Source organism: Sphingobacterium populi (genome assembly GCF_001586775.1).
Classification (GTDB): domain Bacteria; phylum Bacteroidota; class Bacteroidia; order Sphingobacteriales; family Sphingobacteriaceae; genus Sphingobacterium; species Sphingobacterium populi.
In genome coordinates this window covers 461,372-519,042 of sequence record NZ_LQXS01000003.1, presented here as the reverse complement: position 1 = coordinate 519,042, position 57,671 = coordinate 461,372, and the positions used below count along the sequence as shown (strand labels likewise).

The 57,671-nt window shown below is 41.4% G+C and carries 58 protein-coding genes, 2 tRNA genes, 1 other RNA gene and 2 pseudogenes (2 of these 63 running past the window's edge); 29 read left to right on the top strand and 34 right to left on the bottom strand.

Features of this window, described 5'->3' with window-relative positions; all coding sequences use genetic code 11:
- Together A0125_RS10155 and A0125_RS10150 are read left to right on the top strand one after the other, a co-directional pair.
- A protein-coding gene (locus A0125_RS10155; RefSeq protein ID WP_066755314.1) for an amidohydrolase crosses the window boundary here: on the top strand, positions 1–396 show its final stretch. The gene continues 954 nt to the left of window position 1, outside the view; 396 of the gene's 1,350 nt are visible here — the last part of the coding sequence; the start codon falls outside the window, past its left edge; its stop codon occupies positions 394–396.
- Between the two features lie 102 nt (positions 397–498).
- Entirely contained in the window at positions 499–1,119 is a 621-nt protein-coding gene (locus A0125_RS10150) for a hypothetical protein (RefSeq protein WP_066755312.1), read from the top strand.
- Between the two features lie 95 nt (positions 1,120–1,214).
- Here A0125_RS10150 and A0125_RS10145 read toward each other — a convergent pair whose 3' ends face one another.
- The 9 genes from A0125_RS10145 to A0125_RS10105 all read right to left on the bottom strand — a co-directional run bounded on the left by A0125_RS10145 (position 1,215) and on the right by A0125_RS10105 (position 8,970).
- Entirely contained in the window at positions 1,215–2,729 is a 1,515-nt protein-coding gene (locus A0125_RS10145; protein ID WP_066755310.1) for a glycosyltransferase family 39 protein, read from the bottom strand.
- A 197-nt stretch (positions 2,730–2,926) separates the two neighbouring features.
- Positions 2,927–3,337, bottom strand: coding sequence for a hydroxyisourate hydrolase (gene uraH, locus A0125_RS10140; protein WP_066755308.1), 411 nt, complete (start codon positions 3,335–3,337; stop codon positions 2,927–2,929).
- Positions 3,338–3,718: 381 nt separating this feature from the next.
- Positions 3,719–4,375, bottom strand: coding sequence for a DNA alkylation repair protein (locus tag A0125_RS10135; RefSeq protein WP_066755306.1), 657 nt, complete (start codon positions 4,373–4,375; stop codon positions 3,719–3,721).
- A 180-nt stretch (positions 4,376–4,555) separates the two neighbouring features.
- A complete protein-coding gene (locus tag A0125_RS10130) occupies positions 4,556–5,005 on the bottom strand; it encodes a DoxX family protein (protein WP_066755304.1) in 450 nt (149 codons plus the stop codon).
- 51 nt (positions 5,006–5,056) lie between these two features.
- Positions 5,057–5,623 (bottom strand): Crp/Fnr family transcriptional regulator, encoded by a 567-nt coding sequence (locus tag A0125_RS10125; RefSeq protein ID WP_066755302.1) that lies wholly within the window; start codon positions 5,621–5,623, stop codon positions 5,057–5,059.
- Between the two features lie 88 nt (positions 5,624–5,711).
- Positions 5,712–6,563: a GNAT family N-acetyltransferase gene (locus A0125_RS10120; RefSeq protein WP_066755300.1), complete on the bottom strand. Its 852-nt coding sequence runs from the start codon at positions 6,561–6,563 to the stop codon at positions 5,712–5,714.
- A gap of 18 nt (positions 6,564–6,581) precedes the next feature.
- Entirely contained in the window at positions 6,582–7,244 is a 663-nt protein-coding gene (locus tag A0125_RS10115; RefSeq protein ID WP_066755723.1) for a formylglycine-generating enzyme family protein, read from the bottom strand.
- Between the two features lie 286 nt (positions 7,245–7,530).
- Positions 7,531–8,469, bottom strand: a complete 939-nt coding sequence (locus A0125_RS10110; protein ID WP_066755298.1) for an SRPBCC family protein — start codon at positions 8,467–8,469, stop codon at positions 7,531–7,533.
- A 427-nt stretch (positions 8,470–8,896) separates the two neighbouring features.
- Positions 8,897–8,970 (bottom strand) — tRNA-Pro (locus A0125_RS10105).
- A 278-nt stretch (positions 8,971–9,248) separates the two neighbouring features.
- Between A0125_RS10105 and rplS the strand changes: the two genes are divergently transcribed.
- A complete protein-coding gene (gene rplS, locus A0125_RS10100; protein ID WP_066755296.1) occupies positions 9,249–9,596 on the top strand; it encodes a 50S ribosomal protein L19 in 348 nt (115 codons plus the stop codon).
- 100 nt (positions 9,597–9,696) lie between these two features.
- On the opposite strand, the gene A0125_RS10095 is transcribed toward rplS, so the two are convergent.
- Positions 9,697–10,785: a Gfo/Idh/MocA family protein gene (locus tag A0125_RS10095; protein ID WP_066755292.1), complete on the bottom strand. Its 1,089-nt coding sequence runs from the start codon at positions 10,783–10,785 to the stop codon at positions 9,697–9,699.
- Positions 10,786–10,906: 121 nt separating this feature from the next.
- Positions 10,907–12,865, bottom strand: a complete 1,959-nt coding sequence (gene gyrB, locus A0125_RS10090) for a DNA topoisomerase (ATP-hydrolyzing) subunit B (RefSeq protein WP_066755183.1) — start codon at positions 12,863–12,865, stop codon at positions 10,907–10,909.
- 175 nt (positions 12,866–13,040) lie between these two features.
- On the opposite strand from gyrB, the gene A0125_RS10085 reads away from it, so the two are divergent.
- Both A0125_RS10085 and A0125_RS10080 read left to right on the top strand, forming a co-directional pair.
- A complete protein-coding gene (locus A0125_RS10085) occupies positions 13,041–13,652 on the top strand; it encodes an OmpH/Skp family outer membrane protein (RefSeq protein WP_066755720.1) in 612 nt (203 codons plus the stop codon).
- 112 nt (positions 13,653–13,764) lie between these two features.
- The gene (locus tag A0125_RS10080; RefSeq protein ID WP_066755180.1) at positions 13,765–14,670 is read left to right on the top strand and encodes a CorA family divalent cation transporter; all 906 of its coding nucleotides are present in this window, start codon (positions 13,765–13,767) and stop codon (positions 14,668–14,670) included.
- Positions 14,671–14,694: 24 nt separating this feature from the next.
- On the opposite strand, the gene tsaB is transcribed toward A0125_RS10080, so the two are convergent.
- The 5 genes from tsaB to mscL form a co-directional block, all read right to left on the bottom strand.
- Positions 14,695–15,402 (bottom strand): tRNA (adenosine(37)-N6)-threonylcarbamoyltransferase complex dimerization subunit type 1 TsaB, encoded by a 708-nt coding sequence (gene tsaB, locus A0125_RS10075; RefSeq protein WP_066755179.1) that lies wholly within the window; start codon positions 15,400–15,402, stop codon positions 14,695–14,697.
- Between the two features lie 24 nt (positions 15,403–15,426).
- Complete coding sequence (gene yidD, locus A0125_RS15410; RefSeq protein WP_082784997.1) at positions 15,427–15,681, bottom strand: membrane protein insertion efficiency factor YidD; 255 nt, start codon at positions 15,679–15,681, stop codon at positions 15,427–15,429.
- On the bottom strand, positions 15,644–16,054 hold the full coding sequence (locus A0125_RS10070; RefSeq protein WP_066755178.1) for a ribonuclease P protein component: 411 nt from the start codon (positions 16,052–16,054) through the stop codon (positions 15,644–15,646). The genes yidD and A0125_RS10070 overlap by 38 nt, the downstream gene beginning before the upstream one ends.
- Before the next feature lie 59 nt (positions 16,055–16,113).
- Complete coding sequence (gene rpmH, locus A0125_RS15405) at positions 16,114–16,272, bottom strand: 50S ribosomal protein L34 (protein WP_082784996.1); 159 nt, start codon at positions 16,270–16,272, stop codon at positions 16,114–16,116.
- 151 nt (positions 16,273–16,423) lie between these two features.
- Entirely contained in the window at positions 16,424–16,834 is a 411-nt protein-coding gene (gene mscL, locus A0125_RS10065) for a large-conductance mechanosensitive channel protein MscL (protein WP_066755176.1), read from the bottom strand.
- 200 nt (positions 16,835–17,034) lie between these two features.
- Between mscL and A0125_RS10060 the strand changes: the two genes are divergently transcribed.
- The gene (locus A0125_RS10060; protein WP_066755174.1) at positions 17,035–17,673 is read left to right on the top strand and encodes a response regulator transcription factor; all 639 of its coding nucleotides are present in this window, start codon (positions 17,035–17,037) and stop codon (positions 17,671–17,673) included.
- 1 nt (position 17,674) lies between these two features.
- Here the strand turns inward: A0125_RS10060 and A0125_RS10055 are convergent, their stop codons facing one another.
- A complete protein-coding gene (locus tag A0125_RS10055; RefSeq protein WP_066755172.1) occupies positions 17,675–18,808 on the bottom strand; it encodes a sugar phosphate isomerase/epimerase family protein in 1,134 nt (377 codons plus the stop codon).
- Positions 18,809–18,983: 175 nt separating this feature from the next.
- The gene (locus A0125_RS10050) at positions 18,984–22,004 is read right to left on the bottom strand and encodes a glycosyltransferase family 117 protein (protein WP_082784995.1); all 3,021 of its coding nucleotides are present in this window, start codon (positions 22,002–22,004) and stop codon (positions 18,984–18,986) included.
- Between the two features lie 259 nt (positions 22,005–22,263).
- On the opposite strand from A0125_RS10050, the gene A0125_RS10045 reads away from it, so the two are divergent.
- The 4 genes from A0125_RS10045 (at position 22,264) to pth (ending at position 24,747) form a co-directional block, all read left to right on the top strand.
- Positions 22,264–22,334: transfer RNA gene (locus A0125_RS10045), tRNA-Gln, on the top strand.
- A gap of 155 nt (positions 22,335–22,489) precedes the next feature.
- Positions 22,490–23,443 (top strand): ribose-phosphate pyrophosphokinase, encoded by a 954-nt coding sequence (locus A0125_RS10040; RefSeq protein WP_066755170.1) that lies wholly within the window; start codon positions 22,490–22,492, stop codon positions 23,441–23,443.
- Between the two features lie 45 nt (positions 23,444–23,488).
- Positions 23,489–24,085 (top strand): 50S ribosomal protein L25, encoded by a 597-nt coding sequence (locus A0125_RS10035; RefSeq protein ID WP_066755168.1) that lies wholly within the window; start codon positions 23,489–23,491, stop codon positions 24,083–24,085.
- Positions 24,086–24,183: 98 nt separating this feature from the next.
- On the top strand, positions 24,184–24,747 hold the full coding sequence (gene pth / locus A0125_RS10030; protein WP_066755164.1) for an aminoacyl-tRNA hydrolase: 564 nt from the start codon (positions 24,184–24,186) through the stop codon (positions 24,745–24,747).
- 41 nt (positions 24,748–24,788) lie between these two features.
- Here pth and A0125_RS10025 read toward each other — a convergent pair whose 3' ends face one another.
- From A0125_RS10025 to A0125_RS09980, 10 genes and pseudogenes are all read right to left on the bottom strand, one after another.
- Complete coding sequence (locus A0125_RS10025) at positions 24,789–27,032, bottom strand: alpha/beta hydrolase family protein (protein WP_156472504.1); 2,244 nt, start codon at positions 27,030–27,032, stop codon at positions 24,789–24,791.
- A 342-nt stretch (positions 27,033–27,374) separates the two neighbouring features.
- On the bottom strand, positions 27,375–28,517 hold the full coding sequence (locus tag A0125_RS10020) for an acyltransferase family protein (RefSeq protein WP_066755162.1): 1,143 nt from the start codon (positions 28,515–28,517) through the stop codon (positions 27,375–27,377).
- A 170-nt stretch (positions 28,518–28,687) separates the two neighbouring features.
- Entirely contained in the window at positions 28,688–29,176 is a 489-nt protein-coding gene (gene ispF / locus A0125_RS10015; protein ID WP_066755160.1) for a 2-C-methyl-D-erythritol 2,4-cyclodiphosphate synthase, read from the bottom strand.
- 6 nt (positions 29,177–29,182) lie between these two features.
- Complete coding sequence (locus A0125_RS10010) at positions 29,183–30,043, bottom strand: DUF4440 domain-containing protein (protein ID WP_066755159.1); 861 nt, start codon at positions 30,041–30,043, stop codon at positions 29,183–29,185.
- A gap of 29 nt (positions 30,044–30,072) precedes the next feature.
- Entirely contained in the window at positions 30,073–31,545 is a 1,473-nt protein-coding gene (gene cysS, locus A0125_RS10005; protein ID WP_066755158.1) for a cysteine--tRNA ligase, read from the bottom strand.
- Positions 31,546–31,564: 19 nt separating this feature from the next.
- Positions 31,565–32,869, bottom strand: coding sequence for a ribosome biogenesis GTPase Der (gene der / locus A0125_RS10000; protein WP_066755156.1), 1,305 nt, complete (start codon positions 32,867–32,869; stop codon positions 31,565–31,567).
- Between the two features lie 110 nt (positions 32,870–32,979).
- A complete protein-coding gene (locus A0125_RS09995; protein ID WP_066755154.1) occupies positions 32,980–33,876 on the bottom strand; it encodes a DMT family transporter in 897 nt (298 codons plus the stop codon).
- A 27-nt stretch (positions 33,877–33,903) separates the two neighbouring features.
- Positions 33,904–34,986 carry an LptF/LptG family permease gene (locus tag A0125_RS09990; RefSeq protein ID WP_066755152.1) on the bottom strand — a complete coding sequence of 361 codons (1,083 nt, stop codon included), beginning with the start codon at positions 34,984–34,986 and terminating at the stop codon, positions 33,904–33,906.
- A gap of 7 nt (positions 34,987–34,993) precedes the next feature.
- Positions 34,994–36,123: pseudogene (tgt, locus tag A0125_RS09985) on the bottom strand (tRNA guanosine(34) transglycosylase Tgt).
- A gap of 119 nt (positions 36,124–36,242) precedes the next feature.
- On the bottom strand, positions 36,243–36,854 hold the full coding sequence (locus tag A0125_RS09980) for a hypothetical protein (protein WP_066755150.1): 612 nt from the start codon (positions 36,852–36,854) through the stop codon (positions 36,243–36,245).
- Positions 36,855–37,006: 152 nt separating this feature from the next.
- Between A0125_RS09980 and A0125_RS09975 the strand changes: the two genes are divergently transcribed.
- Positions 37,007–38,152, top strand: a complete 1,146-nt coding sequence (locus A0125_RS09975) for a glycosyltransferase (RefSeq protein WP_066755148.1) — start codon at positions 37,007–37,009, stop codon at positions 38,150–38,152.
- A 1-nt stretch (position 38,153) separates the two neighbouring features.
- Positions 38,154–38,789, top strand: a complete 636-nt coding sequence (gene rsmG / locus A0125_RS09970) for a 16S rRNA (guanine(527)-N(7))-methyltransferase RsmG (RefSeq protein ID WP_066755714.1) — start codon at positions 38,154–38,156, stop codon at positions 38,787–38,789.
- A 62-nt stretch (positions 38,790–38,851) separates the two neighbouring features.
- On the opposite strand, the gene A0125_RS09965 is transcribed toward rsmG, so the two are convergent.
- Genes A0125_RS09965 through A0125_RS09955 form a run of 3 tightly spaced genes read right to left on the bottom strand, consistent with a single transcriptional unit; the run spans position 38,852 to position 39,725 of the window.
- Positions 38,852–39,124: a hypothetical protein gene (locus A0125_RS09965; protein WP_066755146.1), complete on the bottom strand. Its 273-nt coding sequence runs from the start codon at positions 39,122–39,124 to the stop codon at positions 38,852–38,854.
- A complete protein-coding gene (locus A0125_RS09960; protein WP_066755144.1) occupies positions 39,109–39,456 on the bottom strand; it encodes a hypothetical protein in 348 nt (115 codons plus the stop codon). Before A0125_RS09960 ends, A0125_RS09965 begins: the two co-directional genes overlap by 16 nt.
- 29 nt (positions 39,457–39,485) lie before the next feature.
- A complete protein-coding gene (locus A0125_RS09955; protein ID WP_066755142.1) occupies positions 39,486–39,725 on the bottom strand; it encodes a hypothetical protein in 240 nt (79 codons plus the stop codon).
- A 139-nt stretch (positions 39,726–39,864) separates the two neighbouring features.
- Between A0125_RS09955 and dprA the strand changes: the two genes are divergently transcribed.
- From dprA to A0125_RS09935, 4 genes are all read left to right on the top strand, one after another.
- On the top strand, positions 39,865–40,968 hold the full coding sequence (dprA, locus tag A0125_RS09950) for a DNA-processing protein DprA (protein WP_066755136.1): 1,104 nt from the start codon (positions 39,865–39,867) through the stop codon (positions 40,966–40,968).
- Between the two features lie 103 nt (positions 40,969–41,071).
- Positions 41,072–41,169, top strand: an RNA gene (ffs, locus tag A0125_RS09945) — signal recognition particle sRNA small type.
- A gap of 150 nt (positions 41,170–41,319) precedes the next feature.
- Positions 41,320–42,162 carry an acetyl-CoA carboxylase, carboxyltransferase subunit beta gene (gene accD / locus A0125_RS09940; protein ID WP_066755135.1) on the top strand — a complete coding sequence of 281 codons (843 nt, stop codon included), beginning with the start codon at positions 41,320–41,322 and terminating at the stop codon, positions 42,160–42,162.
- Positions 42,163–42,277: 115 nt separating this feature from the next.
- Positions 42,278–42,613, top strand: a complete 336-nt coding sequence (locus A0125_RS09935; RefSeq protein ID WP_066755134.1) for a MerR family transcriptional regulator — start codon at positions 42,278–42,280, stop codon at positions 42,611–42,613.
- A gap of 11 nt (positions 42,614–42,624) precedes the next feature.
- On the opposite strand, the gene A0125_RS09930 is transcribed toward A0125_RS09935, so the two are convergent.
- Positions 42,625–43,116, bottom strand: a complete 492-nt coding sequence (locus tag A0125_RS09930; protein ID WP_066755133.1) for a metallophosphoesterase family protein — start codon at positions 43,114–43,116, stop codon at positions 42,625–42,627.
- Between the two features lie 57 nt (positions 43,117–43,173).
- On the bottom strand, positions 43,174–43,881 hold the full coding sequence (locus A0125_RS09925; RefSeq protein ID WP_066755132.1) for a tRNA1(Val) (adenine(37)-N6)-methyltransferase: 708 nt from the start codon (positions 43,879–43,881) through the stop codon (positions 43,174–43,176).
- A 177-nt stretch (positions 43,882–44,058) separates the two neighbouring features.
- Between A0125_RS09925 and A0125_RS09920 the strand changes: the two genes are divergently transcribed.
- On the top strand, positions 44,059–45,126 hold the full coding sequence (locus A0125_RS09920) for a hypothetical protein (RefSeq protein WP_066755130.1): 1,068 nt from the start codon (positions 44,059–44,061) through the stop codon (positions 45,124–45,126).
- 88 nt (positions 45,127–45,214) lie between these two features.
- Here A0125_RS09920 and mutS read toward each other — a convergent pair whose 3' ends face one another.
- Positions 45,215–47,824, bottom strand: a complete 2,610-nt coding sequence (gene mutS, locus A0125_RS09915; RefSeq protein WP_066755128.1) for a DNA mismatch repair protein MutS — start codon at positions 47,822–47,824, stop codon at positions 45,215–45,217.
- 65 nt (positions 47,825–47,889) lie between these two features.
- Here mutS and nth point away from each other — a divergent pair, with 65 nt between their 5' ends.
- From nth to A0125_RS09855, 12 genes and pseudogenes are all read left to right on the top strand, one after another.
- Entirely contained in the window at positions 47,890–48,552 is a 663-nt protein-coding gene (gene nth, locus A0125_RS09910) for an endonuclease III (RefSeq protein WP_066755126.1), read from the top strand.
- A gap of 80 nt (positions 48,553–48,632) precedes the next feature.
- A complete protein-coding gene (gene recA, locus A0125_RS09905) occupies positions 48,633–49,664 on the top strand; it encodes a recombinase RecA (protein ID WP_066755124.1) in 1,032 nt (343 codons plus the stop codon).
- Positions 49,665–49,796: 132 nt separating this feature from the next.
- Entirely contained in the window at positions 49,797–50,456 is a 660-nt protein-coding gene (locus A0125_RS09900; RefSeq protein ID WP_066755712.1) for an epoxyqueuosine reductase QueH, read from the top strand.
- A 67-nt stretch (positions 50,457–50,523) separates the two neighbouring features.
- Positions 50,524–51,060, top strand: coding sequence for a YceD family protein (locus tag A0125_RS09895; RefSeq protein ID WP_066755122.1), 537 nt, complete (start codon positions 50,524–50,526; stop codon positions 51,058–51,060).
- A 15-nt stretch (positions 51,061–51,075) separates the two neighbouring features.
- Entirely contained in the window at positions 51,076–51,267 is a 192-nt protein-coding gene (gene rpmF, locus A0125_RS09890) for a 50S ribosomal protein L32 (RefSeq protein WP_066755120.1), read from the top strand.
- 97 nt (positions 51,268–51,364) lie between these two features.
- Positions 51,365–52,302 (top strand): annotated as a pseudogene (plsX, locus tag A0125_RS09885) (phosphate acyltransferase PlsX).
- A gap of 6 nt (positions 52,303–52,308) precedes the next feature.
- Positions 52,309–53,307, top strand: a complete 999-nt coding sequence (locus A0125_RS09880) for a beta-ketoacyl-ACP synthase III (protein ID WP_066755114.1) — start codon at positions 52,309–52,311, stop codon at positions 53,305–53,307.
- Between the two features lie 43 nt (positions 53,308–53,350).
- Complete coding sequence (accB, locus tag A0125_RS09875; protein ID WP_066755112.1) at positions 53,351–53,839, top strand: acetyl-CoA carboxylase biotin carboxyl carrier protein; 489 nt, start codon at positions 53,351–53,353, stop codon at positions 53,837–53,839.
- Between the two features lie 61 nt (positions 53,840–53,900).
- Positions 53,901–55,262 (top strand): acetyl-CoA carboxylase biotin carboxylase subunit, encoded by a 1,362-nt coding sequence (gene accC, locus A0125_RS09870; RefSeq protein WP_066755711.1) that lies wholly within the window; start codon positions 53,901–53,903, stop codon positions 55,260–55,262.
- Between the two features lie 86 nt (positions 55,263–55,348).
- Positions 55,349–56,224, top strand: coding sequence for a twin-arginine translocase subunit TatC (tatC, locus tag A0125_RS09865; RefSeq protein WP_066755111.1), 876 nt, complete (start codon positions 55,349–55,351; stop codon positions 56,222–56,224).
- 9 nt (positions 56,225–56,233) lie between these two features.
- Positions 56,234–56,671 (top strand): ribose 5-phosphate isomerase B, encoded by a 438-nt coding sequence (gene rpiB / locus A0125_RS09860; RefSeq protein WP_066755109.1) that lies wholly within the window; start codon positions 56,234–56,236, stop codon positions 56,669–56,671.
- 55 nt (positions 56,672–56,726) lie between these two features.
- Positions 56,727–57,671, top strand: the 5' portion of a protein-coding gene (locus A0125_RS09855; RefSeq protein WP_066755107.1) for a M28 family peptidase. The gene runs 642 nt beyond the window's last position; only the first 945 of its 1,587 coding nucleotides appear in the window; the start codon lies at positions 56,727–56,729; the stop codon falls past the right edge of the window.

Genomic DNA, 57,671 nt, shown 5'->3' with positions numbered 1-57,671 from the left:
GAACAACTTGGAGCTGCAGGCATCGGCATAGTTTCAACTATTCCATTTGGTAAGCTCGTAATGCCCATTCCAACACTGTACAAGCACCAAGTTGAAGTACTAGCAGGAAATGATAGTATTATTGATCATTGGAGCACTTTCGGAAGCGGTAGTGTGCTGCAAAAGGCCAACGTTATGGCTCAACTCTATAACTATTCGACCGAATTCTTACTTTCAAGAAGTTTGAAACTAGCCACAGGAAACGTATTGCCATTAGATGACAGCGGTAAACAACAATGGCCTAAGGTAGGTGATGAAGCGAATATCGTCTTAGTAGATGCAAGTTGCTCTGCTGAAGCAGTGTCACGTATTTCTCCGGTCAAATCGTTAATACATCAAGGCACTATTGTGTATTAATCGCAAATTCGGATATCGTAAATATCAAACAATATCGTGTAGCCAAGTAGCTTTTTGTATTTCATCCTCGTTCTGTAAAGGAAACCAAGTGAGAATCGAACTATGAAAAATAATGTGCTTAACCTCTTATTGCTACTTTTCTTATTATTTCAAAGTGCTTGCACAAAAAGCGAGTTTGAATTTGAAAACGATTTTAATCGGAGCTATGATGCATGGCACGTATTTAAACAGCAGAGCAATAACTCCTATACCTATAGTGTAAGTAATAGTACATGGACGGGATCTTCTTGGAACACGACCATCACCGTATTGCAGGGACGTATCATTCAGAGAGATTTTCATTATAGTAAATTTAATGATTTCCAAAGGCCTGACGGCGGTTGGACGATTCAAACAGTTGCAGAGATCATAAACTCATACAATGATCTTGAGGGGACTTATAATTCATTTACTCCAGAAGAATTACTGCAAATATTGGAGTGGCAAGAAGACGAACATAATCTAGGCTCACAGAAATCCAGTGTGGCTTCTAACCTCATAACATTAGATGAGGTTTACGAGTTGGCAAAAAATCAGTGGTTGGCACACCATCAAGATGTCCACACATCTTTCGAAGCAAAACATGATGGTATGATCTCCATTGCTGGCTTCAGTCGTAAAGATTGCATGGATGATTGCTTCGTAGGGATAACCATCACAGCGATAAAACCCTTCAAAAGATAATATCGCAACAGATTAAGCAAATAGCAGGCAAAACAGTTTAGTCGGCTTATTCTCTGTCGAACGAAATACCTTCAATAATTCAACTTAATAAAAATTTATCTTTTCTGGGCATTAATTTCTGCTTGCAGTTGCTTATTGACATCGATCTTCGCCTCAATAAAGCAAAGAATCGCGGTTCCAAACTCTCTTGCGTGCCGATTGGTGATAGATCCTACATACATTGCTTGCCGAAAATATGGGGCAGTCTTTGCCATCTCTTGATCGCTTTCTCTCCCACTCCCTACTCGAATGAGATTGTAGTAGGGTACGGAAAAATCAAACCAATGAAGGTAATCAGCATTGAAAGATACAGCGCGTATTCCTTTTCTTGAGTAGTAATTAATCGCTCCAGCCTGTCCATAATTATCACAAAGCACAAGTGTATTTCTAGAATTCGGAATGTTGGCATACACACTATCCACCATGCGGGCCAGTTCTTTCCAGCCCAGCATATCAGCAAAATCCTGAGGAAGTGAATGCTCCTTTCCGTCTTCCCAAGTGAGCAATCCAAACGCCCTGTATGGTGCAGGATGTTGCGTGATGTAATCTGGACTCTTATTAGGAAAAGCTAGCTGATACATAGGAATAAAACCAATGATAGGAAGAGCGATCAATATCGCACGAATTGCTGTACTCGCTCTTCGCGGGAGTAGAGAAGAAATATAGACCGAACCGAAAGCAAAATAAATAGGATAAAGCCCTATGGCATAATAGTCTTTGGCTTTAAAGAACAGAAAAATAAAGATGGTCAGTAAAAATGACCATAAGTATAATTGATATTTCTGAAAGTCAGGATAGCGCATTAAAGCATATAAACCAATTATAATGATTGGAAAGGTAATTGGGAAAAATAAAAGCTGTGAACGGGCAAAACTCCATCTACTTACATGCACGAGATGCGTATCGGCAAGCTCTTTGAGATGATGAAACACAGGAAAATCATGATTGTACTGCCAGATCAGGTTGGGTAAAATCAACACAAACGCAAGTGCGACACCGATATATAAGCTACGGTCGGTCCATATCTTTCGCTCTCCACTGATAATGGCAGCGGGCACGATACCTAAAATCAAAAAAGCAATATTGTATTTATTTAGGAAACCTATAGCAAATGTAATTGCAAGTAGATACATCCACTTTGCCTGCCGCCGATGGAGATATTTTATCAGAAAAAAATAAAAGGTCGTCCAACATAGTACATCCAACGAGTTGGGCTGGTAAAGCGTGTTCAGGCGCAACAAAACCGAAAATGTAATACAGCTTGCTCCTAAAATCAGCGCAAAAAAATCTCCCTTCAAAACTTCAATTGTCTTCCATACCACCACCATCGTAAGTGCTCCAAAAAGAGCAGGAAAAAACTTAACCCAAAAAACAGTATTTCCGAGCAACTTGATAAAGTAAGATATCCACGAGGTTACAGGTGGTACTGAAGTATAGCCCCACGCTAAATGATTTGCCTGATCAAGATGCAAAAATTCATCACGTTGTAAGTCATATTCAGGCCCGATCAACGTATACTGAAGTACCACCTTGAAGACAATGAAGCAAATCAGGATCGTATAATTTCTCATAATTTAGCTTTAGTCATCAGCAATACGGTCTTAGATATATATTCTATAAGTTGCTCTATAAACCTTGCCTTGGTGCGCTAAAAATACACATAAAGTTTCAAGACTTGGCACACGCAGTTGCGCAATGGCTAATTAAAACAAGTCACATGCTAATCACCATCTCTACAAATTGGTAGCTTAGTATATTTTGTGCTATCTCAATTACCTCTATAAGTGGAATATCCGAATGGCGACAAGGTAATAGGCACATGATAATGCTCTTGATCCAAGAGCTCAAACACAACTTCTATAAAAGGATAGAATGATCGTTGGTTGAGTGCTTTGAAGTATGGTTGAGTGTGGAAGGTCAATTTGTATACACCGTTCGTATCTTTGCCGTCTTTCGGCAGGAAATCATCTATTCGGCCTTTGCTGTTCGTGATTTTTTCATCAATGATATTCCAATTGTCAGCTTGATCCTTCTTGGACAAAGTAATTTTAATATCTTGTGCCGGTCGCCCAGCGTTAATATCTAGCACATGGCTAGATAATTGACACGAGGTTTCTTGCGCGTACAGACCCTGCGATATAGCGGCAAAAGCGAGCAGCAAAGCGATTATTTTTTCCATGAATCAATTTCCTTAAGTTTATCCAGATCTCGTAGCATGCTAGATGCATCTAAAAATACTAAAAAGTCCCAAATCACTGATATTTATTTGAAAAAATATTTCTTAACAGATAAACCAACGTTGTAGTGAGGATATTCTACTCAATGCTTGCATTTGCCGGGCTAATCTTTAAGCAGGGCTTTTTCGAAATATGTAAAAGCGAATTGAAAACCGTACTGACAGAACATTTATCATTGACAGCGGACATGGAATTTCTATTACCGTTTAGTCCTCATATGATGATCGTCGCAACAAAATAAGTATAAACTGTTTAGAGTGATATTGCCAAGCAATATTACTCTAAACTTACCAAAACATCTGTTGGGAAGCAACCTTTGGGAATCACTTGCGCTTTCTGTTTTTTTCTTTTTCGACTTGTATCGTGATTAATTGTGGCAAATAGCTAGGCGTACAGTTCTTAGCGACCATTTCATCTTTATACAAGCCGGTGCGTTCTCCGAGTTCAATACAACGTTGGCGATATTTCTCTTCGAAAATCCCGATCTGCCCAGCGGTAAAATTCATCATCCACTGCACTTCGGGGACTTCTTCTTGAATTTCTTTTTCAATTGTTGAAAGCAAAGCTTCGCTATTTGGCGGTGGCACCTGGCCAACCCAGCGCAAACGCGTTTGATAATAGTAATACGTGCGCCTCTTTAAAGAAGACGGACTATTTTGCCAATTTTCTATCATCGTGATGGTCTTTTTTTCTTTGGCAAGCTGATTTGCAAACAACCAATCGATCAGATGAAGCCTTTCGCTAGCAGTATTTTCATCCATATCCTGAATTAGTCGGTCAACAACACCTTCGCTCAGCTGCTTTTTATCCATAATCAAAATAGCAAGATGTCGCGCGTGCACATGCATTGCTGCCCACAGCTCCATCGCCAATTTATGATCCTTTTTTACTTCTTTCGCAATAGCGCGCAAATCTCCCAGTTTGGTGTTATTCTTAGCGATTTGAGAAAGAATTTTTTCTGCTTGAGATGACTGCTTCATAATAATGTCAGGGAGTAGGAGTTCAAAAAAATATTCAAAACTAATATACAAAAGTTTTGCGCAGACTTTATAACCAACTAATTAAGCTATCCTATTGTAGAATTAACCTACTACCAATCGTGCTTTTCAAAACTACATCCGATCCCATTCTTTTGCATGTTTCCTAGCTATCGCAAGATTTTATTTGAGCACAAAGAAATAAGTCCAAGCGATCAGCAAAAGTTGAAAAGGTATGCGAAACCAGAGGTAGGCTACTCCATTTCCATCGAAGCTCGCAGTTTCATAATTCAAATGCCTAATCGAAGCATATATATTGGATGGAAGTATCAGTACAAAAAATATAATAAGTAATACGCCTGTTACCGATCTAGTGAAGGGAATAAAGATGCCTACCGCAGCCAAAATTTCCACTAATCCAGTTGCGTAAATGATTTCTGCCTTATAAGGAATAAAATTGGGTAGCATTAAAATCATTCCTTTGGTGAAGATAAAATGTCCTAAAGATGTAAACACGAGCATGGCAGCTAGCGCTATCTTCCCAGAAAGCTTGACATTTACATGCGAACTAAAAAGTTTGTTGATAATCAAACTAACGATGAATGCAATACATAAAACGAATAATGGTTTCATCTTTTATTTGCAAAAATAGCTGGCTCAGCACGGCAGATCAATGAACAATTGTTAAAAAATTGTCCTCCTAATGCGGCTCAATGATTGTGGACGAATCCCAATGTAGGAAGCTAGGTATTTCAGCGGAATATTTCGTACCAACTCGGGTTGTTCTCTTAGCAGATCCAAATATCGCGTACTGGCGGTATCCTCTAAAAGAGAAATCTCTCGTTTCATCTTTTTTAAATATATTGTTTCTGCCACTTTTCTTCCGATACGGTCGCCAATTTGTGTTTTCTGATAGATCGCCTCCAAATCTTGATAGGAAATCCTCCATAAGATTGTCTCGTTAATGCTTTCTATATTGTAGGTTGCAGGAAGTTGTGTCAAAAAAGAATCGTAAGCACTGACAAAAGAATTCTCAAAAGCAAATCCGAAGGTCAAATCATGATCAATCTTTGGAATATTGAATCTAACCGTTCCTTTTTCGATGAATGACAGGTAATTTTCAACTTCTCCCTTTTGCAGTATGATAGATTTTTTTGCGAAATGCGATGGAATAAGTTTGGAATAAAAAAGTTCAAATTCTTCATCCGTAATTGCTACAAAATTCTGGAAATATTTTCTTAGTGCGTCCATCCATTTTATATCTAATAGCACAGTCTTACGCTAAAGCCACCAACACCTCTTCAGCCACGAGTGGGCTATGCTGTAATGTCCTTATATTCTATAATTCACGTTCCATTTCATATTGATTGGTATAGTTTTTCATTCCTCTGCTTTCGAGAAAATGGCTAAACCCATCCGATCTTGCGTCAATATTTCCAAAAGTAATCTCGTCCTTTTCCATCTTAAAAACTGCATGTAGTAAGAGGCTTCCCATACCGATATTCCGATAATTTTTATCGATCGCCAACTGGTGTATCCTTTTCATGAGCGGGTTATAAACAATATAACCTAGTATTTTGCCATCTTTTAGTATCCCATAGGTTTTAATTTGTTCGTGTAAGCGACTCACGGTAGCTATCGAGTTTTGCCAAGTTGGCGCGTAATCCCAGAAATTTTGCAGCAAAGGCCAATCCAAATCATGAAGTTCGCTTATTTTGTACCCATCTTTATTATTATTTGCGTGTGCAAATTTAAGTTTTCCCTTAAAGCATAGGAGTTCTCTGGTGATACGGAAACCGTGCTTTTCATATATTTTTATGGCGGGTACATTTACTGTTAATACCTCCAAAACCATTTTTTCAATTTTATTTTCTTTTAATCTCGGTAATATGTGGTCATACATTTTCGAAGTCAGACGGTTACCTCTGGAGCTTGGTACCACGCCTGTCCCGCCGTTATAGCTTACTATTTTTATGTCCGAGCAATCAACAAAATGTAAGATAAATGCAATCAGCTTGTCGTTATCAAATACACCAACCGACAAATCTAATCTCCCACCTTCACTCAGAAATCTACTTTCAAGCTGCTCCTTAGTCAGTTTTATTGGAAAAAAATAATCCGAAAACGCAGTATTAAACGCTTCTGCTATTACTTCGGTTGTTGTATTTTCAAGTGTTGCTATTCTTTGCATTACGCTCTTTAAAATGATCTACCTATTTCGGTCGGTCTGGTTTCTAGCAATTCTGAATCCTAGGTCGTCTATTTTAAACTTTAAAGGATGACTTCTTCTTCGATTGGTCGCCATAACGCCGCGTTCTTCATCAGCCCAACCGCCACCTCTAAAAATTCGATATGAGCCGTAAACTGTTTCGTCATAAATATCAGAGCACCATTCCCACACGTTGCCTAGCATATCATAAAGCCCCCAGGCATTTGGTTCTTTCTGTCCCACGATATGGGTTGTTTTTGATGAATTGTCTTTAAACCACGCAATGCTATTGATATCTCCATATCTAATCCCTGTTGTCGCGGCCTTGCACGCATATTCCCATTCGGCTTCAGTAGGCAAGCGAAATCCATTTGCTGTTTTATCAAATGTAATATCGTCATTTTGCGCTGCTATTGCATAGCAAGGTTCCAGTCGCGATTGGATTGATAGCTTATTACAAAATAGTATAGCATCCTTCCAAGTAACCGTTTCAACGGGATGTCTGTCACCTTTGATCGTGCTTGGATTTTCATTAATAACTTCTAAATACACATCTTGGGTTACAGGAAATTTTGCGAGCAAAAAGGGTTCAATACAGACATTCCATTTTTGCTTTGTTCTGTCGTCACGCAACTCAATTATTCCACTTGGTATCGCTACCATTTGGTGACTGATCTTTGAAACGTCAGATAGGCCAATAATTTTTTGTGTCACTTACAATAGTTTTATCATAAATCTAGGAAAAATAGAGCAAAACACCTCAATATCATATAAGTATAAGTAAGAGAACACACAATTCTCAAAAATTACAAAGTTTTAGAGATATATATCTACAGATATTAAATTGAGCCTATATCACTGGAAATAAATAATTAATGACCTTAAACAAACTTTGATAGAAGCCCAAAGCTTGGTTTACCACTGAATCCGCCAATATGCCAAACCGCTGTTACTTGCCGTATTTCTTTTCAAGGTCATTGGTCAAGTTACTAAACACATAGTCATGTTCTTGTTGTATGCCAAGTTCTTCTAGTGGTTTCCAATAAAATCTTGGTGTCAAAACAGACGTGTAAGTTGTAATTCTCGTCATTTTACATTGGTTGTCACCAACCTGGTCAAAATAGTAAATGGCCTCTTTGAAGCCAAGCCAATTTCGTCCCACAAGTTTGTAGTCAATTACGTCCATTTTTAAAACTTTACCCCGTTCAAGCTCAGTAATTTTCTCAACGATTGTCCCGCTACCAAAATCGTGCGTGCTTGACTTTCCTGCTTTGAAATAACAAGTCCTAAGTCCACCAACTTCTTCTTTCTCCAAATCACACTTTATTGGAACAGGAAGGTCAAAATACATTAAATATGGTTTCTCAGCATCTAAGGTGTCAACCGATTTAATGGCGTCGTACACTTGTTCGGGCGTGTAGTCAAAGATTTGCTCTGTTCTTACTTCATTTATTACTTCTTTGTCTGCTTTTAGATAAGTTTCTGCCGGTGCTGCAATAAGAAATGGTATTAGAGGTAAAAGCAAAACTGAAAGTCTATTTGTGTCTTTAATTTGCCTATATCGTCTCATTAAATGTGTAATGACATAACCTAAGAAAATCAAAGGAACAACAATTGGAAGCGTCATTACGATACACAACATTCCCGAAAGGCCAGGAAACACCAAGCAGATAAGAACGATCGCGGTTGTAATCAATGCTCCCCAAAGAATGTATTTTTTGTTGGGCATTGCTCCTAAAGCAACTCCCAAAACAATTGGTAAAAGAATAAAAATTACCCAACTGTAGCCTGCAAGTCCAAAAAGCAAAAATGCGATTCCAGTCCCAAGAAAAATGAGTGTCAGGATAATTGATAGTTGGAAACTTCGGTCTTTCAATATTTCTTTCATTGTCTGCTATGATGTTCGTTAAAATGGTAGGTAACGGTTTCGGGCTTTGCGTTCGGTGGGTTTTGGCGCACAAAAGATCAATTGAATAACTTAAGCCCGGATTTTGGAAAACCCTTTCTATTAATTGTTATATTTGGTCTAGCCATTTTGGTGTTTTTTTTTGGTTAATTTTTTGCGTTTCATTGAATACAGTGACGCCCGTTCTTTTTCACGAAACTAATATACCAAAATATCCACAAATCCATTTCTATAGACGAATTACGCATTACAAACAACCTATACTATCTAATACACTATTATATAATACCTTAATAAATGGAAAGATTATGAATAGCGAAACAGATCCTGTTATTTAATAGTTCTGTAAATATGGAAGGCGACAACCACAAAAACAAAAAAAGCCCTAACTTTCGTTAGAGCTTTTTTGTCGGGGTGGCAGGATTCGAACCTACGACCTCCACATCCCAAATGTGGCGCGATACCGGGCTACGCTACACCCCGAAAACGAATGTTTCTTCGTTTGTGTGGCACAAATATACGGCGATTTTTATTCTTGTCAATACCTCAAGCAAAAGATTCTACTAATTCATTGATTTAATGGATATTATTTTTTCACTTTACAAAAACAGTCCTATTAATTCTATATGCAGCAGTATGTCGTTGCAGAATAAGAGATGTGTCTAGACATTTTTAAAATATATTTCAAAATGTGAGAAATTGTCCGTAATATTGCATTCCGATTTTCACAGGACAAAATCGTAATATAATTACTCGAAATCATGGATTTAGTAAAATTTGTAGAAGAACAAGCGGTAGCGAAAAATGAAATCCCCGCTTTCAAAGCCGGAGATACCATTAGCGTTCATTATAAAATCCGCGAAGGAAATAAAGAGCGTGTGCAGGTATACCAAGGCGTAGTTATTCAATTGAACAGCGAAGGTGCTAACGCAACATTCACAGTACGTAAGATATCTAATAGTATTGGTGTAGAGCGTATTTTCCCTGTAAACTCGCCTAACATTGATAAAATTGTAGTGAACAGCTACGGTAAAGTGCGTAGAGCAAAATTGTTCTACCTACGTGGACTTACTGGTAAAGCGGCTCGTATTAAATCAAGACGTGTATAATTAGATTGTACCTTTTGCCTACCCTGCGGTAGGTTGGCTACACTATGCGAATATATTCAAAAGGCTGATTTCTACCGGAATCAGCCTTTTTCGTATCGTGTTAGTCATCTCCTTTTGACAGGCGAACAATCTCTCCGGTTTTTACCGATTCATCACATGCCATTGCAATACGTAAGCTATTAAAGGCGTCTTGCATTTCTCTTGTCAAATCCAAGTTCTCTTGTATGGCACGCAAAAAGTATTGCTGTTCGCGGTTACATAACTCTTGGTGATCTGGCTCATCTTGTAGATCAATGTATTCGTCTTCGCGTAAAAATTGATTATCCGCGTTGATCGCTGCGTGGTGCACACGTATCGATTCTGTTTTGGTATGTGCATCGACGGAATGTGATTTGCCGGAAGAAGAAGCTTCTTTGGCTACGATCGATACGCTGCCTTTAGGACCAAACACGTCCTTTACAAAAAAAGCGGTTTCGCTAATCATTGGTCCCCAACCTGCTTCGTACCATCCGACGCTACCATCATCAAATCGAATCTGCAATTGTCCGTAATTATAATTATCCGTTGACACATCATCTGTCAAGCGTGCGCCAATAGCTGATACTTGCACTGGTTTGGCATCCGTCATTTGGCACATCACGTCGATGTAATGCACACCACAATCTACGATCGGACTGATTGTTTTCATTAAATTACGATGTACATCCCACATATAACCTTGGCTTTGCTGATTTAGATTCATCCGCATCACTAATGGCGTACCCATGCCGCGTGCTTGCGCAATGAATTGAATCCACGAAGGATGATAGCGCAGGATATAACCAATTACGAGCTTCTTGTCGGCCTTTATTGCAGCATCCATTACGCGTTGCGCACCCGAAATGGTATCTGCCATCGGTTTTTCTAAAAATACATGTGCACCGGCTTCAAAGGCCGCTATGGCAAAAGGTTCGTGAGTATCTGGATAAGTAGAAATACAAACTGCGTCGGGCTTCGTTTCAGACAGTGCCCAATAGTAATCACCAAATAAGGGATAATCTGCTCCCAGGTTTACATTCAACGTTTCTTTACTCTGACCTTTGGATACTAACCCGACAATCTCAAAGTCGTCCATATGGTGATAGGCTTGCGCATGGGATGCTCCCATATTTCCACAGCCCACTACTAAAACTCTTAATTTAGATTTCATAGTATATATTCATTCAAAAATTTGACCAACCTGGCATAAAAAAAAGCTACTTTGCTAGTTTTGGCCTTTTTAGACCGCCTAACAAAGTAGCTCCGATAATCTTTTATAGTAGTAAGATTCCTTAGATATCTATCCGCGCATAGCGCGCATTTTTCTCAATAAATTCACGTCTAGGTGCTACTTCATCGCCCATGAGCATAGAGAAAACACGATCACATTCTGCGGCATTCTCGATTGTAACCTGGCGCAATGTTCGTAACTCTGGATTCATCGTTGTTTCCCAAAGCTGCTCCGCATTCATCTCTCCAAGACCTTTGTACCGTTGTACGTGTACGCTGTCTTCACGGCCAGCTCCTTTTAGACGTTGGATCGCTGCAATGCGTTGTTCTTCCGTCCATGCGTATTCACCTTCTTTTCCTTTTTTCACCAAGTACAGTGGTGGCGTTGCGATGTAAATATAACCTTGCTCAACTAGCTCACGCATGTAACGGAAATAGAACGTCAGGATCAAGGTAGCAATGTGGCTACCATCGACGTCCGCATCGGTCATGATGATAATCTTGTGGTACCGTAGTTTGGCGGTATTAAGTGCTTTTGGATCATCTTCTGTACCGATGCTGACTCCCAAAGCAGTAAACATATTTTTGATCTCTTCGTTTTCGTAGATCTTATGTTCCATCGCTTTCTCTACGTTCAAGATCTTACCACGCAATGGCATGATGGCTTGAAACTTCCGGTCGCGACCTTGCTTCGCGGTTCCACCTGCCGAGTCTCCCTCGACAAAGAAGATCTCACATAACGATGGATCGTTGCTCGAACAGTCGGCTAGTTTACCTGGCAATCCAGAGCCGCTCATCACCGTTTTGCGCTGTACAAGTTCACGCGCCTTACGCGCTGCGGCACGTGCTTGTGCTGCAATTACGACTTTTTGAACAATTGTTCTAGCTTCTTTAGGATTTTCCTCTAGGTAGGTATTCAAGATTTCGCCAACGGCCATATCTACCGCACCCATTACTTCGGAGTTTCCTAATTTGGTTTTGGTCTGCCCCTCGAACTGAGGTTCAGCTACTTTTACCGATATCACAGCAGATAAACCTTCGCGGAAGTCATCTCCAGTAATTTCAACCTTCAAGTTCTTCAACAAACCAGATTCGTCGGCATATTTTTTCAGCGTCCGCGTGAGGCCACGACGGAATCCCGCCACGTGCGAACCACCTTCTACCGTATTGATATTGTTGACGTAAGAATGTACATTCTCTGAGAAAGTATCGTTGTATTGCAACGCTAGCTCCACCGGGATTCCTTGCTTGATACCTTCTACGTGAATTGGCTCTGGAATCAACGGTTGGCGCGTACCATCCAAATATTTCACAAACTCGCTCAAGCCACCTTCCGAAAGAAATACATCCTCACGGAATGCTCCACCTTCTATACTTTCGCGTTCGTCTACTAGAGTGAGTGTGATACCTTTATTCAAAAAGGACAATTCGCGCAAACGATTGGCCAATGTGTCATAATTGTACACCGTAGTCATTGTAAAAATTTCTGGATCTGGCTGGAAAGTCACGGTAGTACCGGTACGATCGCTTTCGCCAATCTCTTTTACATCAAACTGCGGCTTCCCTTGCTTATATTCTTGTACAAAGACTTTGCCTTCGCGGTGTACTTCCGCACGCAAATCGGTAGATAGGGCATTCACACAGGAAACACCTACCCCGTGCAAACCACCGGAAACTTTGTAAGTATCTTTATCAAATTTACCTCCGGCGTGCAATACGGTCATGACCAACTCTAAAGCTGATCGGTTTTCTTTTTTGTTGATACCGGTTGGGATACCCCGACCATTATCACGCACCGAAATGGAATTGTTTTCATGAATGGTCACCAGAATATCTGTACAATATCCGGCTACTGCCTCATCGATAGAGTTATCTACGACCTCATAAACCAAGTGGTGCAACCCTTTGACTCCCGTATCACCAATATACATGGATGGCCGTTTACGTACCGCCTCCAGTCCTTCCAGTACCTGGATATTGTCCGCGGAATACGTAGACACATTTTTATTTTCTTCGCTCATGAAATATACTTAAAGACTTCTTGATTTTATCTATCAAAAATACGAAAAATCGCGCACATTGACAAGGTAAAAAATCGTCTCAAAACAAGGTTTTCGCCGCCAAAGTACCAGAAGGATTAGTGTTTTATCATTTTTTATGTTAGGTTTGCTTGTTGATTTGAAAATTGAACTTAGCATGAACACATGGACAAAATTGGCTACGACCCTAATCGCTGCCGCATTTCTTGCCTCTTGTAACCAAAACGGGGATAATAAGGCTAACACTACTAATAATGACTCTACCGCGGTAGCAACTTCTACCACGGCTAGCGCGGAGAAAATTGTATACGTTAACTCCGACACATTAGCTGAGAAATACGAATACTACAAAGAGATCAGAACGAAGCTGGAAGCAAAGGTAAAGAAAGCACAAACTGACTTGCAGTCTAAAGGCCAAGCATTTCAACGTGAAGTAGCAGATTACCAGCAAAAAATGAATACAATGAGTGCATCGGAGCGTCAGGCTACCGAAGAGCGCTTGGCACGTAAGCAGGATGAGCTTGGAAGACTAGACCAGAACGCTTCTTCTTCTTTGGCGCAGGATGAGGCGACTGAATTTGGAAATGTTTATACAGCCATCACAGAATATTTGAAAAAACACGCTAGCGAGCACGGCTACACTTTGGTGTTGACGTATTCGCAGAAAAACCCTAGCGTACTTTATGCGGACACAAAGTTAGACATCACAAAACAAGTGGTAGATGGTCTAAATGCAGATTACAAGAAGAAAAACGCAGATAAAAAGTAAGCGAATAAATCGTTCGTCATAAAAAAGCCGGTTAGAGAGTGGTCTCTAACCGGCTTTTTTGTTGTTGTATACCTGCAAAGAACTGTGTACCTTCCATAAAAACATTTGCCCGATGATACAACATGTTTTATCTAGTGAAGTGGATGGGTTTGATTGGTACGACATCACGCATCCGAGCGAAGGCGATTTCAACGAATTGTCTGCGCGTTATAACTTGCACGAATCTACGATCAGGAATTGCTTGGAGGTCGGCCATCTACCCAAGATCGAGGTGTACCCCGATTATCAATTTCTGATCCTCCGCTCGATCGCAGCAAAATATCCGGAACACTCCGATGTGCTCATAGAACTAACCGAAAGAATCTCGATTTTCTATGGCGACAAATTTATCATCACGGTGCATCGCGCACAGATCGAGTGGCTCGATAGGGTAAAACAAACGCCGGCAGACAACAAGAAACTTAAGGGCACAAAACACGTGGTCAACTTGTTGGTATCGCAAGCGTTGAAGACATTTGAACATGAGGTGATCCATACTTTTTCTGAAAAAATCGATCAATACGAGGAGTTTGTGTTCTTGCATAGTCGGCGCAAACCTTTCATGAAAAAACTGTATTACCTCAAACGGCAGATCGATCTAATCAGGATCATACTTACATTGTATCAGGATTTGGTGGAATATTTTCATATTCCTGAGCGCGTAAGCACCTACCATCGCAATCTACACGATTTGTACAAAAGAACGGACACTCTGTACCGCAATATAGCCGAGAACACTTCGCAATTGCTGGCTATGTATTTCAACATCGAATCGAATCATACCAACGAGATCATGCGCACGCTGACGATTATCTCGGTGTTCTTTATGCCGCTCACGTTCGTAGTCGGCGTGTATGGAATGAATTTCGTTGATATGCCGGAATTGGAATGGAAATATGGCTATCCGGCCGTTTTGCTATTTATGCTCTTGCTATCTTTAGCAATCTACTTCTGGTTTAAAAAGAAACGCTGGCTATAGCCAGCTCCAAGATCTAGCCCAAAGTTAAAACATCTTTTTGGGCGTAGTTGCCACAAAATCTTTTAGGTAAAGTGGTTCAAAATAGGCTACATCTTCGAAGGCTTGGTCTTTAAACTTTTGCCATGCCAGTGGAATGATGTGTGCTGCAGAATTTTGAAATCCTAGCACTACTTCTACCCCATCATGTTTTTCAAACAATTGCGCCAATTTGTCGGCACCAGTACCAAAAAGCACGACTTGCTGCCCATTGGCCGTCCATGAATCGAAAGATGCTGTATCAACAATCAATGCTTTAGTTTCTTCCAGTTCTTTCAAATGCGTGTCGAACATAGCTACGTATACTTCCATACGTCTTGCGTCGATCATAGGGCAAAGAATTTGACCTTTCGGCTGCTCTACTTGATCAGCTATATATCCTTGCGCCATCGCGCGCAGCGAGTTGACGGATATCAGCGGAATATTTAAAGCATAACACAACCCCTTAGCTACAGAAACTCCAATTCTCAAACCGGTATATGATCCCGGCCCTTTGCTTACTGCTATCGCGGAGAGCGCATCGAAAGTGATACCATAGTCGGCCATTAATTCCTGAATAAACACCGTCAGCGCTGAAGCATGCATATTTGGTTCTTGCGCTTCTCGTAATCCCAACAACTTATGACCATCGCTGAGCGCTACAGAACAGGTTGATGTTGCAGTTTCTATACAGAGAATATAATATTTATCGGACATGCTAGAAGTAATTTAAGGAAAAAACTAAGGTACCGGATCTGGCCCGTGACCGCCCCAAGGATGACAACGACCGATTCTTTTGATTGCTAGCCAACCACCTTTGAAAGGTCCGTACTTCAATATGGCTTCCTTGCCATATTGCGAACAGGTTGGCGTGTACCGACAGTTTGCGCCTAGGAATGGGGAGATAAAAATTTGATAAAAGCGAATGATGCCGATGAAGATATATTGCAACGGAATCTTAATCAGATAGGTGCTGATCCATGCGATCGCTCTCATGTTGGATTTTTTTAAATACTGTAATCATCTTTTCGCGTAGCATAGGTACAACAGCCTCCTCTTGCTTACCGATATATTGGATCGCAAACGCTAGATATTGCTTACGATCATGTAAGAAGGGTAGCAGCTTCCCCGCTTTTTCTAATCTATAAGCTTCGCGTAAGCGGCGCTTGATACTATTTCTAGTAACCGCCAGTTTGAATCTCCGCTTAGATACCGAAATAAGAACTTGAGCTCTACCCACCTCATGATCTTCAATGTGGTAAACCACACGAAAGGGATATACAACAAAAGAAGAACCACTGTGAAACAGACTTTGAATAAGTCTGACGCTACACAATCGTTCTTCTTTCTTAAAAGTATTCATTTGCATCCGAACAATCTATCCGTTAGATCACCGAGCACGGACACAAACCGGCCGCAGAAGCGCCCTTATCCTTTGTGACGGTACTCGTCAGATACAGTAAGGCGTTTTCTTCCCTTAGCTCTACGAGATGCCAATACTCTTTTACCATTGGCTGTACTCATACGCTCTTTGAAACCATGTTTGTTTCTTCTTTTCCGCTGCGATGGCTGAAATGTTCTTTTCATGACGCTTTATATATGCTTAATTATTTCGATTTAAAAACCCTATGTTTCTCTAAAACAGGAATGCAAAAGTAAAGTTTAAATCGAAATAATACAAATTAATCCTATACTTTTTTATATCCCCGCCGGGGAATCGTACTGCAAGACAGGTTCTCTACTTATTTTTAAGAATATCTCTAATCTCCGTAAGTAAGGTTTCCTCCTTGGTAGGTACTGGCAATGTATTTTCTTCTTTGATCTCTTCTTTCTTTTTCAACGAATTCAGTCCTTTAATCACTATAAAAATACAGAAAGCAATAATAAGAAACTGAATAACTACATTCACAAAGTTACCATAGGTAATGGCTACTTGCGTCAGTCCCTCTGCTTCATTAGCTTCTCGAATGATGTATTTCAATTGCGAAAAATCAACACCGCCAGTAAGAAAACCAATTGGCGGCATAATAATATCATCAACAAGTGAAGTAACAATTTTGCCGAAGGCGCCACCGATGACCACACCCACTGCTAAATCGATCACATTGCCACGCAAGGCAAATTCTCTAAACTCTTTTAAAATCCCCATGTGTAGAATAATTTAGACATAAATAATATTTACAAATACAAAGTTGTACATATTTTCGACATTACAAAGGCCTTTAAGCAAAAACATCATATCATAACAATTTTCACCAACTTTAAGAGTATTTTACAATTAGCCACATCAACTTGTAAAGATTTGATTAAATTGCAGTAGTTTAACAGGTTGCTTGTAGTATACATTGGATGAAAAATATATTAATTGCAGATGATCATAGTATTGTGAGGCTAGGTGCTTCCGTTATTATTTCGGGATTGATAAAAAATGTCGTCATTGTGCAGGCGGAAACATATGATGAAGTCTATCACAAACTAACGGAGCAAAGTTTTGATTTGCTTTTGCTCGACATAAATATGCCCGGAGGAAATAATATAAGGGTAATTAAGGAAATATTGCAAATACAGCCTGATCTCAAGATACTGGTGTTTTCTTCTTATGACGAGCACCTATATGCGCTAAGATATATCCAGGAAGGCGCCTGCGGATATCTTAACAAAAACACGGCTATGGAGGAGCTTAAAATTGCGATCCAAACTGTACAAGAACTTGGAAAATATATGTCTGACACGGTTCGCGATCTATACATCCAAAAACTTATATCTAATAAAAACGAAGTTCAGAAGATCAATCCTTTACTTAAACTTTCTAATCGCGAGATGGACGTGGCCAAACATCTGATTGATGGCCTCGGTATACTCGAAGTTTCGAATGTATTACAGCTTAGTTCTTCGACAGTTTCTACTTATAAAAGTAGAGTTTTCGAAAAACTAAATGTAAGCAATATCCCTGAATTGATTGAACTGTTTAAACTTAATGAGAATTAAATTATAATAAGTTTTTCATTTCCACTATTGGAACTTTCGATGTGGCTATGTGCTTTAAAGGCTGATGAGCAGGGCGAACGTAACCGATGTCGCGAAGTGGCCACAATAATGGCGAGAGGTAATTCACACAGGATTTGATACCTTGATCGATAGCTGCTGGCACTCCGGTATCTTTCGAATTTTTAGCTTCGTTCTCAATCTCAAAAACACCACCGTACCCACACTCATGCAGAGTTTTGACAAATGCATTCCAATCCATATGATCGCTACCTCCAAACCCAGGCAACATCGCTTCATAATGATGTCTATCCCAATCATTTTGCGGAATCGACACTCCAGCTTTTTCTGCTAAAGTAACATCAACGTGGTGCATAGGATACATTCCGCCCCATTGAATTCGTGCAGGATTGCTGAGATTTCTCGTTGTTTTAACATGAATGCGTTTTAGACGTGTGACATCAGTCTGCTGAATAACGGCCACCGGATCGGTATTCTGCCAAATATCGTGAGAAGGATCATAAATCTCCCCATGTGCTTTGCTTTCGACCATCGCATACATTAATCGGCGAGCAGCGAGTACACCTGGGAGGTTATTGTATGTTGACGTATATCGTGCGGAGCGCCAACCTTCCATCGGACAATTTTCATATGCGATTGTCACACCTAGATCTTCTGCATAGCGTACGATTGGCCCAAAGATACGTTTATACTCGTCCAAATTTCGTTGAAAACCGTTCTCTTGGTTCCCCAGCTCGTGATTATAACCGACAAAAGTGCCGACGAGGATATCATTAGCATCACCACCTAATAAATGCGCAATGCGGATCAATCGTAGCAGATGATTTTGATTTTTCTGCCGTTCAGCTTCATCGCCTCCAATCATATTATCGAATGCGCCCAGCGACAATCTTAGTTCATTTTTATTAAACAACTCTATCAATCTGTCCGCATCATCAGATTCAAAGGATTCGTACGCCAAATGGGTCGCGGTATGGTCGGCACGATCGCTGTCTTTGCGAAATACGCAAAGATCAATACCTTGCACGCCTAAGGTCACGGCCTTTTCTACCAATTGCTGCTGATTTAATTGATCGTACGCTGAACTCATCAGCCAAATTGCATTTTGTTGTTTCATAGATCGATTACTTTACCATTCAAAATCCTTATTTATTCACGTTTACTTCCTATGTAGGCCGATCATTTGCCGCGAATAAATTATTGTTTATATAGATACCATTTTTTGGTTATAAAAGCAAGAGGGCCTGCTGAAATTTGTTCAGCAGGCCCTCAATGTTTTTATACAAAAAGGCTTACTCTCCGTACAAATATTTATACGTTTCAAATAATTTATCAGCTTCAGCCTGTAACTCCTTTTGATCGGTCATATTCAGGAGATTTTGGTAACGTTGGATGGAAGCCAATCCAAATCGCATGTTGCGGTACTCGAGATTTGGTTTGGTTTCGGCTACGGCCATATAATACCGTAAATTCTCACGTATATATTGCAAATTGCGCTTGACAATTTCATTTGCTTTGGTAGACTCTCCTACACTATACATCACACTCACCAACGGCACATAGCTAAGTACTTCACCCATACTATAAACTTTTCTTGGCAGGTTAGCGTACGCATTATTCACCACGTCTTTAGCTTTTTGCTGCTCGCCCATCACTAATAGATCCTGTGCTGTCTCTCCAAATATACTTCCAGCATACATACTGATGTAGCGATAGGAATCTGGATCAAGGTATGACGATCCTGCAATGTTGCCCCATACATACTTGTTCATTATATTATCATAAACTTGAAGCGTATTGGCCGTAGGACCTCCATTTTCTTCTGATTCGGACAGCGCGACCGGCATCAGCCGCAAGGCAAAACCTTCGGAAACTAAAAAACGATCAAGACCAATGTAATTATCTGATGGTGTAGTTGTTGTAAAATAAATAGGACGTTCCCAATTGTTATTTTCTAGAATAGAAAGTAATGATAGTTCTGCACGACTCACGTATTCCATGCTGTAATCCCACTGCATCGTATCGACAATAGCATCCTGCCATTGTTTAGGCACGACATTATTGGCCAAGACGGCTTTCCGATCTACTTGCAACTGCATTTTTTTAGTTGGTAATAAATTGACGTATTCGCCGCTTTGCAATTGCACCATATTCTGCTGATTATCAGACAGCATGATCGCTAAGATGTCTTGAATATCGATATAACCAGGAATTTGATGATCCTGATAATAGATCACATCGCGCAGACCGTCTTTAACTTTATCCGGGTTTATATTTATCGGCAATGCTGCGGCATCGTTGACCGGCTGCATCATCTGCCTCATGTACCAATCTGAACTCAACAAACTCAAATTCACGACGCGAACATCGGTACGAAAACCTTCAACCTCCTGCATATACCAAATCGGATAGGTATCATTATCACCGTAGGTAAACAGAATCGCATTTGGCGCACAAGATTCTAGGTAATTTTTGGCCATATCACGTGCCAAGAATTTTTCCGAACGATCGTGATCGTCCCAGTTTTGACTGGCTAAGATTACTGGCGCTCCTAATAGCGATACACCGACAGCGATGTATCCAGCGGTTTTTGGATTGACCTTTTTGGAGAGAAATTCGGCAATACCAATTACTCCAAAACCAATCCATATACAGAACGCATAAAATGAACCTGCATACGCATAATCACGCTCACGCGGCTGTAAAGGAGTTTGATTCAAATACAGTACAATCGCCAATCCAGTAAAGAAGAAAAGTAAACCTACTACGCCGGCATCGCGTTGCTTATATTTAAAATGCCAAATCGCACCGATCAAGCCTAGTATTAGCGGTAGAAAGAAATACGTATTACGGGCAGAATTCTCCAGTTCAGAGGTCGGCAATTCATACTGCCCACCCAAGCGCATATTATCGATCGCTTTGATTCCCGAAATCCAGTTACCTTCCGTATAAGAGGTATGACCTTGTATATCATTCTGACGGCCGACAAAATTCCACATGAAATAACGGCTATACATATGGCCGATCTGATAGCCGAAGAAAAATTTCAAGTTGTCTACCATTGTAGGCTGCTCATCTGGGCCCAAACCTAAAAAATCTCTATAAACTTGCACATGAGGAGCACGCTCCGAATAGATCCGTGGGAATAAGGTTTCTCGATCGTAGCTATATTTCATTTTGGTACGCGCTACGACATAGCGATCGCCATCCTTACGATAGACTTTACCGGCTTCGAATACATCCGTTGGTTTCGCGTCAAAGTATTTACCTTTTAATAATGGCTCATCCCCGTATTGCTCCCGGTTTAGGTAGCTTAAGAAAGTAAATGCATTATCTGGATCGCTATTATTGAGTGATGGATTGGCTTTGGCGCGAATCACAATCATCGCAAATGAACTGTACCCAAAAATTATGAAACCTAACGACACTAAGGCAATATTCAATATCGGTTTCGCAGCTTTGATCGAGTAATATATACCATAGATCAACGCTGCAACTACCACTACCGCAAAAAACGCAGCACCTGTACCAAAGCCCAGCCCTAAGCTATTTACAAAAAACAGATCAAAGTATGCCGCAAATTTGATGGAGAATTGAATAACACCCCACAAAACAAAAGCTAAAACAAGTACACCGATGGCTAAGGCCTTGACCACGCCTTTGGTTGTGACTTGATTTGTCCTTCTGAAATAGATAACTAAAGCGATTGCTGGGATGACCAACAAATTAAGTAAATGGACTGCGATTGATAGCCCCATAATGTACGCTATTAGGATCAGCCACCGATCTGCGCCCGGTTCATCTGCTACAGCTTCCCATTTCAAAATAGCCCAGAAAACAACTGCAGTACACAAAGACGACATAGCATACACCTCTGATTCTACGGCTGAAAACCAAAACGTATCGGTAAACGTGTAGGCTAGTGCTCCGACGACACCGGCTCCCATTATACGAACCAACGCTATAGTAGAAATGTCTTGGTCTTGGTACGAGCGTGTATAAATTTTTCGCGCTAATGCAGTGATACTCCAAAAAAGAAAAAGGATCGTCAATCCGCTACATACGGCCGAACCAATATTCATCCAGAATGCAATACGTGCCGTATCGCCCATAGCAAGATTGGAGAAGAGGTTTTGGATCATCAAAAACAATGGTGCTCCGGGTTGATGTACAATCTGCATTTTGTAAGCAGATGCGATAAACTCACCCGTATCCCACCAACTCGTCGTCCGCTCAGCAGTCAACACATAGGTAAGCGTCGCTATGGCAGCACATAACCAACCAAACCAATTATTAATTTTACTATAGTTCATATCTAATGATAAGATTATTTTGCTTTTTCGCTTCGAAAATAAGGATTAGTCCTCTATAAAAGAATTTATATAGCATTTTTTAACGGTTTGACTGCTGGCAGGCTATCATCGGCATTGTACCGGAGGTGGTATGAAAATTTATTCATTTGAAAATCAAGGGAGATACAAAAAATTAGCAAGAATAATTTTGGACAAATCAAAAAACGCTCTATATTTGCATCATCAAAACAAAGGAACACATCCTTAACCTTGATAAGCTTGCCCGATAGTATAAGGGTAGTACGACAGTTTTTGGTACTGTTTGTCTTGGTTCGAATCCAGGTCGGGCAACAAAAAGTTGAGTTTTAACGAACTCAACTTTTTGTTTTTTATAGCCATAGCCTCCCTCCATTTCATTTGAGTTTTAGTATAACTATTAAAAAACATTTATCTAACTTTGACCCCCGATAACTTTCAAGTGCAAGACAGCTAAAACATACTATATCATGCCTTTGCAATTCAATACCGTAAAATTATTCGCTGGTTCACGATCTCGTGAGTTGGCCGACAAAATTTCTAAAAGCTACGGTAAACCTCTCGGAGATGTAACTGTATCCGAATTCTCTGACGGCGAAATTCAGCCATTTTACAATGAATCTGTACGTGGAAGCGACGTTTTTATCGTCCAGTCCACCAACCAGCCAAACGACAATCTGGTGGAACTACTATTAATGATCGATGCCGCTAAGCGTGCTTCCGCTCATTACATTACCGCTGTAGTCCCTTATTTTGGCTATGCCAGACAAGATCGTAAAGACAAGCCGCGTGTAGCAATCGGCGCCAAATTGATGGCTAACCTCGTAACTGCCGCAGGTGCGCACCGCATTATGACTATGGATTTGCACGCTGCTCAGATTCAAGGTTTTTTTGACATCCCGGTAGATCATTTGGATGGTGCTATTATTTTCGTGCCGTACATCAAATCGCTAAACTTGCCAAATCTAACCATCGCATCACCAGATATGGGAGGCTCTTACCGCGCACGTACTTTTGCAAAATACTTCAATGCAGAGGTTATTATCTGTGACAAACGCCGTAAACGTGCAAATGAAATCGAGTCTATGTCGATTATTGGTGAAGTTACCGGTCAAGATGTAGTATTGATTGATGATATTTGTGATACAGCGGGCACACTTTCTAAAGCGGCTGCGCTGATAATGGAAAACGGCGCACGTTCGGTACGCGCCGTGTGTACACATGCCGTATTATCGGGCAAGGCTTACGAAACAATTCAAAACTCGGTATTGACGGAGATGATTGTAAGCGACACGATCCAACTACATCCAGATAAAAAGCACTTATGCGACAAGATTAAGGTACTTTCTACCGATAAACTGTTCGCTAATGCTATTCGAAATGTGAACGAACACGGATCTATTTCGGATTTGTTTGAAATTTAAGATAAATAAAATTATCTTTGCACCTCAAATTTTAATAAATTAAACATGAAATCAATTGCTATTAGCGGTTCTGTTAGACAGAACGTAGGGAAAAGAGATGCAAAGGAATTGCGTTACGAGGGAAATATCCCTGCAGTTCTTTACGGAGGTAAAGAGCAAACTCACCTTTCTGTATCCGCAGCTGATTTGAAACCTGCTCTTTATACTGCAGATGTGGTATTCATCGAATTGGATATCAACGGTAAAAAGACAAGAGCGGTCGTTCAAGAAGCACAATTCCACCCGTTGACCGATCAGGTTACTCACGTAGACTTCTTAGAATTGTTCGACGACAAAGAAGTAACAGTAAACATCCCTGTAACATTAACTGGTACTTCTCCAGGTGTGAAAATGGGTGGTAAATTAGTACAAAAATTACGCAACCTTCGCGTGAAAGCATTGCCTAACAACCTTCCACAAACTATCGAAGTTCCTATGGATGGTTTAGAAGTAGGTAAATCTTACCGCGTAAGACAAGTAGAATTGACAGACGCCAAAGTGTTGAACAATTCTGATGATACCATTGTATCTGTTATCATGTCGCGTGCATTGCGTCAAGCAGAGCAAGAAGCAGCTAAAGCAGCTAAAGGCGGAAAAAAATAAGTTTAACACACGTTGAACGTCAGAAGGCATCGATTTTCGATGCCTTTTGTCTTTTGTAAGATCTTGGTACAATCTGAGTTTATATTTACTTTTACAGCATGAATTACCTTATCGTTGGTCTGGGAAATATCGGACGCGAATATGCGGATACAAGACATAATATTGGATTTATGGTGGCTGATGAGTTAGCTAATCAAGCTGGCACCACTTGGTCTACGCTGAAATATGCATATTACACCGAATTCAGGCAGCGCGGGCATAATGTGCACGTGATTAAACCAACCACCTTTATGAATCTCAGTGGCAAAGCCGTGAATTACTGGATGCACGCACTGAAAGTGCCAAAGCAAAATATTCTAGTGATCGTCGATGATCTGGCTATCCCATTTGGATCACTCCGTATCAAACCAAAAGGCAGTGCTGCCGGACACAATGGACTGAAATCTATTGAGCAGCTTTGTGGTGGTCAAGATTATCCCCGGTTGAAGTTTGGCATCAGTGATAATTATCCCAAAGGCCGTCAAGTAGATTATGTGCTGGGGCCTTTTGACTCAGATGAAATGAAGACTTTGCCAGCACTGATAGAACACAGTGTGAAGATGGTACATAGCTTCGTCAATATCGGCATTGAGCTCACCATGACGAACCTCAACACCAAATAATAAAAAAATCCGCTGGAGCAGCGGATTTTTTTTATGTCTGTTTATTTCTTATTCTTAACGTATTTCTCTAACCATTGATCCATCTCCCACAGGGTGTGCATAATGGATTCTTTGGCACGGTATCCGTGAAATTCTTTCGGTAGAAATACCAAACGTGCTGTACCTCCGTGTCCTTTGATCGCATTATAGAAGCGTTCGGACTGAATAGGAAATGTGCCTGAATTTTCGTCATCCATACCATGAATGAACAAAATCGGCGTTTTGATCTTGTCCGCATAACTAAATGGCGACATAGTCTTGTAAACCTCTGGCGCTTGCCAATAGGTTCGCTCCTCGGCCTGAAATCCAAATGGCGTAAACGTACGATTGTACGCACCACTACGTGCCAAACCTGCAGCAAACAAGTCGGTATGAGCTAGAAGGTTGGCCGTCATAAATGCGCCGTAAGAGTGTCCGCCAACACCAACACGTTGGCGATCTACATAACCAGCTTCAGAAAGATAGTTGATAGCTGCTTCGGCATTGGCTTGCAATTGCGGCACAAATGTATCATTCGGCTCCGCCGTCCCCTCTCCTACGATGGGCATATCAGCGTTATCCAAAATCGCGTAACCTCGGTTGACCCAATAAATCGGCGATCCCCAAGAAATACGCGTGAAACGATACGGTGAACCTTTAACTTGGCTGGCCGCGTCAGCAGTTTTGAATTCGCGAGGATAAGCCCACATCAACAAAGGCAATGGGCCATCCGATTTCTGATAACCTTTTGGCAAATACAAGGTTCCCGTAAGGCTCAACCCATCTTTGCGAGGATATGAAAGTTGCTGTTTCTGCACGCCTTCAAAAGAAGGATAAGGGTTGGTAAAACGCGTAATTGGCGTCATCTTGCGCGACTTCAAAGCTACACGCTGATAGTTGGGTACTTCTGTTTGCGATTCACGAGAGATAATCAATGTGCCATCGTTCTTGAAGTAAACTGGACTTTCGTACCATTCGCCGCGCGAGCGGAACAAGGTATCCTTTTGTCCGTTCATCAAGTTCCATTTTAATAAAAATGGACGATCGCCTTCGGGAGATGCCCCATCGGAGGTCGTAAAAACAGTCGGGCTTTTTCCTTTATCGGTAAGGATAACTGCACGGTGATAATCATTGTCCGCGAGGACGAAACGTCCTGGATCTGCATAGGCATCTTCAGACGAGCGCTCTTCAATGACTTTGATTTCCTGACCATCTTTACTTGAAATCAAACTATTCTTTACGCGTCTATTCGCGCGCCAACGTTCGGAGAGTACAGCATAATCCTTATCAAACCATGTGATCCCTGCATAACGCAATGTCGTCTTTGCAAATTGCGTTGACACACCGGTGAACGGTGCAGCTAATTGCAACACTTCGTCGCGGAATGGTACTTCGGTACGGCTATTGCCTTCATCCAGCGCATTGGCCCAATACACCGTGGCAGGCTGATCTGCTCTCCAAGCAAAATTACGATAACCTGGTACAGTAGAATCAAATCCTAATGGAACGCTCTCTGCCAATGGCGCAGTATACAATGCTTTGACCACAGCACCAGATTGATCCAATATATCGATTTGATACGGAAAAGAAGCGACCGATACGAGGTAAGAATAGGGCTTTTTGATTGTAGTTGCCATCAGGTATTTCCCATCTGGAGATTTAGACACATTTCTATAAATGGCCGGTGCAGCGATATCTTTCACTTGGCCATCCAGCTGCACTTCAGCAAGTTGTGCATTGAGATAATAATCGAAAAGGCGGACATCAGACTCATTACGCAACAGGTTTTGATAGGTGCGTGACGGTGCTGCTTTGCCTAAATTTTCTTGTACGACCGGACCTGTAGGGGTCAAGCTAGCCGAAGGAGCCGCACCACGATCCGGAATACGAAGTACATAAAGTGACGTATTGTCTTTCCAAAATGCACTGGCACCCATGATATCGTTCACGAAAAAATCGCCAACACGCTGCGCTTGGTATTTAGCCAAATCGATAACCCAAAGGCTAACGCCATCTGTCGTGGCATTTAAAAAGGCTAATTTCGTTTCATCGGCGTTAAATTGTAGATTGCTGATGCGCGGATTGATAGGAAGACCGCCAATTTCATGCACTTCGTTGGATTTTAAATCTTGCACTTGTATACCAGCATAGCTCACTCCTCCGATAGAGGTAGAATTGCTCGGGTTGACACGCAATCCAGCCAGTCCGATGATCGGCTGCGCGGCATCCTCAATCGTGATAAAATCTGGACGCTCCAACAACAGCATTTTATCACCTTGCGATTAAATTGTACGGCCGGAGTATTTTTTGCTTCCAGCAATTCAAGGATTTCGGTTGGAGGTTTTTGATAGGTAAGATTTTCTTGTCCTTGGCTTTGGAAAACGACCGAAGCTAAAAGTAGTAAAGATAATAAAGAAGATTTGTTCATAGTCACTCTGATCGTGTTAGTCTTAGTGACGGCAATTTATAAAAAATCGAAGAACCAATTCCTTTCCATGCTAATTATTCATGGGAATTGTTACGGACTAAAACGATCTTTTGGAACGTACAATCATGTGTTTTGCGTAGTCAACCACAACGGACAAAAGCTTATACAGCGCTCAACAACTCTACTTTCTTGACGGTGTAACTGGGAGCACTTGCTGTTCGAGTGTTGCCTTATCTGATTTAGCATACTTATAATCGGCTAATCTTCCTCCTAAAATAAAAGTAGTAAAACGTGGTAAAAATTTTTGCAATAATCTGAACAGCAGTGTACAAATTGCAATACAGATAATGGGGATAATAAAATAACTAGCAATCTTTACCCAGCCATTTTCATAAATAGCGAGATTATAGAAAAAACCTTTAAGCCAATTAATAATATATACCTCATGCGCAACATAAATGAAGAAAGAAAGAGAACTCAACCCCAAAAAGCTTTGCGGTAACCTGTCTTTTGATTCTAAATAATCAAACAGATTTATAATAGATATCACTCCCCCAATAATAAATACTCTGGTGTAATACTCTTGGTCTGTCGCTCCATTCTTATAGAGTGAAACAACCAAAAACACCAAAGCGATGGCCGCCACGGAATATTTAAAGCTACTCGCAAAGGTTAAGATATCTTTCTTTTGAAGGGAAAAATACGCTCCAAGGCTAAAAAAGAATATCGCTGTGGTACTGAAACCCGGCACACCAGATTCTATCATGGATACGTATAATAGCCCTAACGCTACAATTCCATAATGTTTGGACCATTTAATAAAAAATAGTATTACAGGAAATACCAACATCATGCAAAGTAAATCTCTAATATACCATAATGGGAAATTGATGGGCTCTGACCACAAATGTCGCCAAAGCGACATTTCCGTTAGATAATAATATTCCTCTCCCAGCCCTCGACCCAGTTTTAAGAATACTAGATTTTTGAACAAAATGGCTAATATCATAATGATATTCCAGGCAAAAAAGGGGATTATCAATAGTCTGAAACGACTTTTTATTTGCTTAATTCCAAAATCCACGAGCTGGCCTTGAAATTTCTTAAAGAAAAAATAACCTGAAACTAAAAAATAACATCTCACTGGAATTTTTGCCAGATGATGGGAGAACATTTCAGAAAGCAACACATAAAATTCATTGCTATTGTTAGGCAGCAAATTAACGTTCACAAGCGTAAAGGGAACCAAGTGGGCAACAACAACTAGATAAACTAACGGCAAACGCATGCCATCAATTACGCGAGATAATCGTAAATCATTCATAATAGATTATATTCAAAAGGCAAGCTGGAGCGATTTTTCTCAAAAAGTGCCCTTAACGCTCTAAGTTACATATTTGCTCTGAATATAATCGCCCTGCTAGGTAATTTATTGATTTAAAAGCAATTCATTTGGTTTGAATGAAAATCTGCAAAAAGATCGCTATGCCAGATCTATACCGTATCTTTCTGAATTAAGCAAACAGCGTAAGCTACCACTCCCTCTTCACGACCAATGAAGCCCAAAGTTTCATTGGTTGTGGCTTTTATTGAAATATCTTCAACTGGTAACCCACTATATTGAGAAATTGCTTGCTTCATTTGCGGAATATAGGGTTTAATCTTTGGCGCTTCGAGACACAGCATAGCGTCGATATTTTCCATTTTCCATCCCTTTTCGGCAATCAATTCAACTGTTTTTTCCAATAGAACTAAACTGGAAATTCCTTTCCACTTTTCATCTGTATTAGGAAAATGATAGCCAATATCTTCCAGATTAGCAGCTCCTAATAAGGCATCACAGATTGCGTGAATCAGAACATCAGCATCCGAATGACCATATGCTCCGGCATAGTGTTCTAATTGCACTCCACCTACCCAAAACGGGTGATCAGCCTTCATTTGATGCACATCAAATCCAAATCCTACTCGTATCTTTGCCATAGTATCTTATCTTTCAAACATCATCTCCAGAATGACTTTCCATTGATAATCATTCTTGAGTTGCCAAATGCGTACGTAATTAAATTTGACAACTTTGTCCTTCAATCCAACGGTAGCTGTCCCAGAGGTATAAGCAAATTCACCACTATATGCTCGCCCGACATCTTCCGCTTCGGTATCGATCTCGATTCGCTCTTTGGTAAACATATCAATTACGTTCTTTCGACCAACGATTTCAGGTTGCCAAGGAAAATAATAGCGTACATCATCTGCCAAAAACTCGTCGTATCCTGTACGCGTATCAGCCTTCAAGATATGTGAAAATAATTTATCTGTTTGCAAAACGACTTCTTCCCGTTGGTTCAAGCGAACCATCGAACGGTGCTTCAGATAATCCTTATCGTCTGGCTCGAAATATTCTAGGTCAGCCGCTTTCTGTTTACCATAGTTTTCAACTTCGGCACGAACATGCACACGCCACTTACCTTTTTTATCTCTACGCCATACCGTCACATATTGACCATATCGCTTAATCGCGCCTGTGCGCTGATATTGCTGAGCACCCGATGTGACTCCCCAGTCCATACTACGCGATACTAAGGCAAAATTTGGCGCCCAGCTCAATACATCTGGAAGATTTGGTCGGTTATTCAAATAATTGAGCGCATTAACACGAGATGGCACAAAGAAAGAAGATTCCTTATCTACAATGGAGGTCAATCCTGCATGCGGATTTTCTCTGCTCGATAGGTTTGATGCATTACGATCTACTGTGATCAAACTTCCGACTTTATTCGGCAGTTGACCAAATGCAGCACTTGTAACCCATAAATTAAAGATGAACGCTATTGCGCTTAAAAATCTCATATCGTATTTTTATTAACAGCTGCCTAATATCAAATCTTATTCCAAAGTGTACCGTCTTTACTGTCTTTCAATTGAATACCCAGTGCATGAAGTTCATCGCGGATACGATCTGAGGTAGCAAAATCTTTGTTCTGTTTAGCTTCGTTTCGGATTTGAATGATTAATTGCATCAAACCTTCAGCGCTGCCATCTTCTGTACCTGTCTGGTCATCTTTCAATCCCAAAACATCGAAAACGAATGCTTGAATGTATGATTTGAGCTTTTCCCGGTCTGACTCCGAAATGGTGAGTTTACCATCGTACACCGAATTGATAATACGAACTACTTCAAACAGTTCAGCTATGAGTACAGGGCTGTTGAAATCGTCATCTAACGCAGCATAACTTCGTGCTTGGATATCATCCAAACTCGGAATTGTCGATTTTTTGCTCGGTACAATTTTATCTAGCAGATTAATCGAAGTCAAAAGTCTTTTGAAACCTTTATCAGCAGCATCCAATGCTTCGTTGGAAAAATCTAATGTACTACGATAATGCGCTTGTAGCATGAAAAAACGTACTGACATCGGCGAATAACCGCGGTCTAATAAGGGATGATTCCCCGTGAATAACTCTCCAGGAAGAAAACCATTGCCCGCAGATTTTGACATGCGCGCACCATTTACGGTGAGCATATTTGTATGCATCCAGTATTTGGATGGCGTAGTATGATTACACGCTTGCGATTGTGCAATCTCGTTGGTATGATGCGTAGCCGCTAGATCCATTCCACCGCCGTGGATATCAAATTGATCGCCCAGATATTTGCGGCTCATCGCCGAACATTCGATATGCCAGCCCGGAAAACCTACGCTCCACGGCGCTGGCCAGCGCATGATATGCTCTGGCTTGGCCTTGATCCACAGTGCAAAATCTAAACGATTGCGTTTTTCATCCTGCCCACCCAATTCTCGCGTATTGTTCAACAAATCGTCGAGATTACGGTTGGTCAGGATCGTATAATTATGCTCTTTGGTATAGCGATCTACGTCAAAATAGACAGTTCCATTTACTTCGTAGGCGTAGCCATTTTTTATAATCTGCTGTACCATTTCGATCTGCTCAGAGATATGACCAGTAGCTGTAGGCTCTATGCTTGGCGGAATAGTATTAAACAGGCGAAGTACATCATGAAAGCCGATCGTATACTTTTGTACAATCTCCATCGGCTCTAGTTGTTCTAGCTTCGCTTTTTTCGCAAATTTGTCATCACCCTCATCATTATCGCCTTCCAAATGACCCGCATCGGTAATATTACGCACATAACGTACTTTGTAACCCAAATGGGTTAAATACCTAAAAATCAGATCAAAAGATACGAACGTACGACAATTACCCAAATGCACATCGCTGTACACGGTAGGCCCGCATACATACATCCCAACCGACGTTGGATGAATGGGCTCAAACTTTTCTTTCTTGCGAGTAAGCGTATTATAGAGCGATAGATTATGCTGTAACATAAAGTGGGGAATGTCTTCGTTATTTTTGTCTAAAGAAAATCTGAATGGGTACACCAGCGAAATCAAAATTCTCGCGCAGTTTATTTTCAATAAAGCGCTTGTACGGATCTTTGATATACTGTGGCAAGTTACAGAAGAAGGCAAACATAGGTGATCTACCTGGCAACTGCGTAATGTATTTGATCTTGATATGCTTCCCTTTGGTTGCCGGAGGCGGATAATGGGCGATTATCTCCAACATCACTTCATTCAACTTCGAAGTAGGAATTCTTCTGATCTTATTTTGATACACTTCCATGGCGGTTTCTACCGTCTTGAAGATACGTTGCTTCTCAGTTACAGAGGTAAACAATACCGGCACATCATTGAATGGGGCCAATTTGTCTAAGATACGTTGCTTGAATTCTACGGCTGTCTTATGATCTTTCTCAATGGTGTCCCATTTGTTTACTAAGATCAGTACTCCTTTTTTATTCTTTTCAGCGAGGTGAAATATATTGATATCCTGAGCTTCGATACCATCATTGGCATCCAACATCAAGATCACTACATCCGAATCTTCCAATGCTTTGATCGTACGCATGACCGAGTAAAACTCAATGTCTTCGTTCACCTTAGATTTACGGCGTAATCCGGCGGTATCAATCATCAAAAACTCGTGACCAAATTGGTTGTAATGTATACGAATCGAATCGCGCGTAGTACCCGCAATCGGCGTCACAATATTACGATCAACACCTAATAAGGCATTCGTCAACGAAGATTTACCAACGTTTGGACGACCTACGATGGTGAATTTTGGTAATTCATCTTCTTCGACTTCTTCTTCTTCAGGGAAATGGGATACGACCGCATCCAGCAATTCACCCGTTCCAGAACCAGTAGCCGCAGAAACGTTATATATTTCGCCTAATCCAAATGCATAAAACTCCGCTGAATCGTGATGCAATTTCGCATGATCGACTTTATTAGCTACAACGTAGACTGGTTTCGAACTTCTTCTCAACAAGTCTGCAATCTCATCATCCAAATCGGTTATTCCCGTGGTCACGTCGACCATGAAGATAATCACCGTAGCTTCTTCGATGGCGATATGCACTTGATCGCGAATGGCTTCTTCGAAGATATCATCAGAACCATGTACAAAACCGCCGGTATCAATAGCGGTAAATTTTTTACCGATCCATTCGGCGACTTCGTAGTGACGATCTCTCGTAACACCACTAAAATCATCCACAATCGCTTTCCGACTTTCCGTCAGACGATTAAAAAGAGTAGATTTACCGACATTCGGTCTTCCAACGATTGCAACAATATTTGCCATACTATTTTATTTTGTTAGTGGGGTTGCTCCTCACAATACCCACTAAAGATATACATATTTTTAAGGTGGGCAAAGTTACGGATAATTAACAGATTATCGGGTATACTAAACTATCTCACTAGCAACCGCCTCCCGATCCACCGGTTTTTGAAGTAGGGATACATAAATACCGCCATCAAGACTAAAACTGCACCGGCATAAAAACCGGTACTCATTGCCTCTTTTTGACCAAAAAGCAACAAAGCGAGCATTATTCCATAAACGGGCTCTAGATTCGTAGCCAGCGCCACAGTAAAAGCAGACACTTCGCGCATGACAGAAACGGCCAAAACATACGCCACCGCAGTACACAGCACGCCCAGTACTAATAAGTAAACAATGTCGGTCTGATGAAGCAACATTTGGGCATCAAAACCACCAGAGATACCTAGCAAAATACTAACACCAAGCACCGCGCCAATCATTTCGTAAAAGCTGATGATCGTGGGATCTGCTGTCTTGACCATGCGTGCATTGTATATGCCAAATATGCTAGCGCATAAAGCCGCGATCAAGCCCAAAACTATACCCCAGAAATACTGGAATTCAAACTTAAAAATGAGATAAATTCCCAAGATAATTAGTAAGCCGATCAACACATCCGACATCTCGATTCGCTTGCGATTGATGAGTGGCTCAAGTACGGCCGTAAACAGCGTTACTGAAGACAAACTGACTAACGTAACCGACACGGTCGATATCTTTATTGAGTGAAAGAAAAGCACCCAATGCAGCCCTACTACTAAGCCCACACCTAAAAATTGAAGTACCTGTTTTAAAGGCACAATTAAGCTTTTCTTGGACCACACTAAATATACAAACAGGGCTATTGCAGCAATCAGCACGCGGTACCACACCAAATGCAACGCCGAGACGGAGATTAGCTCTCCCAAAACACCTGTAAATCCCCAGATCAACACCGTAAAGTGTAGAATCAGCACATTGCGACTAGCGCCAGATTTAGCCATTATTAATTAAGAAAATTGAGAAAAAAATTACTTGGGAGCCTTGATCATTAAATAAATACTCAAGACGAGAAACAGCACATTAGGAATGAGGACGGAGATCAGGGGATCTAGTCCTCCTTTTACGGAAAACATCGTGGAAAATCGTTCTAACACCACATAAATACAGCTCAAGCCAATCCCCACACCCAAGCTTACGCCTATACCACCGCGCACTTTCTTGGAGGATAAAGACACGCCAATCAACGTCAGGATGAATGCGGAAAATGGGTTGATAAAACGCTTGTATTTTTCGAGTAACAGTTCGTTCATCATCCCCGTACCTCGTGTTTCTTCCTTTAGAATACGCTCATTGAGATCAGCTTGACTCATTGTGGTAAAGACATTCTCATAGACTTCAAAATCCTTGGGCCGCATATCCAACGTGGTATCTCGTTGTTCACCGGCTTCCATTCTTTCGTGAAGTCCATCAATATATCGTGTCGTATAATTGTGAATGGACCATTTATTGGCCACTGAATCCCAGGTAATGCGATCTGCCATCAGCTTCTCGGTCAAGATGTCTCCATCAAATTTTTCGATGGCGAAGTTATATCCTACGCTAGTTTTGGTTTCGAAAGTACCCATGTATACATAGGTATTCGAGTCCAATTGCATATGTGTAGAAGAGGATGTGGTACTTACTTTATGCGGCTTTACGTACACGTTTTCGAAATCTACTTTGACCTTGTTTGTATACGGGATTACATATAAGTTGGACAATAAAATCATCCCACAAATAAGCCCAGCACAGAACATATATGGGCGAAGCATGCGGTAAAAGCTCATACCTCCATTCAATATCGGAACGATCTCGGTCTGATCGGCCATTTTGGAGGTAAAGAAAATAACTGCAATAAAGTTCAGCAGTGGGGTCAGCATATTGATGAAGAATGGCAAACTACCAACTGCATAGTACAACGTAAAAACCTGCGTCATGGTAGCACGATTTTTATTGAAATCGTCTACTTTTTCTGAAAAATCGAAAATAACAATCACCAAACAGAAGATACATACCGTAAACACAAACGTGGTTAGGTATTTTCCGATGATATAGCGATCAATAATTTTCATCTCGAACTTACAAACGTTGATCTAACACTTTCACCATTTTTTCTTTCCAAGCATAGAAAGTGCCGTCGATAATTTTTTCGCGAGCTTCTTTCACTAACCAAAGGTAGAAATGCAGATTGTGTAAGGAAGCGATTTGCGCTCCCAATATCTCCTGCGAACGAATCAAATGGCGCAAATAGGCTTTGCTATGAATCTGATCGACCAATAAATCACTATTGGCTTCGATCGGACTAAAATCGTCCGCCCATTTCTTATTCTTAATATTGATAATACCTTCTTTAGTGAAAAGCATACCGTTGCGCGCATTACGCGTTGGCATGACACAATCAAACATATCAATACCCAAAGCAATATTTTCTAGAATATTAACCGGTGTACCCACGCCCATTAAATAACGCGGTTTGTGTTCTGGCAAGATCTTCGTAACGACTTCGGTCATCGCGTACATCTCATGCGCCGGTTCGCCGACAGACAACCCACCGATTGCATTCCCTTCTCTTTCGAAAGATGCGATTACCTCTGCCGATTTTTCGCGCAAATCTTTATAAACGGATCCCTGCACTATCGGAAACAACGTTTGGTCGTAGCCATAATGCGGTGTGGTAGAATCAAATCGGTCACAGCAACGTTTGAGCCAACGATGCGTCATATCTAATGAGCGGCGGGCGTAGTTGTAATCACAAGGATACGGTGTACACTCATCGAAGGCCATGATAATATCCGCACCGATGATGCGCTGCGTATCCATCACATTCTCTGGTGTAAACAAATGCTTAGAACCATCGATGTGAGAACGAAAGGTAACGCCCTCTTCTTTAATTTTGCGCACCTCTGTCAGCGAATACACTTGGTAACCACCAGAATCGGTCAATATAGGACCTTTCCAGTTATTGAATTTGTGCAATCCACCCGCTTTTTGCAATACGTCCAGTCCTGGCCGCAAATACAAATGGTAAGTATTGCCTAAAATGATCTGAGCTTGAATGTCGTTCACCAATTCGTGCATATGCACGGCTTTCACCGTAGCTGCAGTGCCAACAGGCATAAAAATAGGTGTCTGTATCGTACCGTGTGCGGTCTCCATTTCTCCGGCGCGAGCTTCGAAAGTTTGTCTTGTGCTTGAAGCGTAAATTTCATCTATTCCCTCTAAACGAGTGCAAAAGTACGATTATTTTCGGCAGAAAACTGAGTTGCTACAGCAATCTTAAGAATTATTAACAGCGGGGAACTAAGCGATCTCCGCTGCGCATATTGCCTTATCGCTTGCTGAGGCTTTTTAACAAATCATTGTCTATTGTGATATAACCAGGATAGAAGATATTGCTCCCTGCCAGCGAAATTGAAGGCTTAATTTTTAGTACGACCGCACCTTGACCTTCACGGGTAAGTAGGTCGGATAATAATCCTTCGATACCACGATTTTCGTCGACTACGCCAAATAGGTTCGCATTGAAGGTGAGCGGTACTACCGCACTTTCACCCTGATTTAGTCGTACAACACGATCTACTGTACCTTCGAAGAATGGCTTACCTTTAATTTCGATGAGATATTTAAAAGCGTTAATACCGGTCACATTAGTAGTTGGATTGCTCACTTTCATATTCACCACCGCAGCTAAGGGCAGATCTTTGCGCAGAATCCCAAGCGCTAGTCCAGGAAGGGCATTCATATTTAAGGAGGTACCATTTCCTTCTAACAATCCTTGCGCCGAGCGGCCAGCAATCGTAAGACCAGTTACTGACTCAACATCGTAATTATAGCTCTTTAACATATCTACCTGCTTTGCCGGATTTAGGGATCCACAGGCGGAAATGAGTACCGTAATCATTAATAATACCAATAGCCGATTCGTGCGTTTGTTTGTCATGAGTTGTGTGTTTTTTAAGCCTTCTAATATAGCACTTTTTATATTTAGACAAGTTGGCGGTAACTTGGTTTACATGGGGTCAGATAATTACGACCAAACTTTTCTTGAAGATAGCTGTCATCAGGTAGTAAATAGCATTATCTTTGCAGCTTATGTTTTTTCCAATCGAAGCGACCGTCTCTTATTGGCCATATGCCGCATACCTATCTTTGGGGATATTTTTTTGTATTCAGTTATATTATATCCTTTTTGTATACAGCAAACTGGCTGCGCACCGTATCACGGAATCCGCAAATGAGCAAACTTTGCCTCCTGTATCTGTGATCATCAGTGCATATAATGAATACGATAATCTTAAAAAATTCTTACCGCTTATTCTTCAGCAAAGTTATCCCACTTTTGAGGTCGTGGTGGTAAATGATTGCTCTGACGATGAAACACAATGGCTTCTTCGGGAAATGGCCTCAACATACGCCCATCTTAAAATAGTAGACATCGGCGAACACATACGCCTTAAACACACCAAAAAATTCACGCTTACGATCGGGATTAAAGCAGCTAAATACGAGCATTTGGTATTTACTGACGCCGACTGCGAGCCTGCTACTACACAGTGGTTACACCTGATGGTTGCTCCGTTTGCCGAAGACAAAGAAATCATATTGGGCTATTCTCCTTACTTCAAACATCGTGGTTTGTTGAACAAATTGATCCGTTTTGAAACCACGCACACAGCCATGAATTATTTGTCTTACGCACTGAAAGGCGATGCCTATATGGGAGTTGGGCGAAACTTAGCCTATACCAAATCTTTATTCTATAAAGGCAAAGGATTCAACGCACATATGCATATCAAATCTGGTGATGACGATCTTTTTGTGAATCAGAATAGTAATGCAACCAACACGACCATTGCGATTTCGCCACAGGCGCATATGTATTCTATTCCCAAGCTCACTTGGAAAAGTTATTACAAACAAAAAGCTCGACATGCCGGTGCCTCGGTGATGTACAAATCACGTCACAAATGGATGCTCGCGACGCAACTGGTATCTGCACTATTTTTTTACGCCTCGTTGGGCGTCTCAGCCGCACTTCTGCCACACATGTGGTACGTGCCTTTAGCGGTATATCTGTTACGCTTGCTGGCTCAATATACGGTCTATGGCTATGTGTTCCGTAAGTTAGCTGTTCGAGATTTGCTACTATGGTTGCCCGTGCTCGATCTACTCTTTTACTTTTTCATATGCCTTAATGGCCTATTTAACAGAAACAGAAAACAAACTTCTTGGAAATAATATGAATCCATCCGTAGACATTATCTTCACCTATTTCCCGCACCTGAGCGAGATACAAAAAAAACAATTTACTCAATTGGCGGAGCTCTATCCATTTTGGAATGATCAGATCAACGTCGTTTCCAGAAAAGATATGGATTCGCTCTACCTCAAGCATGTGCTACATTCGTTAGGTATTGCTGCTTATGTACGTGAGTTAGCTGCGGGTACACGCATATTAGATGTTGGCACGGGCGGAGGTTTCCCTGGCATTCCTTTGGCGATCTTATTTCCCCAAGTCCAATTTCATCTCGTGGATTCGATTGGCAAAAAAATAAAGGTGGTGCGCGAAATCGCCGAATCACTTGGCTTAACTAATGTGGAAGCCGATCATATCCGCGCAGAGCAATTGGATTATAAATACGATTTCGTCGTTTCCAGAGCGGTTACACGCCTTAAAGATTTCCTTCCTTGGGTTAGAAATAAGTTACTCTCTAAAGACAAGAATGGTATCCCTAATGGAATATTGTACCTGAAAGGTGGCGATCTTCGCGAAGAAATAAAAGAAGCCAAAGTTACTTCAGACCTGATACCACTAACAGATTATTTCAAGGAAGAGTTTTTCGATACGAAATACGTATTGTACATTCCGATGTAAATAACCCTTTGGCTTTGTTAAAAACAGCAGCACCAAAGCTAATTACTTTACCAACACCCTCATTATCTATCCGATAATGAGGGTGTTTTTTTCATGGGTAGAGCCAGGTACGTACGTATATGAACTACTGAGTCCTGAAAATCTTTCAATCGCTTGAACACGTAATCCATGCGATCGTACCCTTCGGCGCTTTCCCACCAATCGAATTCGGGTTGATAATATCGCCTAAAATCGTCGAGCTGTTGACCGTCTAGTTTGGTGAGTTGCTGCGTGATTGGGTACCAACTTTCTTTTACTTTACCATGCTTAAACGTATTCTCTAATATGTTTTGCAAGCTTCGCGCGCGTTTCCACTAACGGAAAAATGATTATACAATTTATTAACATTGATAACGATGACTGGCGGAAAAATACCGAAACCTTCGATAATATTTCTATTATCGCCATTCAGGTAAATGATTCTATAATCGTTCTTATTACGTTCATACTGCTCTTCAGCGCTCAACACATCGCGCTCGATCAACACCTCTTCGATGCCAATCGTGTCACGAGGGAGTACTACTGTATCTTGCCACAAGATATTTTCTTTAACAATGGATCTTGTAGTTTGATTCGCTGGCAGGCTCAAAACAACAGGCAATACAAAAAATAGCATCGAACGTACCATAGCATCGCACTTACTGAATAGCCAACTTACTATTGCTGCTCTTGAGCATTTATCTCTTTTCCAATAAGTAGCACTTCTTCATCCATACCAAACAATGGTAAACCTGTTTCGGGATGAAGTTTGAGCCAAGCGGTTTCGGTATCACGAATAATTTGAACGTATTCCTTACCGTCTTTAAATATGGTGTACGTGTCCTTCTCGTCCGGAAAAACCGAGTAATCGACTCCGTTAATCTCTATGTCAAAGGGTTCCGGTGCATTCGTTTCCATGATAATTATAAATTTTGATTAAGACTATCTACTGTTAAATTGACCATCAAAGATAAGACATTAGATTGGCTAAATATATTCCATCAATAAGCTCTTATTTTCTTTAAATAACATATATTTATCTTATAAATTAATTTAAATGGATTATTTGTACAAAATAGCATTAGGAATGATTCCTGGAGTTGGTCCGCGCCTAGCTAAAAATCTTTTGCAATACTTGGGCAGTGCGGAAGATATATTTCGCGCATCTGCACAAGATTTAAAGGGAGTGATGGGCATTGGGCCCACGCTCGCAAAGACGATCCTCGCGCGCGATTTTCTACGACAAGCTGAAGAAGAATGTAATTTTATTGAACGGCACGCAATACAACCGATCTGGATTGCAGAAGACACTTATCCACATCGCTTACATAGCTGCGATGATGCTCCTCCGCTTTTGTATTACAAAGGTAATGCTGATCTTAACAACCGTTATATCATCAGCATCGTGGGCACACGCAATGCAACGGCGTACGGCATGCGTCTTTGTGAAGATTTGATTCAGGAATTAACGGATCTTGAACCGCTCATCGTGAGCGGACTCGCATACGGTGTTGATGTGATAGCACATCGTAAGGCGCTATCTTGTAGCGTACCAACTATTGGATTGCTAGGGCATGGACTAGATCGGATCTATCCAGCACCACACCGCGATACGGCCACAAAAATGATTGAGCATGGCGGTCTTTTAACAGAGTTTCCATCGGGCACTAAACCAGAAAGATCGCATTTTCCAATGCGAAATCGCCTTATAGCAGGATTAGCAGATGTGACGATCGTGATCGAAGCTGGTATAAAAGGTGGTGCTTTGATCACGGCTGAAATGGCAAACAGCTACAATAGAGATGTGTGTGCCTTCCCCGGCGCCATTCACCAAACCTATTCCGAAGGTTGCAACTATCTGATTAAAACACACCGAGCTCACCTGATCCGACATGCTGCAGATTTGCGCTATCTGATGAACTGGGAAAACGAACATCCGCGGCGCGATTCAAAACAACTATCCATCCTTCCCCCTTCACTGACCAAAGACGAACAAAAGGTATTCAATTATCTGCAACATATGGAGCAAGCGACTGTCGACGAAATAGCATCGCATATGGATTGGCCACAGAGCAAACTAGCTATTATTTTGCTAGAGCTGGAAATGAACAATATCATCCTTTCGCTCCCCGGCAAGGTATTTCGTATTTGCTCGCCTTGATCACAGATCACCACCCTCATAATTTTGTGTCTGGAAATCAAGCCGCTAGCATTAAACAATAATTTAAATTTTATACGTACCATTTTTTTTCTACTTTTGCCGTGGGTAAGTCCTTTACGACCAGCTCCTGTTGACTCCCCCAGGTTGGGAACAAAGCAAGGGTAAATGGTTGAGCGGTGCGATAAAGGTAGCTTACCCATTTTTTATTTCTTTTTTTTGCAAGCTACACTCCAGGTTTTGCTCCTATCATAAACTATCTTCTTACCTTTTTTCAAATCACACTTTTTACCGCACCCCACTCCTTGAAAAGCAATATTTTTCGTTTCTTTGTAGTTCGTTTAAAAAATTGCTATGAGTTGGTTTAAAAGAAATACGGCTGGAATCGTTACGGCTACCGAAAATAAAAAAGAAGCGCCAGATGGCATGTGGAATAAATGTCCCAATTGCAAAAAAGCGCTCTTAAATGTCGAGCAAGTAGAGAATAGCTACGTTTGTCAATACTGTGATTATCATATCCGAATTGGTTCGGCAGCATATTTTTCTATTCTATTTGACAACAACGATTTTCAAGAGTTATTTGCCAATTTACAAGCTGGTGACCCGCTTAATTTCGTCGATAGCAAACCGTACAAAGATCGATTGTTGGATAGCCAAGCCAAAACTGGTCTGAAAGACGCCATCCGCTGCGGACACGGAAAAATTGAAGGACAAGACATTGTGGTGGCATGTATGGATTTCAACTTTATCGGAGGATCTATGGGATCTGTAGTAGGCGAAAAAATTGCTCGATCAATCGATTATTGTTTAGAGCACAAGCTGCCTTTTATGTTGATTTCTAAATCTGGCGGTGCGCGTATGATGGAAGCAGCCTTCTCGCTTATGCAAATGGCCAAAACATCGGCTAAACTTGCTTTGTTGAGCAATGCCAAATTACCTTATATCTGTCTATTGACCGATCCGACTACAGGAGGTGTAACAGCTTCATATGCTATGTTGGGCGACATCAATATCGCAGAACCTGGAGCATTGATTGGTTTTGCTGGCCCGCGTGTCATCAAAGAAACTATTAAAAAAGATTTGCCGAAAGGCTTTCAAACTTCCGAATTTGTATTGGAACACGGTTTCTTGGATTTCATTGTCGATCGTAGACAGTTGAAAAGTAAAGTAGCCACGTTCTTACGACACGTGAACTAAGTACAAATAGATACTACACAGCAAAGGGCACCACAAAAAAGTGCTTGTGTAGTATCTATTCTTTGAAAATATAGACAACTTTCAGTAAGTTTGTTATTGTTAGAAAACTCGGGCAATGCCATATAAAGAACGCGAAATAAACAAATTGTATTATACCATGGGCGAAGTGACCAGCATGTTTGAGGTCAATGCTTCCCAAATTCGTTTTTATGAGCGGGAGTTTGATATCATTCAGCCCAAAAAGAATAAAAAAGGCAATCGACTTTTTACACAAGAGGATATCGCTAACTTGAAGATTATCTTTAACTTGGTTAAAGATAAGGGCTATACTTTACAGGGTGCGCGGGAATTTCTCCGTCAAAACAAGAACGAAGCTCAAGAAAACCAACGCGTTGTGGAGTCGCTCCAAAAGCTCAAGAATTTCTTAATCGAAGTGCGCGACAGCTTATAATTGTTCCAATCTCAACGACCGACTAGCTCAATCACTTCCATATTTTCTACCCGATCTCCGATAATATCGAAACGCATAAGCGTACGCACCTTATGCCATCCCTGCTTGCCTGCTGCGCCAGGATTAAGATGCAATAATTGAAGACGTGGATCATACTGTACTTTCAGAATATGAGAATGCCCAGATATGAATAACTTCGGCGGATTGCTTTGAATTTCGGTCTTCACAGCTGGTGCATATTTCCCAGGATATCCGCCAATATGTGTCATCCAGACATCCATTTCTTCGCAGGTAAAACGCGAATTTTCGGGATAACTTTGCCTGATATCTGTTCCATCAATATTTCCATACACCCCACGAAATGGTTTGAAGGCAGCAAGCTTATCGGCTACTTCCCGATTCCCAAAATCGCCCGCGTGCCACACTTCATCACAACCATCAAAATGATAAAACACGGCATCATCTAAAAAACTGTGCGTATCCGAAAGCAAACCAATTTTCATCGCCCTAAAGTTAGGCTGCTAATAGCAAGAAACCAAATTGGATAATCTTTCTGAAAATTAAAACGCGAGAAAAAAATCTCTTAGTAATCTCGTGTAGGCCTGACTGTATACACCTCGCGACTCGTAGATCACAAAGCTCACATGCTTTACAAGTGATTCATCTTGCTGCGCACCCAGACGGATAATGTGGCGAATACAAGGCGAATCAACAAAGGAAGATACGGCTACAATTCGTTGCAATGCGAATCCGATTGCAGTAGCCGAACTAATGACGACATCAGCCAACTCGGGAGGCAGAATCAATTCAATCGCACCATGTTGCGAAAGATGCCTATGCGCATACCCTAGCAAATCATCAAAAAAAGTCATATCCGTATGCCGAGCTTGCTTTTTGCGTGCATCTGGATTGTGCAAAGTATTGATATAAAAAGGAGGATTGCTGACGATCAAATCAACACGGCCTTGAGGCGCAAAATCCTGAAAAGCACCATGCCATATCTGCACTCGATTTGAGAACGGGGATTGCAGCGCATTATTCATAGCAGCGGCAGCAGAAGCGCCATCAATCTCCACACCGACGATCTTCGCTTGGACAAATCGCTGCGCCAACATCAGGGCAATCACTCCGGTACCAGTACCAATATCTAGCACGCTCGCAGCATCTTCTGCCCGAGCGAAAGCAGCAAGTAATACCCCATCCGTATTCATGCGCATGGCACAGCCTGTTTGATCGATCGAAAAGCGCTTAAAACGAAAAATACTCATCGCTGCAAAAATACATTTTTACTAGCAGTGCAGACATTTGTATATTTGTTTAAACTTTTCATAAGTTTAGTGGTCTAAAAAATCAGTTTCCAATAAACAATTAAAACTTCTATGCACCGACTATATACGCTATATAGTGTTTTCTGTCTTTCTCTTCTAACACTAACTGTACCTACCGTGGCACAGCAGCGCCCTACGCAAGATTCTAATTGTGAAGGCATCACTCAGGCAGCCCTTCCAAAAATTGTAGAATTGCTTAACAGCAATGACTTTGTAGGAATGGAGCAGGTATTACAAACTATTGAAAGTAACTGCGGCCCTAATGAAATAACACAAAGAATTAGAATTATAGGCCAACTAATTAACAAGCAACCAGCGACCGCAGCTATTCAGGATTATATCCAACAGGGCAAGGACAATGAATTGATGATCCGCTGGGACAACGCCGCACAAAACAACTTTCAGACAATCTATAATACGGATAAAGCAACATATCACTTTGTGCCACTACGACATGCCGTAGATTCCTTAGTTCAAGTTAAAGCTGCTGCGATGATTGGCTCAGATATGTATTCTCTCAAACATATGGAGGAAGCGATTGCTTATCTTTTCTCCGATCACATCAATACTTATCTTATCCGTATGCAGAAAGAGAAGCCAGTAACAAAAATGGAACGTCTGCAGGAGGTCGAAATGTACAAAAGTGGTTGGGGATTCGCAGCAAGTGTTGGACTCTATCGCCCGCTAAACGCGGTAAATCCGGTATTCAACAATTTGCCAATTTATGGTTTCTCATTTATCAGTCCACTAGCTAATGACTGGGTTTTCGATGCATCATTTAAATATCGTCCAGCAAGAAATTCGCGTACTTTTGAGTATCAAACAGACAACAGCGATTTGCCTGATGAATTGGAACCTCTTACTACTTATATGTTCGGTGGATCTGCCGGATATAAGTTTTTAGATGCAGGCAAATTTTTAATGATCGGAAAAGCAGGATTGGCCTACGAAATGTCGTACAATAGATCATTGAATTTGCGCTATGGCGATGGATATCCAGTTTACGTAACTCGTCCGCAAACATTCAATTTATCCACAGGTATCTCAGCGATGCAGCACGTTGGGCGCACCAGTTTTATCGGCGCACAGGTGCAGTACCATTATTCGCCATACAGTATTGATAGCCGATTGATCACGCCAATTGCTTCGGACTATGTGAGTTTTGAAGTTTTCTTCAAATTTTAAGGAAAAAAGTTGATAAACGTAATAAGCAAAAAAGCAGGCTAACTTTGTTAGCCTGCTTTTTTGCTTATTAAACGGAGATATATCTACGCTAGTTTTTCAACACCCGTTGAATCTCATCAAGCTTCATCAATGCTTCGACCGGAGTCAAGGTATTCACATCCAAATTATTCAACATATCGCGTATCTTTTCTAGAATAGGGTCATCAATGGCAAACATCTGCAATTGATACGCTTGCTTTTGAATTTTGCGCATGCTGTCTTTGATATCTTCACCCCCGGTTCGTTCTTGTTCCAACCGACGCAAAATATCATTAGCACGCGTCAAAAGTTTGCTAGGCATTCCCGCCAACTTCGCCACATGGATACCAAAGCTATGTTCTGATCCGCCTGGCACCAGCTTCCGCAGAAAAATAATCTTATTATTCAACTCCTTTACCGACACATTAAAGTTTTTGATGCGCGGCATCGATGTGCTCAATTCGTTGAGCTCGTGATAATGCGTAGCAAAAAGTGTTTTTGCTCTGGCAGTGGGGTGATGATGCAAATATTCGGCGATAGCCCAAGCAATCGAAATTCCATCGTACGTACTCGTTCCTCTACCGATCTCGTCTAATAGGATTAAACTACGATCCGACAGGTTATTCATAATACTGGCCGTTTCATTCATCTCCACCATAAACGTCGATTCGCCAGAAGAAAGATTATCCGAAGCGCCCACGCGCGTAAAAATCTTGTCGACCAAACCAATGTGTGCTTCCTTTGCAGGCACGAAACTGCCGATTTGCGCCATCAACACGATCAATCCCGTCTGGCGCAACAGCGCCGATTTACCGGCCATGTTGGGTCCAGTGATGATGATGATTTGCTGCGACTCCTGATCCAGAAATGTATCGTTGGTAATATAGTCTTCTCCGACGGGAAGATTTTTCTCAATCACTGGATGGCGACCACCTTTGATATCTAAAGATTTCCCCTCATTCACCTGTGGTTTCACATAAAAATTCTTCTCTGCTACAATGGCAAAATTGAGCAAAACATCCAGTTTCGCGATCAATTGTGCATTAAGCTGTATCGGCTTAATGTATTCCGCAATATCTGCCAACAGCGTTTGGTAAATTCGGTTTTCGATGGCCTGAATTTTTTCTTCTGCTCCTAAGATTTGCTCCTCATAGGTTTTGAGTTCTTCGGTGATGTAGCGCTCGGCATTGACCAGCGTCTGCTTGCGAATCCAAGCTTCCGGAACCTTATCTTTATGTGTATTGGTTACTTCCAGATAGTAGCCAAATACATTATTAAATGCGATTTTTAAGGAAGGAATCCCAGTGATTTCCGCTTCTCGACGCTGTATTTCCAACAAGTAATCCTTCCCACCAAATGCGATTTTACGCAGTCTGTCTAATTCTTCGTCGACCCCGTCGGCAATTACATTACCCTTTTGTATCAGCACGGGCGGCTCCTGTTGTACTGCATTTTCAATTTTATCGCGAATGATTAAGCAGTTATTGAGCTGTTCGGAGATTATACGCAGCGAATCAGAAGCATGTAGATCTGTCTTTTCCTTCAGCTTTTCTACCGCGTACAGCGCTCTTTTGAGCTGGATTACTTCACGTGGATTGGCTTTTTGCAATCCGATTTTGGAAATCAACCTTTCCAAATCGCCTACTTGCTTGATTTCTTTGATTAGCTCATCGCGCAACGCGCGGTTTTGGTCAAAATGATCGACCACATCCAGCCGCTCCTGAATAGATTTGCGATCTTTGAGCGGCATAATAATCCACCGCTTGAGCAACCGAGCACCCATCGGCGATGCCGTATGATCCAACACATCAGACAGCGTGATGGCATTATCATTGGCCGAGCCAATCAACTCCAAATTACGAATGGTAAAACGATCCAACCACATATAGCGATCTTCTTCAATGCGCGCAATGTGCGAAATATGCTGTAGGTTGCGATGTTCCGTTTCGTTAAGGTAATGCAAAGCCACACCAGCGGCTACGATTCCCGTAGAAAGGCGCTCAATACCAAATCCTTTCAAAGAATTGACTTCAAAATGTTTAAGAAGTGCTTCCGAAGCATAATCGCCCGTATAAGGCCATTCATCCAGCGTGTAGGTGTAGTAGCTATTCCCAAAATGACTGATAAAATCATTCAACTGCTTCTTCGGCAAAATGACTTCTGTTGGCTTGAAACTTTGCAAAAGCTTATCAATATAAGACACTTGTCCTTGTGCTACAGAAAACTCGCCCGTTGAAATATCCAAAAAAGCAATACCAAACGTATTTTTATCCGCAAAGACAGAGGCCAGATAATTGTTGGCTTTCTGCTGTACAATATTATCACTGTACGACACGCCTGGCGTCACCAATTCGGTAACACCACGTTTTACGATGGTTTTAGTTTGCTTCGGATCTTCCAGCTGATCGCAAATCGCTACGCGCTGACCGGCACGCACCAATTTTGGCAAATAGGTTTCGAGCGAGTGATGCGGAAAGCCGGCTAATGCCGTCTCGGACTCCGTGCCGTTTCCACGCTTGGTCAGTACAATACCTAATATTCCTGCGGCCTTAATCGCATCCTCTCCAAATGTCTCATAAAAATCTCCCACACGAAACAACAGCATGGCGCCAGGGTACTTAACCTTGATCGTGTTATACTGCTGCATTAAGGGAGTCTGCTTCTTTTCTTTCTTTGCCAATGGTAATCAGTTTTCGGTTTTAAGCAGGGTAAAAGTAATAAGGATAATATTAATTATCTTTGTTCATGCTGAAAAAAGATCGATATAAAGCCTTCGTTGACTATTTCTCCACGCATAACCCCGATGCAGAAACGGAGTTGCATTACTCCAACCCGTACGAACTGTTGGTAGCGGTCATCTTGTCTGCGCAGTGTACCGACAAGCGAATCAATCAGGTCACGCCAGCTTTGTTTGCGCGTTATCCAGAGCCTGAATCGCTTGCAGCAAGCTCCGTAGAAGAAGTGTTTTCTTACATCCGCTCGGTGAGTTACCCAAATAACAAAGCCAAACATTTGGTCGGCATGGCGCAAAAGCTACTAGCTGAGTTTGACGGAATCGTGCCCGAAAAAGTGGAAGATTTGGTGAAGCTGCCGGGCGTTGGTCGCAAAACGGCCAATGTCATTTCTTCTGTGGTGTACGACAACCCAGCGATGGCAGTCGATACGCATGTATTTCGCGTAGCGAATAGATTAGGGCTGACACAAAGAGCGACTACACCTTTGGCGGTAGAAAAACAACTGGTAAAACATTTGCCAGAAGAAACGATCAAAGTTGCCCACCACTGGCTGATCTTGCATGGCCGCTATATCTGCTTAGCCCGCAAGCCTAAATGTGAAATCTGCCCCATCACCTATTTTTGTCAGTATTTCAGCAAAAACTTTAGTACGCAAACGGCAGGTAACGTTTAAAAAATAAAACTAATTATTTTAGCATTTTTGTTTGCACACATCAGTTTTGTGTGTATATTTGAACTATTAAAACTACGTAAATGAGTAATTCAGATAAATTAAAAGCACTACAGCTTACCTTAGATAAACTAGAGAAATCCTACGGTAAAGGAACCATCATGAAATTAGGCGATTCTGCGGTAGAGCCGATTGAATCCATTTCTACAGGATCTCTAGGTCTTGATATTGCTTTAGGCATTGGCGGTGTGCCAAAAGGTCGTGTGATCGAGATCTATGGCCCAGAATCTTCTGGTAAAACTACCTTAGCCACTCATATCGTAGCAGAAGCACAGAAAAAAGGCGGTATTGCCGCTTTCATTGATGCGGAGCACGCATTTGATAAATATTATGCTCAAAAGCTTGGCGTAGATATCGAAAATCTATTGATCTCGCAGCCAGATAATGGAGAGCAAGCTTTGGAAATCGCCGATAACTTGATTCGCTCCGGCGCGATTGATGTAATCGTTATTGACTCGGTAGCGGCATTAGTACCAAAAGGCGAGATCGAAGGCGAAATGGGTGATTCTAAAATGGGATTGCAAGCACGATTGATGTCACAAGCATTGCGTAAATTAACAGGTACGATTGCAAAAACCAACTGTTGTTGTATCTTCATCAACCAGTTGCGTGAGAAGATTGGTGTGATGTTCGGAAATCCAGAAACCACGACAGGTGGTAACGCCTTGAAGTTTTATGCTTCCGTACGTTTGGATATTCGTCGTACTTCGCAAATCAAAGATGGCGATGAGGTAGCGGGTAACCACGTAAAAGTGAAGATCGTAAAGAACAAAGTAGCACCTCCATTCCGTATTGCCGAATTCGACATCATGTTTGGTGAAGGTATTTCCAAATCTGGTGAAATCATCGACCTTGGTGTAGAATATGGTATCGTCAAGAAATCTGGCTCTTGGTTTAGCTATGGCGACACCAAATTGGGGCAAGGACGCGATGCTGTCAGAAATCTTTTAATAGATAATCCGGATCTAATGGATGAATTGGAAGCTAAGATTCGCGCCGAAGTGACTGGTGTTGATTTAGATCAAAGCGCATTGAAAGAAGGAGACGCAGAATAATCTGTCGATCACAAGATCATTATTATTATAAACAACAGCCTGTAACACCTAAGAAGTTACAGGCTGTTTGTCTTTCGGGCAATTTAGAGCGATAATTTTTGAATGTGCATGGAAGTAGGTAACTTTGGAACTATGGAAAATAAACCGTTCGTTCGGGAAAAAATCAACCTACCAAATGAAGGCAAGAAGCTTCTACTCCACTCCTGCTGCGCTCCGTGCTCAGGCGAAGTGATGGAAGCGCTTATCTCATCGGACATTGATTTTACCATATACTTTTATAATCCCAACATTCATCCACGGAGTGAATATGATTTGCGTAAAGAGGAAAACATTCGCTTTGCAGAAAAGCACAACATTCCCTTTATTGATGCGGATTACGATGTAGATCATTGGTTTGAATTGGCCAAAGGCATGGAACACGAGCCTGAAAAAGGCATTCGATGCACGATGTGCTTTGACATGCGTTTCGAAAAAACGGCTGAATACGCAGCAGCAAATGGCTTCGATGTGATCTCGAGTTCGTTGGGCATATCACGATGGAAGAATATGGATCAGATCAACGATTGTGGTATCCGAGCAGCATCACGGCACGAGAATATGGATTACTGGACCTTCAATTGGCGAAAGAAAGGGGGTGGTGTACGTATGCTTGAAATCAGTAAGCGCGAACGATTTTATATGCAAGAATACTGTGGCTGCGCTTATTCGCTCCGCGACACCAACAAGTGGCGCATGGAAACGGGTCGCGAAAAGATCAAATTGGGCGAAAAATATTACGGGGACGAAGAATAATAAAGGTTTAAAAAGAGTTGCAATCTATAGTTTTAACTATTATCTTTGCAGGCTCAAATACTGGATTGTGAAGTATTTAAAAAAATATAAAATACCATTTTCAGGCCTTTCGGCTGGTAAGCACAATTTCGAGTTTGATGTTGATGACGCGTTCTTTGCATGTTTTGACCACTCCTTAGTTAAAAAAGGAAAACTCCTTGCCAATGTACAATTGCAGAAGCGAGAGAATATGTTGGTCACTAATTTCGAGATTACCGGGCACATTACACTCACCTGTGATGTATGTTTGCGAGAATTCCAATCTCCTTTAGACATAAAGGAAAAGGTAATCGTAAAATTCACACACGATGAGTGGGATCAGGGATCAGATGAAATCATCGTGTTATCGCATCATGATTACGAGTTTGACATCTCTAATCTGCTGTACGAATACATAAATGTACGGGTACCACACTATCCGAAATGTAGTGAACAGGGCGAAAATCTGGATTGCGATCCAGAGATGCTTCGGCAGTTAGCCAGTGAAGATGCAATAAAGAATGAATTAAAGGAGGATCAGGTAGATCCACGCTGGGAAGCTTTAAGAAATATTAAAAATAACTAAAAATACACATACGAGATGGCACATCCAAAACGTAAAATGTCTAAGTCAAGAAGAGACAAAAGAAGAACGCATTATAAAGCGGATAAACCAAGTTTGACAGTATGTCAAGAAACTGGTGCAGTGCATTTGCCACACCGCGCATACACCGTTGATGGCAACTTGTTCTACAACGGTAAATTGATTATCGAGAATACAGCGGCAATCTAAGGAACTTCCGAAACATCCCATTGACAGTGATTAATTCGATTTATTCCCTGTACATTGGGATGTTTTTTCGTATTATTGACTCATTAAATAATAACGAATGAAGATTGGTTTAGACGTACTAGGAGGAGATTACGCCCCTAACTCTACGATACAAGGAGCTATTGAAGCTCAACAAAACCTCCAAAATGACCAACGTTTGGTACTATTTGGAAATGAAGAAAAAACCCGAGAACTAATCTCCAACGCCGGGGGTGATATTTCGGCTTTTGATTATGTGCATGCACCTGATGAAATCGGCATGCATGAACACCCTACGAAAGCGATCACCCAAAAACCTAACTCTTCGATATCCAAAGGATTTGAGTTTCTAAAAGACGGAAAGATTGACTCTTTTGCTTCTGCTGGAAATACAGGTGCCATGCTGGTTGGTTCTATGTTTAGTGTCAAAACTATTCCTGGAATACTTCGCCCAGCGATTGCTACCAATGTACCTCAGCTAAAGGGTGGAACAGCCGTGCTTCTAGATGTAGGTGCCAACGCAGATTGCAAACCCGAGATGCTCAATCAATTTGCTATCTTAGGTAGCTTTTATGCGGAACATGTTTTGCGCATCGAAACACCACGAGTCAGTTTGGTTAACATTGGTGAAGAAGCAGAGAAAGGAAATCTACTTACCACTAGCACCTATCCCCTACTAAAAGCAAACGAAAAAGTTAATTTCATTGGCAATGCAGAAGGGCGAGATTTATTTTCAGATCATGCAGATGTATTCGTCTGTGATGGCTATACGGGTAACGTGATTTTGAAGCTAGCAGAATCATTTTATGTGGTGACGCTAAAAAAGGGATTCAAGGATGAGTTTTTCGATCGCTTTAATTACGAACAGTTTGGTGGTAGCCCTGTATTGGGTGTCAACGCACCAGTGTTATCGGGCATGGAATTTCCACACCTACGGCGATTAAAAATATGGTTTTACAATCACGAGATATGATATCCTCGAAATTCATCGAGCGAATCAAGTCTGCCATTAAATAATAAAACATGTCAAAAATCCGTGCTGCAATTACAGCTGTAAATGGATACGTTCCCGATTATGTGTTGACGAACCGGGAATTGGAGACCATCGTAGACACTAATGATGAATGGATTGTAAGCCGTACCGGTATTAAGGAAAGACGCATCCTTAAAGGGGAAGGAAAAGCAACTTCTGACTTGGCAGTGCCCGCAATTGAGGGCTTACTAAAAAAACGCGGTATCACCGCGAAGGATATCGAACTAATTATTGTCTGTACCAGCACACCTGATATGATGTTTCCGGCTACAGCAAATCTTGTCGCTCACAAAATCGGAGCTACCAATGCATGGGGCTATGATTTGCAAGCGGCGTGTTCTGGTTTCTTATTCGGACTAACAACTGCCTCCCAATTTATCGAATCTGGAAAGCATACAAAAGTGCTCGTAGTAGGTGCCGACAAAATGTCGTCTATCGTGAACTACGAAGATCGCAACACCTGCATTCTTTTTGGTGATGGCTGTGGCTGCGTTTTATTAGAACCGGATACCGAAGGATATGGTCTGCAAGATTCTATTCTAAAAACAGATGGCGCCGGAGCCGAATTTTTAAATCTTAAAGGTGGTGGCTCATTGAACCCTGCTTCGCATGAAACAGTAGATGCTAAAATGCACTTTGCCCACCAAGAAGGACGTAGCGTATTTAAGTTTGCTGTCACTAATATGGCAGACGTGGTCGCCGAAATCATGGAGAAAAACCAACTACAATCTGAAGATATCAGTTGGTTAGCACCACATCAGGCCAATAAGCGCATCATCGACGCTACAGCCGAACGCGCTGGATTACCGGAAGAAAAAGTGATGATAAACATCCAAAAATACGGCAATACCACTAGCGCAACGATTCCACTATGCCTTTGGGAGTGGGAAAGCAAATTAAAAAAAGGGGATAATATTATTATGGCAGCTTTCGGCGGAGGATTTACCTGGGGAGCTACCTATTTGAAATGGGCATACGATCCAAAGTAATATCGTATTTAACTACAAACAAGACTATAAAATAGAAGAGACTATGAGCATGGATATCAAACAAGTACAAGATTTGATAAAGTTCGTTTCCAAGTCTGGAGTAAACGAAGTATCTATTGAAGAGAAGGATTTCAAGATCACAATCAAAACCAATCAAGAACCTACTTATGTAACTGCTACTGTACCTCAGGCTGCAGTACCAGCTGCTACACCAAGCGTTGCACCAGTTGCTGAACCAGCGAATGTGGCTTCACAAGCTCCTACCAAACCGGCAGCAGACGATAACTCGAATTATATCACGGTAAAATCTCCAATGATCGGTACATTCTATCGTTCTGCGGGCCCTGGCAAGCCATCGTTTGTGAATGTTGGCGATGAGATTACCTCAGGTAAAGTGCTTTGTATCGTAGAAGCCATGAAATTATTCAACGAAATTGAATCCGAAGTATCGGGTAAAATCGTAAAGATTTTGGTTAACGATGCGCAACCAGTAGAATACGATCAACCATTATTCTTGGTAGATCCTAGCTAATTTGTTTCTTCGACCAGAAGAAAAATTAGCTGTTCCATTGTTTTTACTTTATCAAGAATTTATGTTTAAAAAAATACTGATTGCCAACCGGGGAGAGATAGCACTTCGCATTATCCGTACCTGTCGTGAGATGGGCATTCAAAGTGTGGCAGTATATTCTACTGCTGATAGAGATAGTTTACATGTACGATTTGCAGACGAAGCTGTATGTATCGGCCCGCCGGCCAGTAAAGATTCCTATTTAAATATTCCAAACATTATCTCGGCAGCAGAATTGACCAATGCTGATGCCATCCATCCGGGCTATGGTTTTCTATCGGAGAACGCAAAATTTTCGGCTATCTGCGCGGAATATGGCATCAAATTTATCGGTGCTACCGCAGATCAGATTGAGAAAATGGGTGACAAAGCATCAGCAAAAGCGACTATGCAAGCTGCTGGTGTACCGACCGTACCAGGTTCTGTTGGTTTAGTACCTGATGTAAAAACAGGTATTCAATTGGCGAACGAAATCGGCTATCCGGTTATCATCAAAGCAACCGCTGGCGGTGGTGGGCGCGGAATGCGCATCATCTGGAAAGACGAAGATTTTGAACCAAGCTGGGATTCTGCTCGTCAAGAATCAGCCGCAGCCTTTGGTAACGATGGTATTTACCTAGAAAAATACGTAGAAGAGCCAAGGCATATTGAGATCCAAGTGATCGGAGATCAATACGGCAAAGTATGTCATCTTTCGGAGCGTGACTGTTCTATACAACGTAGACATCAGAAATTAGTAGAAGAAGCGCCTTCTCCTTTTATCACGCCAGATTTGCGTGCCAAAATGGGCGAAGCAGCAATCAAAGGGGCAATGGCCGTGAAATATGAGGGCGCGGGTACTATCGAATTTTTGGTAGACAAGCACCGCAACTTCTACTTCATGGAAATGAATACCCGAATTCAGGTCGAACACCCTGTTACCGAAGAAGTAATTAGCTTTGATTTGATCAAAGAGCAAATCAAAGTGGCCGCTGGTATTCCGATCTCTGGCAAAAGTTACGAGCCTACGATGCATGCGATCGAATGTCGAATCAATGCAGAAGATCCGTTCAACAACTTTCGCCCGTCACCGGGTAAAATCACGAACTTTCATTCACCAGGCGGACATGGTGTGCGCGTAGATACACACGTATATGCAGGCTATACCATTCCACCAAACTATGATTCAATGATCGCAAAGCTGATCTGTGTGGCACAAACTCGTGAAGAGGCATTGAACACGATGGAGCGTGCGTTGAGCGAATTTGTGATCGAAGGGATCAAAACGACTATTCCTTTGCATCTTCGCCTGATGCGTGATCCAAACTTCCGCGCAGGAAACTTTACTACTAAGTTTATGGAAACATTTGATCTGACAGAATACCCAGACGAATCACAATCTTAAAGACTACGTTACAATCAAAAAAAAATACCATTCTTCGGTCGAAGAATGGTATTTTTGTTTATACGCGTATTGAATAACATAACTACATGTCAAATAAAAACTTAAAACTTCTACAGGCATTAAAAAACAAAGGAAAGAGCATAGAGGCAGAAATGTCTTTTTTTGAACATATAGAAGTCCTGAGATGGCATCTGATACGTTCAGTACTCGCTATTGCGGTATTTGCTATCCTGGCGTTTACCTTCTACGATTTCGTATTTAATGACATCATTATGGGCCCCAAGAACCTCGATTTTTGGACTTACCGAATGATGTGTAAGCTAGGCGACTTGCTGAGCCTTGAAGGTTTTTGTGTAGAGCGCATTCCCTTCAACATAATCAATACAGAGTTGGCTGGGCAATTTATGTTGCAGATCAACTCTTGTTTATTAATGGCCGTAGCGCTAGGCTTTCCATATCTGCTATTTGAGGTTTGGTTATTTGTAAAACCTGCGTTGACCGACGTAGAACGCAAAGGTGCTCGAGGTTTTGTTTTTTATGCGACAATTCTATTCATTGTTGGTGCTTTATTTGGCTATTACATTGTGGTACCGTTATCCGTCAATTTCTTAGCTAATGTATCCCTAAGTGAAGAGATTACCAATCAGATCACGATAGACTCTTATCTATCTACCATTGCAACGTTGACATTGGGCTGTGGAGTCATCTTTCTATTACCGATCCTGATTTTCATCTTGTCCAAGTTGGGAATCATGACACCAGAATTTATGCGTGCTAGTAGACGTTATGCTATTGTCATTATTCTAATCATCGCAGCAATCATAACACCTACTGCAGATGTTATTACACTGCTTACGGTAAGTGCTCCTATGTTTATATTATATGAACTAAGTATATCTGTGTCGGCAAGTGTAAAACGCAGTAAATTGCAGAGGGAAAAAGAATTTTACAAACGAAAATAACATCTTATTATGTCTAGAAGAATAGCTATAGGTAGTGATCATGCAGGATTCGAGTACAAACAACAGTTAATAGCAGTGTTGAAGGAATCGGGTTATGATGTCGCTGATTTCGGCCCTTCCAATTCAGATTCAGTCGATTATCCGGACTTTGCACATCCAGTATCCAGCAGCGTAGAACAGAAGGAGAATAAATTAGGTATATTGATCTGCGGATCCGCAAATGGTGTCGCGATCACGGCTAATAAACATCAAGGTATCCGAGCAGCAATTGCTTGGCTCGAAGAGATTGCCGTACTGGCTCGTCAACATAACGATGCTAACGTATTATGCATTCCTGCCCGATTTATTGACATCACGTTGGCTAAGAAGATTGTACAAGCTTTCCTTTCGACGGAATTCGAAGGTGGAAGACACGCCAATCGCGTCAATAAAATCGCCTGTATATAAATGCAGCAACCATAATGTATACTGAGTAACTAACTACAAGAACTAAAGGACATACATGAAAAAGTATCTTTCTCTACTATTTATTGTTCCAGCCATTTGGAGCTGCACATTTGCGCAAGAAGCTGTACAAAAAAAATATGCTGGTAAAATCACGGAAGAATTAGCAAAGAAACACTTAACAATACTGGCCTCTCCCGAATTTGAAGGCCGTGGGACTGGGCAAGCTGGTGGTCGCAAAGCAGCAGAATATGTCGCCCAGCAATTTGAAGAATTTGGCTTAACAAAGCCAGTCAATGGCTCCTATTTTCAACCCGTAAGTCTTGTCAAATCGGTATACGCCGTGAAAGATTTTAGTATTGGAGGAAAGTCATACAACTACGGCAAAGACTTTTATGTACAAGGTGAAAATACACTGCAAAACTACAGTGCCGACGAGCTGATCTTTATTGGCTATGGTATCCAAGATGAGCATTACAATGATCTCAGCGGTCTTGATGTTACGGGCAAAGTCGTCGTTTTCATCAATGAAGGAGAGCCCAAAGATGCTGCTGGCAACTCGTTGATTTCGGGTACAGCGAAAGAATCTGACTGGACACGTAGCCGCTTGAAGCGCCTACAGGAATTGATGAAAAAAGAGCCTAAACTCATTATTGCCACCTCAGCTCAGGTAGCTCAAAATATCACACGTGTCAGTGGCAGATTAAATTCTGGCCGCGTGGGTCTGAAGAAATCCGACAATCCAACGATGAACAATGGTGTACCGATGGTGATCGCTACTGAAGATATGGTAAATGGTATTTTAGAAGCTAAAAACACCAATTTAGCGCACGTCAAAAAGACCATTTCGGAAACAAAAAAGCCAAACTCCTTTGCCATAAATACGACATTAAGGGCAGAAATGGGTAACAATCAAGAAGATCTGGACGATCCTAACGTATTGGGCTTGTTAGAAGGATCTGATCTGAAAGATGAAATTGTGGTTATTGGCGGTCACTGGGAT

Coding starts and splice junctions, on each gene's coding strand:
- A0125_RS10150 (WP_066755312.1), top strand. CDS start 499: ATGAAAAATAATGTGCTTAACCTCTTATTGCTACTTTTCTTATTATTT.
- A0125_RS10145 (WP_066755310.1), bottom strand. CDS start 2,729: ATGAGAAATTATACGATCCTGATTTGCTTCATTGTCTTCAAGGTGGTA.
- uraH (WP_066755308.1), bottom strand. CDS start 3,337: ATGGAAAAAATAATCGCTTTGCTGCTCGCTTTTGCCGCTATATCGCAG.
- A0125_RS10135 (WP_066755306.1), bottom strand. CDS start 4,375: ATGAAGCAGTCATCTCAAGCAGAAAAAATTCTTTCTCAAATCGCTAAG.
- A0125_RS10130 (WP_066755304.1), bottom strand. CDS start 5,005: ATGAAACCATTATTCGTTTTATGTATTGCATTCATCGTTAGTTTGATT.
- A0125_RS10125 (WP_066755302.1), bottom strand. CDS start 5,623: ATGGACGCACTAAGAAAATATTTCCAGAATTTTGTAGCAATTACGGAT.
- A0125_RS10120 (WP_066755300.1), bottom strand. CDS start 6,563: ATGCAAAGAATAGCAACACTTGAAAATACAACAACCGAAGTAATAGCA.
- A0125_RS10115 (WP_066755723.1), bottom strand. CDS start 7,244: ATGGTAGCGATACCAAGTGGAATAATTGAGTTGCGTGACGACAGAACA.
- A0125_RS10110 (WP_066755298.1), bottom strand. CDS start 8,469: ATGAAAGAAATATTGAAAGACCGAAGTTTCCAACTATCAATTATCCTG.
- rplS (WP_066755296.1), top strand. CDS start 9,249: ATGGATTTAGTAAAATTTGTAGAAGAACAAGCGGTAGCGAAAAATGAA.
- A0125_RS10095 (WP_066755292.1), bottom strand. CDS start 10,785: ATGAAATCTAAATTAAGAGTTTTAGTAGTGGGCTGTGGAAATATGGGA.
- gyrB (WP_066755183.1), bottom strand. CDS start 12,865: ATGAGCGAAGAAAATAAAAATGTGTCTACGTATTCCGCGGACAATATC.
- A0125_RS10085 (WP_066755720.1), top strand. CDS start 13,041: ATGAACACATGGACAAAATTGGCTACGACCCTAATCGCTGCCGCATTT.
- A0125_RS10080 (WP_066755180.1), top strand. CDS start 13,765: ATGATACAACATGTTTTATCTAGTGAAGTGGATGGGTTTGATTGGTAC.
- tsaB (WP_066755179.1), bottom strand. CDS start 15,402: ATGTCCGATAAATATTATATTCTCTGTATAGAAACTGCAACATCAACC.
- yidD (WP_082784997.1), bottom strand. CDS start 15,681: ATGAGAGCGATCGCATGGATCAGCACCTATCTGATTAAGATTCCGTTG.
- A0125_RS10070 (WP_066755178.1), bottom strand. CDS start 16,054: ATGCAAATGAATACTTTTAAGAAAGAAGAACGATTGTGTAGCGTCAGA.
- rpmH (WP_082784996.1), bottom strand. CDS start 16,272: ATGAAAAGAACATTTCAGCCATCGCAGCGGAAAAGAAGAAACAAACAT.
- mscL (WP_066755176.1), bottom strand. CDS start 16,834: ATGGGGATTTTAAAAGAGTTTAGAGAATTTGCCTTGCGTGGCAATGTG.
- A0125_RS10060 (WP_066755174.1), top strand. CDS start 17,035: ATGAAAAATATATTAATTGCAGATGATCATAGTATTGTGAGGCTAGGT.
- A0125_RS10055 (WP_066755172.1), bottom strand. CDS start 18,808: ATGAAACAACAAAATGCAATTTGGCTGATGAGTTCAGCGTACGATCAA.
- A0125_RS10050 (WP_082784995.1), bottom strand. CDS start 22,004: ATGAACTATAGTAAAATTAATAATTGGTTTGGTTGGTTATGTGCTGCC.
- A0125_RS10040 (WP_066755170.1), top strand. CDS start 22,490: ATGCCTTTGCAATTCAATACCGTAAAATTATTCGCTGGTTCACGATCT.
- A0125_RS10035 (WP_066755168.1), top strand. CDS start 23,489: ATGAAATCAATTGCTATTAGCGGTTCTGTTAGACAGAACGTAGGGAAA.
- pth (WP_066755164.1), top strand. CDS start 24,184: ATGAATTACCTTATCGTTGGTCTGGGAAATATCGGACGCGAATATGCG.
- A0125_RS10025 (WP_156472504.1), bottom strand. CDS start 27,032: ATGCTGTTGTTGGAGCGTCCAGATTTTATCACGATTGAGGATGCCGCG.
- A0125_RS10020 (WP_066755162.1), bottom strand. CDS start 28,517: ATGAATGATTTACGATTATCTCGCGTAATTGATGGCATGCGTTTGCCG.
- ispF (WP_066755160.1), bottom strand. CDS start 29,176: ATGGCAAAGATACGAGTAGGATTTGGATTTGATGTGCATCAAATGAAG.
- A0125_RS10010 (WP_066755159.1), bottom strand. CDS start 30,043: ATGAGATTTTTAAGCGCAATAGCGTTCATCTTTAATTTATGGGTTACA.
- cysS (WP_066755158.1), bottom strand. CDS start 31,545: ATGTTACAGCATAATCTATCGCTCTATAATACGCTTACTCGCAAGAAA.
- der (WP_066755156.1), bottom strand. CDS start 32,869: ATGGCAAATATTGTTGCAATCGTTGGAAGACCGAATGTCGGTAAATCT.
- A0125_RS09995 (WP_066755154.1), bottom strand. CDS start 33,876: ATGGCTAAATCTGGCGCTAGTCGCAATGTGCTGATTCTACACTTTACG.
- A0125_RS09990 (WP_066755152.1), bottom strand. CDS start 34,986: ATGAAAATTATTGATCGCTATATCATCGGAAAATACCTAACCACGTTT.
- A0125_RS09980 (WP_066755150.1), bottom strand. CDS start 36,854: ATGACAAACAAACGCACGAATCGGCTATTGGTATTATTAATGATTACG.
- A0125_RS09975 (WP_066755148.1), top strand. CDS start 37,007: ATGTTTTTTCCAATCGAAGCGACCGTCTCTTATTGGCCATATGCCGCA.
- rsmG (WP_066755714.1), top strand. CDS start 38,154: ATGAATCCATCCGTAGACATTATCTTCACCTATTTCCCGCACCTGAGC.
- A0125_RS09960 (WP_066755144.1), bottom strand. CDS start 39,456: ATGGTACGTTCGATGCTATTTTTTGTATTGCCTGTTGTTTTGAGCCTG.
- A0125_RS09955 (WP_066755142.1), bottom strand. CDS start 39,725: ATGGAAACGAATGCACCGGAACCCTTTGACATAGAGATTAACGGAGTC.
- dprA (WP_066755136.1), top strand. CDS start 39,865: ATGGATTATTTGTACAAAATAGCATTAGGAATGATTCCTGGAGTTGGT.
- accD (WP_066755135.1), top strand. CDS start 41,320: ATGAGTTGGTTTAAAAGAAATACGGCTGGAATCGTTACGGCTACCGAA.
- A0125_RS09935 (WP_066755134.1), top strand. CDS start 42,278: ATGCCATATAAAGAACGCGAAATAAACAAATTGTATTATACCATGGGC.
- A0125_RS09930 (WP_066755133.1), bottom strand. CDS start 43,116: ATGAAAATTGGTTTGCTTTCGGATACGCACAGTTTTTTAGATGATGCC.
- A0125_RS09925 (WP_066755132.1), bottom strand. CDS start 43,881: ATGAGTATTTTTCGTTTTAAGCGCTTTTCGATCGATCAAACAGGCTGT.
- nth (WP_066755126.1), top strand. CDS start 47,890: ATGCTGAAAAAAGATCGATATAAAGCCTTCGTTGACTATTTCTCCACG.
- recA (WP_066755124.1), top strand. CDS start 48,633: ATGAGTAATTCAGATAAATTAAAAGCACTACAGCTTACCTTAGATAAA.
- A0125_RS09900 (WP_066755712.1), top strand. CDS start 49,797: ATGGAAAATAAACCGTTCGTTCGGGAAAAAATCAACCTACCAAATGAA.
- rpmF (WP_066755120.1), top strand. CDS start 51,076: ATGGCACATCCAAAACGTAAAATGTCTAAGTCAAGAAGAGACAAAAGA.
- A0125_RS09880 (WP_066755114.1), top strand. CDS start 52,309: ATGTCAAAAATCCGTGCTGCAATTACAGCTGTAAATGGATACGTTCCC.
- accB (WP_066755112.1), top strand. CDS start 53,351: ATGAGCATGGATATCAAACAAGTACAAGATTTGATAAAGTTCGTTTCC.
- accC (WP_066755711.1), top strand. CDS start 53,901: ATGTTTAAAAAAATACTGATTGCCAACCGGGGAGAGATAGCACTTCGC.
- tatC (WP_066755111.1), top strand. CDS start 55,349: ATGTCAAATAAAAACTTAAAACTTCTACAGGCATTAAAAAACAAAGGA.
- rpiB (WP_066755109.1), top strand. CDS start 56,234: ATGTCTAGAAGAATAGCTATAGGTAGTGATCATGCAGGATTCGAGTAC.